The following is a 57,223-nucleotide window of genomic DNA, read 5'->3' on the forward strand; positions in this document are numbered from 1 at the left end:
TGGTCACCCACCTCGGCTGGCGAGCCGTCTTCTTCCTCAATGTCGTGCCCGCACTCGTCATGGGCACGCTGGTTCTCACCGTCCGGGCCCCGGCGCGGGGCAAAGTCCCGGCGGGCGGGCTCGATCTGTCCGGGGCCTGCCTGCTCGCGGTGGCGCTGGTGTGTCTGGTCCGGACACTGGTCGGGATACCGGAAACCGGCTGGACGACCGCGACAGCACTCGAACTGGTGGTGGTCGCGGCCACGGGAGCCGTGTTCGTACGCCATGAACGCCGGACCGCGAACCCGCTGCTCCCGCCCGATGTGCTCGGCTCCGCGGCCATCGGCGCGGCGCTCGGCATTCTGGTGGCGGCGTCGGCGGCGATGCTCGGCGCGCTGTTCGTCGGCAGGGCTACCGAACACTTGCCCAGTGCTCCACCCTTCAGGGTGGAGGTGTAGGGCATCCTGCCGGTAGCGGCCCGGAGGGGCGCAGCACCATGGCAGGATCGCCTTGTCCGGCAACGTAGTTGTCGGATCTACCGCCGGACGGGCGGGAAGTCAGGCCTGCGGAGGCCGTGTAAGACCGATCCTCACCGGTCGGCAGTGGCCTGTGAAACAGGAACCCGAGGTGGTACCGCGTAGCGGTACGGACCGGAATCTCCTGCCCTCGGGCAGGAGAGGGCGTCAATTCCTGCAGGAAGTCCTGCGTCTGGACCCGCTGCGGACCAGCCTGCACGCGCTGCCGGGGGCCGTCATGATGGTGGTGGGCGCGCCCGTGTCCGCCGTCCTGGCGGTCGTCGTGCGGCACGCTTCCGCGTCCTCGGCGGGGGTGGCGGGCGGACTCCAGCAGACCGCGATGAATGTCGGGCCCACTCTGGGGATCTCCGTGGCGACCACGGTGATGGCCCTCACGGACGGTGTCGCTACGGGGCCGCCGCTGACGGTTCTGGCGGCCGTGTCCGCGATCGGGCTGCCGCTCGCGCTGCGACTGCCAGGGCGTATCGGAACGGTGACCGCCGACCGGCGTCCCCCCACAGGACGCGGTGGAAGTCCGTGCGAGACGATGACAGTGAGGTAGTCCAAGAGCCGCAGCCCGGAGGAGAGCCATGGGACACCTGCGACAAGAGGTCGAGCCGAGCGAGGCGGGCCTGGATGCGAAGGCGCTGGCCCGGCTGGACCAGCACTTCGCCCACCTGGTCGACGACCGGCGACTGCCCGGTTGTCTGGTGGCCCTGTCCCGGCACGGCCGGGTCGCGCACCTCACCGCGTACGGCTGGCGCGACCGGGAGGCCCGACTCCCCGTCGAGACCGACACCTTGTGGCGCATCTACTCGATGACGAAGCCGGTCACCTCGGTCGCCGCGCTGATGCTCCTGGAAGAGGGACACTTCCGACTCGACGACCCGGTCGCCCGTTTCCTCCCCGCGTTCACCCACCCGCGGGTCTACGTCAGCGGGTCCGGCGCCGAGACGAAGACCCGCCCCGCCGAACAACCCCTCCTGATCCGGCACCTGTTGACCCATACCTCGGGCCTGACCTTCGGCTTCTACTACTCGCACCCCGTCGACGCGCTCTACCGCGACGCCGGTCTGGAGTCGTCGGTGGCGCCGGGCGCGGACCTGGCCGGGACCTGCGACGTGTATGCCGGGCTGCCGCTGCAGTTCGAGCCGGGCACCCAGTGGAACTACTCGGTCTCCACCAACGTGCTGGGCCGTCTGATCGAGGTGGTGTCCGGCCGTGACCTCGACGAGTTCCTCGCCGAGCGGATCTTCGGCCCGCTGGGGATGACGGACGCCGGATTCTGTGTCACGGAGAACCAGGCGGACCGGCTCGCCGAGCTCTACGCGGAGGGCGCCGAGGGCCGGATCACCCCGATCGCCGGACTCCCACTGCACGGCCGCCCGCGCTTCGTCTCCGGAAGCGGCGGCATGGTGGCCACCGCCCACGACTATCACCGCTTCATGGAGATGCTCCGTCGCCGCGGCGAACTCGACGGAGTCCGGCTGCTGCGCCCCGAGACCGTGGACTCGATGGTCTCCAACCACCTCCCGGGCAACGCCGACCGCCGTACCTTCGGCAGCCCACTGCACCAGGAACCCGGCAACGCGGGCCTCGGCTTCGGCCTCGGTGTCTCCGTCGTGGTGGACCCCGAGATCACCCAAGCCCCTTCCAGCCAGGGCGCGTTCGGCTGGAGCGGGGTCGCCGGTACGACGTTCTGGGTCGACCCGCGCCAGGACCTGACCGTGCAGTTCTACACCCAGGTCCGCCCGACGTCGTCCCATTCGATCTTTCCCGAGCTCAAGCGGCTCGTGCACGAGGCGGTGTCCGACTGAGCCAGGTCACGTGGCTCGGAAGGTGAAGTCCATCCCGTCCCGGGCAAGTTCGGCCAGCCACTCCTCGGACCGCGCCGCCGTCTCGGCGGCGCGGCTCAGCCCGGGCGGGAGCGAGCCGTCGAGGATGTGGCGGACGCCGAGCGCGAGCGTGCGGGAGACACAGCGGGCCATGGCGCTCTCGTCGGCGGTGCCCACGAGGTCGAGGAGGTAGCGGCCGGACCAGGACTCACCGGAGCCGCCGCGCGCGTCCAGCGAGACGGCGAGCACGACACGGTCGCGGTCCGCGTCGGTCGTCGGGTGGGCCGCCGCCAACTCCTGGGCGAGGACGGCGATACGCCGGTCGTCGCCGGCCTTCAGCTCCTCGAAGACGGCGTCCCAGGCGTGCAGCCAGCCGTCGAGACGGAGGGTGCCCCGGACGAAGGTCTCCGGTCTCCATGCCCCGGGAAGCCCGTACTGGTCGAGGAAGGGAACGCTGTCACGGTTGGGATAGACCTCGAAGGTCTCGCCGTCGATCACGTGGGGTCGGGTCGCCTCCCACGGACGGTCGGCCGTGGTCTCGGCGCCGTCCTCCACGTAACGGGCGGGCGAGCGAAGGGCGTTCAGCACACCCGTCGGCGCCCAGCTGAAGCGGTACCTGAAGTCGTTGGGCACCGCGGGGATGCCGCCGCAGTACGAGGTGAGGCGGTACGAGGCGGTGGACCCGGCGTCGATCGCCTCCCGGGCCCGGGCGATCAGGCTGTGCGCGAAGAGATGGTCGATGCCCGGGTCCAGCCCGCACTCGGTCAGCACCACGACACCCGCCGCCTCGGCCGCGGCCACCTGGTCGAGGACCGCCTCCGACACATAGCTGGAGCAGGCGAAGTGGGCGCCGCGCTCGATACAGACGGTGAGCAGCGAAGCGTGTTCGTGCGCGGGCAGCATGGAGACGACGACATCTCCGCGTACGAGTTCGGCGCTGAGCGCCGGCAGGGTGTACGCGCGGGGCTCGGCCCGTCCGGCCAGTCCCAGCGCCTCCAGGCTACGCAACGCCCGCTCCTCGGTGCGGTGCCACATGCGTACGCGATCGGCGGCGTCGCACGTCGCGGCGAGACCGCTGCCGGTGGACAGGCCCGCACCGATCCAGTGCACGGTGCCACTCGCGGCAGTCACCTCAGGCCTCCCCGAACTTCCCTCGGACGTCACGGAACTCCCCTTCCTCGGCCCCGAGTTCACGGCAGGCCTGATGGAACCGGTCCAGACAGCGCCCCCACGGTCCACCGACCTCGAATTCCAGGAGTTGCGGCGACAGCGCCGCCGAGAAGTCGACGCTCGCCTCCCGGGGCAGCAAGGACGGCAGATTGTCGATGGCGATCAGGTCGAGGGCGGGCCGCTCGCGCACACGACGGACGGGGCGCGTCCAGTCCGTCGTGGTGTCGTAGATCGGCAGCACGTTCAGGGGCGATCCGACGTCGCAGGTCACGTCGCACAGCGTGCTGAGGCGGCGGCCGGGTTCGTCGAGGTCCTTGTCCGTGAGGAAGGGCGGGATCGGCCGGGTCGTCAGCACGGTGTTGACCATCAGCTCGTGCTCCAGCAGGGCCCTTCGGTCCAGATCACGGGTCTCGTCGAGGTCCCAGCAGGTGGGCTCGACCCCGGCCACACCCAGCGCGACCCGGGCACCCCGGCCGCTGCGCCCCAGGGCGCCGATCACCAGAGCCCGTAACTCACCTTCACTGGCGGCGAGGTCGGCGTCCAGCCGCTCCTTCGATGTCGGCCGCAACGGGGCCTTCAGCTCGCCCCGGTGATGCAGCACCGCCAGGGCCGCGCCCAGATATCCGGCCCAGTAGCCGAAGGCGGCGAGCCTGCGCCCCTCGTCGTCCACCAGATACTCGAGGTCGAGCAGAGCCCCGCCCCCGGCGAGGAACCTGCCGAGCAGCGCCTCGGCGCCGGGCTGTCGCTTGTACGCATGCCCGAAGAAGACGTGACGGTGCGTCAACGCGGCGGGCTCATCGGGGATTTCCTTGAGCCCGACGACCACCACGTCCGAGGGTGCCGAGCCCCAGGAGCCGGCCGCCGCGACACCGCACCCGGCCTCCTCGTACGCCTCGATGGGGAACACCCGCTGCGGTGACTCCTCGACCGTTACCGGCACGCCGCTGTCGACGAGCCGTCGGGCGTCCGAGGGCACGATCGGTGTGCGCCGCTCGGTCGTCCGGGTCTCGTGGCGCAGCCACAAGTGGAGCTGTGTCATACGAGGTTGGCCTCCGGGCGCGGGGCGTCGGCGGCGAAACGCTCGACGCTCAGGGGGCCGATGTCGACGAAGGGTACGCGGCCCAGGTACAGATCGCGGACCACCTCGCCGACCGCCGGCCCCTGGAGGAAGCCGTGGCCCGAGAACCCGGTCGCGTAGAGGAAGCGCGAGCATGAACTCGCCTCGCCGATCAGTGCGTTGTGGTCCGGCGTGATCTCGTACAGGCCCGCCCAGCCGCCCGTCCTGCGCAGGTCGAGCAGGGCGGGAGCGCGTCGCCGCATGGCCTCGGCCAGGCGCGGGATCCAGCGGTCATGGGTCCCGGTGGCGAAGCCGGGGGTCTCGTCGGGGTCGGACATGCCGAGGAGGAGGCCGGGGCCCTCGGCGTGGAAGTACAGGCTGGTGGTGAAGTCGATGGTCATGGGGAGGTCGGGCGGCAGTCCCGGGACGGCTTCGGTGACGGCGATCTGGCGGCGCAGCGGCTCCACCGGAAGGTCCACGCCCACCATCGCGCCGACGGCCCGGGACCAGGCGCCGGCCGCGCAGACGACCGTGTCCGTGCTGATGCGGCCCTGGCTGGTGGGGCCACGGCGGTGATGTCGTGGCCGCGCCTCTCGATGCCGGTGACCTCGCAGTGTCGCAGCACCCTCGCGCCATGGCGGCGGGCTCCGGCCGCGTACCCCTGGACCACGGACTCGGGCGTGCAGTGCCCGTCCTCCGGGGAGAAGGCCGCGGCCAGCAGCCCGTCTGTGGTGATCAGCGGCGACAGCCGGTGCGCCTCGGTCGGGTCGATCAGCCGGCTGGGCACCCCGAGCGCGTTCTGCAGCCGTACCCCGCCCTCGAAGGCGGCGACCTCCTCGGGCGTCGAGAGCAGGAACAGATAGCCGACCCGGTGCAGCCCGATGTCCTGGCCGAGTTCCTCGCCGAACCGGGCGAACGCCTCCAGACTTCGGGCGCCGAGCTGGATGTTGAGCTCGTCGGAGAACTGCGCACGCACCCCGCCCGCGGCCCGCGAGGTCGACCCGGAGGCCAGCTCGTCGCGCTCGACCAGGACGACATCCCGTACGCCCGCCCGTGCCAGGTGGTAGGCGATGCTCGTGCCCATCACCCCGCCGCCGATGACGACGACCTCCGCGGTCCTGTTCACCGGCGCGTCCGATCCGCGCGGGCCGCGTCGATCACGGCCCAGGCGGCCGCGGCGTCCTGGATACCGAGCCCGACGCTGGTGTAGAGGACGATGTCGTCGGGATGCCTACGGGCCGGGTGCCGGCCGATGAGTACGGCGCCGAGCGGAATCAGGTCCTCGCGGGCGAGCAGTCCGTCGCGCAGGGCGTCCACCACCGGTCCGGCGTGCTCCGCCGCCGTCGCCGGGTCGTCGACCACCACCGCCGCCGCCCGCCGTACGGTCTCCGCGTCGACCTCGCTCCGGGTGGGCTCGAAGGACCCCACGGTGACGACCACACATCCGGGCGCCAGCCACTCGCCCCGCACGACAGGCGTGCTGCTGAGGGTGCAGGCCGCGATCATGGGCAGGCCGGCGGCGGCTTCCTCGGCCGTGTCGACGGCCTTGGCGGCGACACCGAGTTCGGTGGCGAGGCGCTGTGCCGATTGCGCCCGCCGACCCGGGTTCGGGCTCCACACCCGCACGGACCGCAGCTCCCGCACCCGGGCGACGGCCCGCGCGTGCGCGAGTGCCTGCGTTCCGGAGCCGATCAGGCCCAGTTCCGCGCTGTCGGCGCCGGCCAGCGCGTCGAAGGCGACGGCGCTCGCGGCGGCGGTGCGCAGGGTCGTGACCGCCGTGCCGTCCATGACGGCGGCGAGCTGCCCGGTCACCGGATCGAGCGCGTTGATCACCGCGTGCACCGTGGGCAGTCCGGCCGTCGCGTTGCCCGGGTTGACGCTGCCGAACTTGGCGACGGCCCCGGTGTCCGCGGACAGCCGTGCGAGGTAGGCGAAGACGACGCTGTCGTCGAAGCGGCTGGGGTGCATGATCTTGCCGGGGAGCTCGGCGGTGCCGTCGCCGAGCGCGGTGAACGCCGCGCGCTGCGAGGCGATCGCGGCGTCGATGTCCAGCAGCTCCGTCACCCGGTCCCGGGAGAGGTACAGCACGTCGTCGGTCATTCCTCGTACCTTTCCCCCGCGCACGCCGCTCTCACCCGGCCCGGCGCGTCCGGGTGACGCCCCCGTCCGCCGCGGAACCGCTCAGGACCGGTGGGAAGCCACGGCGTCCAGGTGCGGCAGGAAGTGGTCGAGCCGCTCCCGTTTGGTACGCAGATAGGTGATGTTCTCCGCGCACGGCGGTATCAGCAGCGGAACCTGTTCGGCGACCTTGATGCCGTGGCGTTGCAGCGCCTCCCGCTTGCGCGGGTTGTTCGACAACAGCCGGACGGACCGTACGCCGAGGTCGTGCAGGATGTCCGCCGCGACGCCGTAGTCACGGGCGTCCACCGGGAGGCCGAGGGCGAGATTCGCCTCCACGGTGTCGAGGCCCTCCGACTGGAGCTTCATCGCCTGCAGCTTGGCGAGCAGGCCGATGCCGCGGCCCTCGTGGCCGCGGAGGTAGACGAGGACGCCGCGCCCCTCGGCGACGATGGCGCGCAGCGCCGCGGCGAGCTGGTCGCCGCATTCGCAGTGCGTGGACCCGAAGGCGTCGCCGGTGAGGCACTCCGAATGGAGCCGGGCGAGTACGCCTTCCTTCGCCGCGTCGCCGCCGGCACCGGCCAGATCTCCGACCTCGCCGTAAACCAGGGCCACTTGTTCCTCACCGCGATCGTGGTCCAGGAATCCGACCGCCTGGAAATCGCCGTACACGGTGGGCAGTGGGGCGTTCACGATCCGTTCGACACCTGAGAGGTGTGCGGCCTGGGCGAGTACTTCAAGTTTATCTGTCATGATCTGGTTCCTAAGCAGAGTCGAAAGCAGAGTCGAAAGGCCGTGAAACATGAGTAGTTCGGGAACGCACTCGACGGTGTCCGGTCTGTTGCCGGTGGACACCACGGAGGACGTACGGGAGCGGGGGTCCGGTGTCGCCCGTGAGGTCGCCGTGCTTCCCGTCGGCAGCTTCGAACAGCACGGTCCCTTCCTTCCGTTGGCGACGGACACGCTGGTCGCGTGCGCGATCGCGCGCGAAGTCGCCGCCGCTTATCCGGTGCATCTCCTTCCTCCGGTGACGATCTCCTGTTCGCACGAGCACGCGGCGTGGCCGGGGACCGTCAGCATCTCCTCCGTCACACTCCACGCGGTGATACGGGACATAGCCGACTCGCTCCGCCGCTCGGGCGTCGACACCCTGGTGCTGGTCAACGGGCACGGCGGAAATTACGTACTGGGCAATGTGGTTCAGGAATCCGCCGGCAGTGGCACGCATATGGCGCTTTTCCCCGGCATGGAGGACTGGGACGGGGCGCGGGAGCGGGCCGGTGTACAGACCTCGCTGCTCAGTGATATGCACGCGGGAGAAATCGAGACCTCCATTCTGTTGCACGCTCATCCCGAATTGGTCCGGCCCGGCTACGAGACCTCCGACTTCCTGGCGGACGACCGGCGCCATTTGCTCACCCTCGGCATGTCGGCCTATACCGAGTCCGGCGTCATCGGCCGCCCCTCGATGGCCTCCGCCGAGAAGGGGAAGGAAATCCTGGCCGGGCTGACCGAGGCCTTCGGGGCGTACTTCTCCTTGGTGACCGCGAAGACGCCGCCGTCGGCGGACGCTGACTCTCGGCATTGATCGTGCCCTCCCGCACTCTGCTCCCTGGGGCGCCGCAGCGCCGCGAACCACCGGACGACCAGGACCGCGACGCCGGGCAGGGCGGCGGCGAAGCTGAGCACTCCATAGATCACGGCGACGCTCAGGCCCATGCCGGCGCCCAGCCCGGCGGCACCGAAAGCCCACGCCATGACGCCTTCTCTGGGGCCCCAGCCACCGACGTTCAGCGGCAGCCCCATGGCGAGCAGGGCCAGCAGCGCCAGGGGCAGCAACTGGGCGACGGAGGCGGTGGATCCGGCGACCCGGGCGGCGAGCAGGAACATCGCGAGGTGTCCCGCCAGGACCACGACCGACGAGATCAGCACGCCCGGCCAGTTGCCGCGGGCGAGCAGCGCGCCGCGCGCCTCGGTGAACGCGGCGCGGACGGCCGCGTACCGCGGGGACGGGCCGGACGCCCTGACCCGGCGCACTGCGCCCACCGTCACCACCGCGCACACCGAGACGACGGCCAGGATCAGAGCGAGGTGGCGGGCGTCCGCGAGGACCGGTGACGGCAGGGTGAGCAGGACCGCCGCTCCGACGGCCGCCAACACCGCCTGGCCCGCGGTCCGTTCGAGGACCACCGCGCGGACGCCGCGGCCGATGTCCCCGGCGCTCTGTCCGTGTCGTACGGCACGGTGTACATCGCCGAGGACACCGCCGGGCAGCGCCGCGTTCAGGAACAGCGCACGGTAGTAGTCCGCCACGGCCCCTCCGAGCGGCAGCCGGATCCGCAGCCCACGGGCCACCAGCCACCAGCGCCAGGCACTGAACACCGTGGTGAGCAGACCGAGACCGAGCCCTGCCAGCAGGGTCGGGCCATCCACCCGCCGCAGCCCGTCCAGAAAGACTCCGGTGCCGAGCCGCCAGAGCAGCACGACCAGGATGGCGACGCCGGCGGCGGTGCCGAAGTGGGTACGGAACCTACGGGAGTCGAGCCGGGCACGAAGGGCGCCGGCCTTGCCGCGGGCGCGGGGCGAGTCCGCGTCACCGTGGGCCGGGACGGCGGCCGTAGGCTCGAGGAGGCGGACGGCGCCCGCGCTCGTACCGTTCGTGCGGGTGCGGACCGCGTCCATGGTCGCCTCCGCCGTCTCCACCCCCGCGCTCACGCCGCACCCACCGTCGGCCGGGGCAGCGCCAGCAGGTCACTGTGGTGCACCACCGCCCGCAACTCGCCCGCGGCGCAGGCCGCCAGCCGGGACTGCAGATACGACTCTGCACGCGCCGCCAGCTCGGGTCGCTGCTCGACGGCCGCGCCGACCCAGCCGCGCAGCCACTCCTGCGTGAGCGCGGCGTCGTCGGGGCCGAGCCGCCAGGGGCTCGGATGCACCCGTACCGTCGCGCCGTGCCGGTCGAAGGCCTCGCAGGCCGCGGTGATCGCGTCGGGGCCGAGCAGTTCACCGCGCCGCTGGTGCGCGTTGAACGCCTCGGCGAACTCGGCGTCCAGCGGGTCGGCCGGCGCGAACTCGACGCGTCCCACGACGGAGAGCGTGAGCAGCGCCGGGACTCCGGCGCCCGCGCAGGCCGCCGCGAGCCGGTCGATCTCCTCGAGGGTGAGGACGTCCAGCAGCGCGGACGCCGTCACCAGCGAGGCCCCGGTCAGGGCGTCCGCGGTCAGTCGGCCGATGTCACCGCGCTGTGTGGTGACATCGACCCGGCTGCCGTCGGCGGCCGCGCGGGGCGCTCCCACGGTCGCGAAGTGCAGCAGATAGGGGTCCCGGTCGTGCAGGATCCAGTGCTGGGCGCCGTCGAGACGCGGGGCGAGCCAGCGGCCCATGGAGCCTGTTCCGCAGCCGAGGTCGTGAATGACCAGGTCGCCGCCCCGCCCGGGCCGGTTCGCCAGGCGGATGCGCAGCGGGTCGAGCAGCTCGGGCGCCCGTGCCGCGGCGTCCGGGCCCTCGCGCAACTGGAGCCACTGGGGGGCGTAACGGGGCACGTCGTCGTCGGGCGCACCCTCGCGTTGCCCCGGAACCCCCGGCGCCCCCGCTGTCACACCCACACCCGCACCCGGCAACACATCGGACGCCACCACGTTCGCGTCCTGTCCCGGAACCCCCGACGGAGTCGCCGTCATACTCATGCCGCCCTCCGGGGTTCCTGCGGAAGCCGTCCCAGCACACCGGCCAGGCTCCGGGCGGTGGTCGCCCAGCCGTCCAGCGCGGCGCGGCGCCCACGCGCGGCCGCCTTCAGCCGGCGGCGCACATCGGCCTCGCCGAACCAGCCGCGCAGTTCCGCGGCGAGGGCGGCCGGATCCTCCGGTGGTACGAGGATGCCGGGCACCCCGCCGTCGGGCGCCCGCCCGACCGCTTCGGGAAGCCCGCCGACGTCCGTCGCCAGCACCGGAATCCCGCGCGCGAGCGCCTCGGTGACGGCCATGCCGTACGTCTCGGCATAGGACGTGAGGACCATGAGGTCCGCCGCGGCGTAGCTCGCGTCGAGCTCGGCGCCCGCCTGCGGTCCGGCGAGGTGCAGCCGGTCTCCGAGGCCGTGCTTCTCGATCAGGGCGCGGAGTTGGTCGACGTACGCCGGATCCTGACCGAGTCCGCCGACGCAGACGCAGCTCCAGGGCAGGTCGGTGACGGTGGCGAGGGCCTCGATCAGCCGGTGCTGGCCCTTGCGCGGGGTGACCGCGGCGACGCACAGCAGCCGCGAGACGCCGTCGGTGCCGGAGGCGAGCGGTGCGATGTCGGCGCCGGGCGTGGCGAGATGGACCCGGTCGGGGGCGAGCCCGTGGTGGGCCACGAGCCGCCGCACCGCCCAGTCGCTGGTGGCCACGACGGCCGACACGGCCCGCAGCGTCGTACGTTCCCGGGCGTCCAGCTCGGCGGCCGTCTCGGGCGCGAGCCCCGTCTCGTCACCGAGCGGCAGGTGCACCAGGACGGCCAGGCGCAGCCGTTCGGCCTCGGGGACGATGATCTCGGGGACTCCGCAGGCGACGATCCCGTCGAGGAGGACGGTCGTGTCGTCGGGCAACTCACGGAGCGTACGGGCGAGTTCCGCACGGGCGTCGGCTGCCGGCCGCGGCCAGTTGCCCGCGACGGTGTGCCGGTGGACCTGCCAGCCGAAGCCGGGCAGGTCCAGGCAGAGCCGCCGGTCGTAGGCGTTGCCGCCGCTCGGCGCGGTCGGGTCGTCGACGCCGCCGGGCATGACGAAGTGCACCAGGCGCAGGGACATGGGGATGATCGCGGCGCTCTTGAGAGCCGCATGCTGAACGGGCACGTAGTTCAGGGACGCCCGGTCGTTGCTCGGGGACGCCTGGTCGATGGTCGTGTCGGTCACAGCGCACGCTCGTAACTCGCCCAGGCGATGTGCGACTCGTGCAGGGTGACCGTGATACCCGCGAGGCCGTGCGCGCCCTCGCCCAGTGCCCCGGCGTGCACGCGGTCGGCCAGGCGGTCGGCGATGACCTTGGCCAGGAACTCCGTCGACGTGTTGGTGTTCTTGAAGTCCGGCTCGTTGTCGAGATTGCGGTAGTTCAACGCGCTCACGACGGCGCCGAGTTCCTGCGTGGCCAGTCCGATGTCGACGACGATGTTGTCGTCGTCCAGCTCGGCGCGGCGAAACGTGGCGTCCACCAGGAACGTCGCCCCGTGCAGGCGCTGCGCGGGTCCGAAGACCTCGCCACGGAAGCTGTGAGCGATCATGAGGTGATCGCGGACGGTGATGCTGAACAACGGACGACCCTCCAGGTGCGGCACGTCTGATCCCCTGCCGGGACCACGCCGTCTAGTACGGCTGCCCCGTTCTCCTTGTTCAGCTGCCCGTTCCCCTTTCTTTGGAGTCTTCAGAGGTCAGGCAGGTTGTTCCGTGCTCACACATCGCCGTAGACGACGCGATGGCACATCCCGGGTATCGAACCGGAGGCGAGCTTCGCCATCACGTCGGGCAGCTCCTCGAAGCCGCACTCGCCGGTGACCAGCGCGTCGAAGGCGGGATCGGCGAGCAGTTCGAGGGCGAGCGCGAGCCGGTCGGCGTACGTCCGGCTCGCGCGCCGCGCCGGGGAAACGGAACCCACCTGGCTGCTGCGGATCTGCAGCCGCCGTGAGTGGAAGGCCTCCCCCAGCGGCAGGCTGACCCGCCGGTCGCCGTACCAGCTCAGTTCGAGCACGGTCCCTTCCTGGGCGAGGAGTTCCAGGGACCGGGTGAGCCCCGCTTCGGTGGCGCTGGCGTGCACGACGAGGTCGCATTCGTCCGCGGCGTCCTCAGGGAGCGCGAAGTCGACGCCGAGGGCGCGGGCGATCTCACCGCGCGCGGGATCGGCGTCGACGAGCTGGACCCGTACGCCGGGGAAGCGGGCGAGGAGCGCGGCCACGGAGCAGCCGACCATGCCGCCGCCCACGACGGCGATCCGGTCGCCGACCAGTGGCGCGGCGTCCCACAGGGCGTTCACCGCGGTCTCCACGGTCCCGGCGAGGACGGCGCGGGCGGCGGGGACGGACTCCGGTACGACGGTCACGGCGCTCACCGGGACGACGTACCGCGTCTGGTGTGGATAGAGGCAGAAGACGGTCCGCCCGAGCAGTTCCGCCGGCCCTTCCTCCACTCGGCCGACGCTGAGATAGCCGTACTTCACGGGTGCGGGGAATACGCCGTCCTGGAACGGTGCACGCATCGAGGCATGCTGACTTTCCGGCACGCCACCTCGGAAGACGAGGGTCTCGGTTCCCCGGCTCACCCCGGAGTAGAGGGCGCGCACCAGCACCTCTCCCTCGGTGGGCGCCGGCAGCGCGATCTCGCGTATCTCGCCGTGCCCCGGCGACCGGAGCCAGAAGGCGCGAGCTGAGAGTTCCATGAACGTCCCCCTGAACGAATCAGCAGATCTTCACGTACGGACCGGTGACAAGCCGCGCACTGTACGCGGCGGTGATCGACTCTGTCATCTGGCCGGAGGATGTGCGGTGGCCCTGAACAACACTTACGACGCGAGGCTCCTGGCGCAGGAGACCACAGTAGGAGCGGGTCTTCAGCTCCTGGTGCTGGCTCTGCTGGGCACGGCGATCGGGATGGGGCCTGCGGGCTGGCTGACCGGCCTGGCCTTCGCGCTCGCCACCTGGGCGGTACTGACCCGCGCCCTGCGCCGCTCGCGGCCCCGCTCCTTCGGGCCGGCCAACCGTGTGACCCTCGGCCGGGCGATCCTGGTCGGCGGCGTCACCGCGCTGGTCGCGGACTCCTTCCAGAGCTCGCCCCCGGTGACCCTGCTCGTCGGTCTGACGGCGGTCGCCCTGATCCTGGACGGGGTCGACGGCAAGGTGGCCCGTCGCACCGGAACGTCCACCGCGCTGGGCGCCCGCTTCGACATGGAGGTCGACGCGTTCCTGGTCCTGGTGCTGAGCGTGTACGTCTCCATGTCGCTCGGCCCCTGGGTCCTGCTCATCGGCACCATGCGGTACGCCTTCGTGGCGGCGGCCCGGTTCCTGCCCTGGCTGAACGCCTCGCTGCCGCACAGCATGGCGCGCAAGACGGTGGCAGCCGTGCAGGGAATCGCGCTGCTCGTCGCGGGCGCCGGGGTACTGCCGCACCTGGCGAACGCCGCGACGGTGTTCCTGGCGCTCGCCTCGCTCGTCTGGTCGTTCGGCCGTGACATCGCCTGGCTGTGGCGCACCCACGCCCACGAAACCCGTGCCGCCATCGAGGCCCACGTGGCCCACGAGCAGCGCCACGACTCCCGCGAGCTCGTCGAAGCGCGGTGAAGCGGAGTGCGGTGAAGCCGAGCTCCCGGCGGCTCTTCCAGGGCGGATGCGCATCGCAGCCGCCACTGACCGGCCGGAAGCCGCGGACTGACGGTCAGACAGTTGATAACGATTTGGCAGCCCCACGCTCTATGGCGCGTCAGGGTCCGGATGTGTGAAAGACCGTCTCGTCATCAAAGGCGCCCGCCGGCACAATCTCCGTGACATCTCGGTGACGTTGCCCCGGGACACGCTCCTCGTTCTCACCGGTGAATCGGGTTCGGGTAAGCAGCACAACCGCGAGACCCTCGAAGTACACTTCAAAGACAAGTCCATAGCCGACGTCCTGAGCACGACCATCGAGGAGAGCCTGGACTTCTTCGCCGAGGGCGCCCCCGGACAGGTGGCTGCCCCTCCGCGCTCCCGCACCGGGCAGTTCCTTCGAACGCTTCCGGAGAGGAGCTGAGTGCCATGGAGACGGACACCCAGGCCTGGGAACAGGAGCCGCCTGCGCCCGCTCCGTATCCGGAGGAGGACGACGACGCGCCCAGCGCTCGGCTCACCTCGGGCGGCGCGACGATCGATCAAGTACGGGACTATCTCAAGCAGATCGCCCGGGTCTCCCTCCTCAGCGCCGAGCAGGAGGTGGAGCTGGCGAAGCGGATCGAGGCGGGCCTGTTCGCCGAGCAAAAAATCGAGGAGGACCCGGGCCCGACCCCGGAATTCCGGCGGGAGTTGGAGCTCCTCGCGGCGGACGGACACCTGGCGAAATCCCATCTCGTCGAGGCGAACCTGCGGCTGGTCGTCTCCATCGCCAAGCGCTACAGCAGGCACGGGATGCTGTTCCTGGATCTGATCCAGGAGGGCAATACGGGCTTGATCCGCGCGGTGGAGAAATTCGACTACGCCAAAGGTTTCAAGTTCTCGACCTATGCGACCTGGTGGATCCGACAGGCGATTTCGCGGGCGCTGGCCGACCAGAGCCGGACCATCCGCATTCCCGTCCACATGGTGGAGGTCATCAACAGAATGGCCAAGGTCCGCCGGGAAATGATCCAGGACACCGGGACCGATCCCACGCCGGAGCAGCTGGCGGACAAGCTGGATCTGCCCGTGGAGAGAATCACCGAGATCGACGGCTACACCAAGGAACCCGTCTCGCTGCACATGCCACTGGGCGAGGACGGCGGCACCGAACTCGGCGATGTGCTGGAGGACAGCGAGACGGTCTCCCCGTCGGACATGGTCACGTTCCTGCTGCTGAAGGACGCCATCCAGGACGTCCTCGCCAACATGACCGCCCGCGAGGCCGGGATCATCACCCTGCGCTACGGCCTCGTGGACGGACAGGCAAGGACATTGGAGGAGATCGGCCAGGTGTACGGAGTGACCCGCGAGCGCATCCGCCAGATCGAGTCCAAGACGATGTCCAAGCTGCGCCACCCCTCACGCTCCCAGGCGCTTCGGGACTACCTCGACGTCAGCTGATCCCCGTCCGTTTTCCCATCGGCTTTCTCATCGGCTTTCTCATCGGCGTCGCCACTCCTCGGCCAGCAGTTCGTACGACCGCACCCGGTCGGCATGGGTGTGCGTGATGGTGGTGATCAGCAACTCGTCGGCGCCGGTCGCTTCCCGGAGCTGCTCCAGCTGGTCGGCGACGCGTCCCGGGGAGCCCACGAACTGGGTCTGGACGCGGTCCTCGACCAGCGCCCGGTCCCCGTCGCTCCAGACATGGGCGCGGGCCTGCGCGGGAGTGGGGAACTCGATGGCGCCCTCGGCCGTGCGGATGCTGCGGACCCAGAGTCCGTAGCCGGTGGCGAGCTCACGGGCGGTCTCGTCGTCCTCGGCGACGACCACGTCAGCCGACACGCTGACATAGGGCTTCTCCAGGACGTCGGACGGCCGGAAGGCGGCGCGGTACCCCTCGGCCGCCTCCAGCACCGTCGCCGGGCTGACGTGGTAGTTCGCCGCGAACCGCAGACCGCGTCGACCCGCGACTTCGGCACTCTGCCCGCCGCTGCTGCCCAGGATCCACACCTCTACGTCGGCGCCCTCGCCCGGGACGACATGCGCCTCGACGCCGTCCGCCGACCGGTACGTCCCCGCGAGCAGCGCGAGGATGTCGTCGATCTGCTCGCCGTAGTCCTGCGACTGGGCGTGCGGCTGCTGGAGCAGCGTGCGCTGGAGGGCGATCCGGGGGGAGCCGAGCAGGTGCTCGAAGGAGAACCGGGGCGGGATGCGCAGGCCGTTCGGAGCGCGGCCGTCGACCACGGGGGTCGCGGTCGACAACGGGGCCGCGGGCTGTCCCGGCGGACGTCCGCCGGAGCGGCCGAGGCCCAGGTCGAGGCGGCCGGGGTGCAGGGCGTCGATCAGGCCGAACTCCTCCACCGTGGAGAGCGCCGTGCGGTGGCCGAGCTGCACGGCCCCGGAGCCGAGCCGGATCGTGGAGGTGGCGGAGGCGGTCAGGGCCAGCACCACCGCGGGTGAGGTGCCGGCCACCCCCGGGTTGAGATGGTGCTCGGCGAACCAGTAGCGGGCGTATCCCCATCGCTCGGCCCGCCGGGCCAGCTCGATGGAGTTGCGCAGGGCCTCGGCCGCCGTGGAACCGGAGGAGATCGGGACGAGGTCGAGGACGCCGAGGGGGATGTCGGACATGGGGTGAGACTCCTCAGCGGTCGATGGGGACGGGCGCGGGTGCCGGCGGGGGTGCTGACCCGGGCGACGGGTCGGGCGACGGCTCGGGCGACGGCTCGGGCGACGGCTCGGGCGTGGTGAACACCGGTGCCCAGGGGAACGGCGGATCCGGGATGTCCCGCCGGAGTACCGGCGCGACCTCGGCCTGGAAGCGCTCCAGCGAGTCACGGTGCTGGATGTCGGTCAGTCCGCCCGCATCCGCGTGCAGATGCAGCACCGTGTGCCCGAACCGCTCGTGGTAGCGGTGCACCTTGTCGATGATCTGCTGTGGGCTGCCGATCAGCGCCGAGCTCCGCTGGACGAAGTCCTCCAGAGTCGAGAAGACCGGCTCCAGGCCCAGTCGCTTCTGGAACGCCAAGTTCCCTTCGAACACCGGCCGGTACGCGGCGAGCGCCTCCTGCGAGGTCCGGGCCGCGTAGACGCCCGCGGTCCCCGCGCCCACCGCGATGTCGGCCGGGTCGTGACCGTAGTACTCCCAACGCTCGCGGTAGTGGCGGATCAACTCGGCATACGGCTCGATGGGGTTGGTGACGTTGGCGGAGAAGAGCGGATCGCCGTAGCGGGCGGCGAGATCCACGGATTCCTCGCTCGTCGCACTGCCGTGCCACACCCGGACGGGCTGTTGGAGGGGTCTCGGCCACACCTCCGCGTCGTGGAGCTGCGGACGGAAGCGCGTCGCGGCGGTCACTCTGTCTCGCCGCCAGAGCTGCCGGAACACCTCATAACTCTCGGCGTTGCGGTCCCACTGGTCCTCGGGCGTGACATGGAACAGGTCCCGCTGCGCGGCGCCGTTGCCCTTTCCGATGATCAACTCGAGGCGCCCGCCGGAGAGATGGTCCAAAGTCGCGTAGTCCTCGTACGCGCGTACCGGGTCGAGCAGGCTGAGCGTGGTGACCGCGGTGAACAACCGGATCCGGGAGGTGAGCGCGGCGAGGTGGCTGAGGACGACCGGCGGCGAGGAGGAGATGAACGGCCGCTCGTGCCGCTCCCCCACGCCGAAGCCGTCGAAGCCCAGTTCCTCGGCCAGCAGCGCGTTGTCGATCACCTCGCGGAAGCGGTCATGGGTCGGCTTCTGTACGCCGGTCACCGGATCCGGGGCATGCACGATCAGGGTGATGGCCAGGAACTTCACGAGGCGGCCCGCTCGGCCGGCGCTTCGGCGTCGGGCTGCGCGAGGCCCAGATGGTCGCGCAGGGTGGTGCCCTCGTACTCCGTACGGAACACACCGCGCTCCTGGAGCAGCGGAACCACCGTGTCCGCGAAGGTGTCGAGCCCGCCGGGGGTGATGTGCGGGACGAGGATGAAGCCGTCGGAGGCGTCGGCCTGCACGAAGTCGTTGATGGTCGCGGCGACGGTGGCCGGAGAGCCTATGAAGGACTGGCGGTTGCCGGTCTCGATGACCAGGTCGCGGATGGACCACTTGTTCGCGGCCGCGAGTTCCCGCCACTCGCGGGCGGTGGCCAGCGGGTCGCGGTACATCCGCACCTGGGCGCGGCCGCGCGCGATGGTGTGCTCGCCGAGGTCCGGATCGATGTCGGGAAGCGGGCCGTCCGGGTCGTACGCGGACAGGTCCCGGTTCCAGACGAACTCCAGGTGCTTGATCGCGGTGGCACCACTGACCTGCAGACGGCGCACCTCGCGGGACAGTTCCTCCGCCTCGGCGTCCGTGTCGCCGAGGACGAAGGTCGCGGCGGGCAGGATCAGCAGTTGGTCGCGGGTACGGCCGTACCGGGCGAGTCGGCCCTTGACGTCGGTGTAGAACGCCTGGCCCTCCTTGAGCGTGGCGTACCGGCTGAAGATCGCGTCGGCGCCCGCGGCGGCGAACTCGCGGCCTTCCTCGGAGTCGCCCGCCTGGAAGATCACCGGGCGGCCCTGCGGGCTGCGGGGGACGTTGAACTGCCCCTGGATGTCGAAGTGTTGGCCCTGGTGCACGAAGGCCCCGGCCTTGGCGTCGCGCAGGAAGGTGCCGGTCTCCCGGTCGGCGACGATCTCGTCCCCGTGCCAGGAGTCGAAGAGTTCGTTCGCCGTGGTCAGGAACTCCTTGGCCCGGGAGTAGCGCTCATCCTGCGGGAGGAAGCCGCCGCGGCGGAAGTTCTCGCCGGTGAAGGCGTCCCAGGAGGTGACGACGTTCCAGGCGGCGCGTCCGCCGGAGAGGTGGTCGAGGCTGGCGAACTGACGGGCCACTTCATAGGGCTCGTTGAAGGTGGAGTTGATGGTGCCGGTGAGGCCGAGGTGCTCGGTGACGGCGGCGAGCGCGGTGAGGACGGTGAAGGTGTCCGGGCGTCCGACGACGTCCAAGTCGTAGATCTTGCCGCCCTGTTCCCGCAGACGCAGCCCCTCGGCGAGGAACAGGAAGTCGAACTTGGCGCGCTCGGCGGTCCGTGCGAAGTGCGTGAAGGAGCTGAACTCGATGTGGCTGCCGGCCTCGGGGTCGCTCCATACGGTGGTGTTGTTGACGCCGGGGAAGTGCGCCGCGAGGTGGATCTGCTTGAGGGGCTTGTCCTGTGACGTGCTCATGAGTGGGTCCCTCCGGCTCAGGCGGTGGCGTCGGCGTAGCGGTTGGCGGGACGGGAGAGTCCGAGCAGTCCGCGCAGGGTGTCGGCCTCGTACGACTGCCGGAAGGCGCCGCGGCGCTGGAGCTCCGGGACCAGGCCCTGGGTGATCGCCGGCAGGTCGTGGCCGACGACGGCGGGGCGCAGCCGGAAGCCGGACAGTCCGGACGACTGCAACTCCTGGAGCAGATCGGCGAGTTGCGCGGGTGTGCCGGTGAAGACCCGCGCGTCGCTGGTGTACGGGTAGCCCGCGAGGGAGTCGAGTCGCTCGCGGCGGGCCGCGGCGGTGACGGGGTCGTCGTCCAGGAACACCACGAGGTCGCCGAAGAGGTGGAGGGGTTCGTCGGCGCGTCCCGCGGCGTGGTGCTCGGAGCGGACCGCGGCGACGATGGCGCGCGCTTGCTCGACGTCGTGCGGAGTGACGTAACCGATGTCGGTGGAGCGGCCCAGCAGCCGGAACGGAGCGCCCGTCGCGGTCTCGTGACCGAGCGCGCTGACGAGCGGCTGGCCCTGCGGCGGCCGGGGCGTGATCGAGGGGCCCTTGACGCTGAAGTGCTTGCCCTCGAAGTCGATGTAGTGCAGCTTGTCGCGGTCGACGAAGCGGCCGGTGGCGACGTCACGGATCTCCGCGTCGTCCTCCCAGCTGTCCCAGAGCCGGCGCACCGCTTCGACATGGTCGGCGGCCTCGTCGAAGAGGTCGTCGGTCAGCTCCCGCAGGGCCGGGCCGTCCAGGTCCTCGATGCGGAAGCGCGGAAACGTGCGGCGGCCGAAGTGCGCGGCCTCGTGTCCGCGGGCGGACACCTGCACCCGTACGCCCGCGCGTCCCGTGCTCACATAGTCGAGGGTGGCGATCGCCTTGGAGATGTGGAACGGCTCCGTGTGGGTGACCACCACGGTCGGCACCAGTCCTATATGGCTGGTCAGCGGCGCGACGCGGGCGGCGATGAGGACGGCGTCCAGACGCCCGCGTACCTGGTCGGTGCGGCCGTCGGGTTCGGTGAAGTGAGAGGACTGGAGTCCGAGGGCGTCCTCGATGGTCACGAAGTCGAGCAGGCCGCGCTCGGCCTCCGTGATCAGGTCCGTCCAGTACGAGGCGGTGAGCAGATCCCGGGGGCGGGCCACCGGCTCGCGCCAGGCGGCCGGGTGCCAGCCCGCGCCGTCGAGCGCGACGGCAAGGTGCAGGGCGGCGGGGGAAGAGGGGGAAGTGGGCGCGGAAGAGGGCGCGGAAGTGGGCAGCGAAGATGATGACGAGGACACGAAAGGGGTGCCTTCCTGATCGACCGTACGAGAACGCCCGCCCTCGGAAGAGAGGGCGCGGCGGGGGGTGACAGGTCAGGGACGACAGAGCGCGCCGGCGACACGCTGCAGATCTATGTGCGGCCGGGAGTACAGGTGCACGCGGTGGCGCGGGACGAGCACCATGACGCGGAGACCGGACACAGCTGGCACGTCCGTCACCTCCGCCCTTCCGTCCCGGCGGGCCCGGGGCCGCGCCGACATCATGGTGTCCTCTCAAGCACAACGGCCCGCCCGCGCCGTCTGTTCCGGCTCCGCGCCCGGAGTTCGCACCAGCAGCAAGCTCGTGCGGCGGCGCAGGGTGAAGCCGATCGACTCGTAGAGCCGGATCGCGCCGGTGTTCGCCGCGGAGGCATGGAGGAAGGGCGTGTCTCCGCGCTCCCTGATGCCGGCCGCGATCGCGCGGACCAGCCGGGTGGCCAGGCCCCTGCCGCGCTGGTCAGGATCGGTGCAGACCGCGCTGATCTCCGTCCAGCCGGGCGGGCGCAGACGTTCGCCCGCCATGGCGATCAGGCGGCCGTGGTGCCGGATGCCCAGGTAGGTGCCGAGTTCGACGGTACGGGGCAGGAAGGGACCGGGCCGGGTCAGGGCGATCAGGTCCAGGATCTCGGGTACGTCGTCGGGTCCGAGCCGCACCGCCTCGGGGGCGGGCTCGGCCCGCAGCCCCGCGTCGACCAGTTGTACGCCCTGGCCGTGCTGCACCGTCTGCCAGCCGTCGGGAGCGGTCGGTGCCCCCGACACCGGTGTGACGGTCCCCGGGCCGACCAGCGCGGCCAGGTTCTCCCAGGCACGCGGGTCGGCAGGGTCGGCGAGGGCGGCGAACGGGGAGACGTCCAGAGGGTAGCGGGCGGCGCGTCCGACGCGCTCGGCGAAGGAGGCGTGCGGGCCGGTCAGCGCGGCCCAGGCGGCGTTGTCCAGGATGTGCGCCGCCGCCTGGGTCTGTGGGGTCGGTCGGGCGAAGGTGGACATGGCGGTGCCGTATCTCCAAGGAGGGATGAGGGGCTTCAGGTCTTTCGGGAACCGGTCAGGAGTTGTCGAGCGGCAGCCCGGGCGGGTTGACCTGAGAGGTGCTGACGGCCTCGTTGGAGAGGTTCCAGGCCGCGAGCCACTTCGCGTACTGACCGTTCTCGATCAGGTAGTTGATCGCGTCGGCGACCGGCTCGGCCAGCCCGCTGTCCTTCTTCGCGGTGGCCGCGATCAGCCCCTGGAGCGTCGCGCCAGCACCGGAGAACTTGCCCGCGTTTCGCGTCGGGTTGGGCGTCTTCGCCACCTGCGTGATGTGGTACGAGATGCCGGGGTTGGGCCCGAAGTAGGCGTCGATCTTTCCGCTGGACAGCGCCAGATAGACGCTGTTGTTGTCCTGGAAGTACTTGACCGTGAGCTTCTTTCCCTCCTTCGCGAGCTTCGCCTTCCACTCCAGCAGGATCTTCTCCTGGTTGGTGCCGGCGCCCACGGAAACGGTCTTGCCGGCCAGGTTCTCGTAGTCGTCGTCGAAGTTCCAGGTGCTCTTCTTCAACACCTCGAAGGCGAGGTTGTCCTGTCGGTAGGAGGCGAACTCGTACTTCTTCTTGCGCTCCTCGGTGTCGGTGACGTTCGAGAAGGCGACGTCGACCCTGCCGCTGTCTATACCGACGAACAGGTTCTCCCAGGTCGAGTTCTTGACCTCGGGCCGCAGCCCGAGCACCGCGGCGACCAGTCTGCCCAGATCGGGTTCGGCGCCGGTGAGGGTCTTCTGGTCCTCGCCCACGTACGCCAGCGGGGGAAACCCGGCGGGCAGGGCGCCGACGCCCACGACCAGCTTGCCGCTCTTGGCCACCGACTCGGGCAGTTCGGCGCTGATGGACTTGACCTCGGAGACCTTGAGGTCGGTCTGCTGGGCGGCGCCGTTGGACAGCGCGCCCACGGTGACCGTACCGGCGGAGGCGCTGTCCGTCCTGGTGGCCGCGTCGCTGTCGCCCCCGCACGCGGCGAGCCCGGTGGCGAGGGTGACGACGGCGGCGGACGCGGTGACGCCACGGAGGAGTCTGCTGCGGAGGGTGAGGGTACGCATGGCTGTCCTTGTTCGGGGTGCGGTGACGGGTGAAAAGCGACCGGCGAAAGCGAAAGGTGAGACGTGAGAGGTGAGAGGTGAGGAGTAGGAAACAAGAAGTGAGAGGCGAGGGGCTGGGTCAGAGGACCTTGCTCAGGAAGTCTCTGGTCCGCTCGTGTTTCGGCCGGTCCAACACCTGGGCGGGCGGGCCCTGTTCGACGATCCGCCCTTCGTCGAGGAAGACGATCCGGTCGGCGACCTCGCGGGCGAACCCGATCTCGTGGGTGACGATGACGAGGGTGGTGCCGCTGGTGGCCAGGTCCTTGATGACGGCCAGTACCTCGCCGACCAGTTCGGGGTCGAGAGCGGAGGTGGGTTCGTCGAAGAGGATGACTCCGGGCCGTAGAGCGAGGGCGCGGGCGATGGCCACCCGCTGCTGCTGACCGCCCGACAACTGGCGTGGATAGGCGGCGGTCTTGTCGGCCAGACCCACCCGGCCCAGCAGGGTGAGCGCCAGCTCCCGGGCCTCAGGCTTGCTCAGCCGGCCGGTGGCCACCGGGGCGGCCGCCACGTTGTCCAGCACCGTCAGATGCGGGAACAGGTTGAAGTTCTGGAAGACGAAGCCGATCCGGCTGCGCTGGGCCAGGATCGCCCGCTCGCTCAGCTCCTTGAGCCGCTCGCCGTGCCGACGTACGCCGATCAGCTCGCCGTTCAGGCTGACATGGCCGATCTCAGGCTTCTCCAGGTGGTTGATCACCCGCAGCAGGGTGGACTTGCCGGAGCCCGACGGTCCGACGATCACCGTGACCTCTCCGGGCTCCACGGTCAACTCCACGCCGTCCAGAACGCGTTGAGATCCGTACCACTTGTGCACGTCGTGGACCTCGATCAGTGCCTTGGTGGTCATGTCGCCGTCTCCCTTCGGACGCGGGCCCGCAGGTCGCCCAGACCGGTCCGCACCTTCTGCAACGGGGTCGGCGGCAAGGTGCGCAGGGCGCCCCGCGAGTAGTACCGCTCGACGTAGAACTGGACGACGGAGACGACGCTCGTGAGGATCAGGTACCAGGTGGTGGCGACCAGGAGCAGCGGCACAATGTCGCCGGGGTAGGTGCTGCCCATGCTCTGCACCGAGCCGAAGAGGTCGAGCAGCGAGACGTAGAAGACCAGCGAGGTGGCCTTGATCAGGCCGATCAGCTGGTTGACGTAGTTCGGGGTGACGGAGCGCAGCGCCTGCGGGAACACGATCTTCCTGAACTGGTACCCCTTGGGCAGCCCGAGTGCGGAGGCCGCCTCGTGCTGGCCCTGGTCGACCGCGAGGATGCCGCCGCGCACCACTTCGGCCGCGTACGCCGCCTCGTTGAGGCTCAGTCCGACGACCGCGACGACCATGTCGGTGGCGAGCCGGGACTCGTCGAAGGTGAAGAAGGCCGGACCGAACGGGACTCCGAGGCTCAGGGTCTGGTAGAGCGCACTGAAGTTGTAGAGGAAGAGCAGGACGACGATCAGCGGTACCGAACGGAACAGCCAGATGTAGACCCAGCTCACCGCCCGCAGCACCGGACTCCTGGAGAGCCTGGCCAAGGCGAGCACGACGCCGCCGAGCAGACCCAACACCGCGCTGTACGCGGCCACTTCGAGGGTGATCAGCAGACCGTCGAGAATCGTCGGACGCAGGAACCAGTACGGGAATCGGTCCCATTGGAAGAAGGGGTTGGTCGCCAGCCCGTGGGTGATCTGCGCGACCACGACGAGCACGATCGCCGAAGCGATCCAGCGGCCCGGCCGGCGCAGCGGCAGCACTCGCTGCGCCGCCGATGGCGTCGGCTTGACCACAGGTGCGGGAGGCGGCTCTGCCGTGTCCAACTGCACGGCAGAGCCCAAGGGTTCACTCATGGAGGGCTCCAGGCGACTCGTACTCCCCCGGGGCGCGCAGGGGAAACAGGCCCGATACGGGGGCAAGGAGGGGAAGCTCACCGGGAGTTCGCCGGGACAGCGGCGAACACCAGCGGTTCAGAGCTCAGCGAAGAAGAAAGAAGAAGAAAAGCGAAAGGGCAGCGGTGCGACCGGGGTCAGCCCTGACAGAGACGGCCGGTGCCGCGACAGGTACAACACCATGCGGTGTCGGCGCGGCCGCCCTCGGCGAGGAGCAGCTCGGGGCGACGGTTCGCGGGCATGGACGCGCAGCCGTGGCGCCGCGAAGCGGTCGTCCCCGGGGCTGCGTACATCGCGGTCACCGTCACCATTCCACCCCGCGGGGCCTCGCGCTCACCGGAACGCATCCGGTCCAATGCGGCGTAAGTTAGGCACGCCGTCAAACGAATGTCAACGCCGACCGGCCCGTGTGACCACGTCGTGAGACCGCGCGGATGCCTTCTTGACGACTCACCGGAGCGCACCGAGACTGACGGGGACGGTCACGATTGTCAGCGCCCGTCGTATCGGGGTTTCCCGTACGACGCGGTTATCGGCCCCGGCCCGCTGGCAGGCAACCCTTCCACCGCGACGGGGTGCCCCGGGTGACGACCGGGTTCCGCCGGAGCGGCGGGGCAAGCGTGGTCTCGCCTCTCGCGAGCCCCGGACACGGGAGCGGTGGGAATGTGACCAGGAACGGTCTGACGAGACGTCTGCACATCGACCTGCAGCGGGTTTCCAGCGCGTACTAGACCGTCGCGTCCCACGATCCGGACCGGCACGTCAGCGCAGTCACTCCGTTCCGCCGCTGCCGCCCATGAGGCGGCCGGGGCTTCGTCGTTCCCGTGGAGAGTCATGCCCGAGACAGTTTCGCTCACTTCGCACGCAGGCACCGCAGGCCCGTGCGCCCCAACCCCGCGCGTCGCGGGCTCAGTTGCCCCGAATCCCCGGGGCGCCCTCGCGTCCCCTCGCCCGCACCGCATCCGCAGCCGCATCGGCGTGGGCCTGGCCGGCGGCTTCTACCCGGCACCGCACCGCTATCAGCTGTACCTCTCCGAGGGCTGTCCGTGCTCGCTGCGCATCTCGATCACCCTCGACCTGCTCGGCCTGCGTGACTCGGTCGCTACGACGCTGCTGGCGCTCCCCGCGGAATCAACGGAAACCTCGCAGCCACCTGCCGCGTTCACCGCACTGCGCAGCGCGTACGAGGCCACGTGGCACCACTACGACGGTCCACTCATCGCGCCCGCGCTGTGCGACCGTTGGAGCGGACGCATCGTCAGCAATCACACCCCCGACATCCTGCGCGACCTCGCCGGACTCCTGACCGGCCGCGACGACGCCTGCCTGCCTCGGCTCCACCCACCGGCCCTCGCCGCCGACATCAACGCCTTCCGTGAGCTCCTCGACCGGGACGTCACCTCTACCGCGCGGCCGGAGGTCCTGTCGGCGACGCTGGACCGGCTGAACCGGCAACTCGCCTCGCACACCTACGCGTTGGGCGACAAGCTGACGGCCGCAGACGTCGACCTCTGGGTCGCACTCGCCCAACTCAAGGCCCCTGACACCCTTTGCGGGTACGACCGGCTCCAGGCCTACGTACGACGGCTCGACGCCCACACGGCGTTCACGCGCCCGTCCCACGCCGACGCGCGGCAAACGTAACGTCCGTCGAGGTGCGAGTTACGCCTTGGCGCGGGTGAAGGCGAGCGTGCTGGTGACCGTGGCCAGGCCGCGGATCATGCCCATCTGGTTGTGATCCATTCCGAACTGGTCGCGGTCCACGGTGAAGTCCGCGGTGAGCGTGACGGCATCGGCGCCGGACTCGGTGACGCGCGCGGTGACGGACTGCGGACGGCTGATGCCGCGCACGGTCAACTGGCCGTCGATCTCGACGGTGTCGTCCTGACCGACGGCGGTGGCGTGGACGGCGAAGGTGATCGTGGGGTGCCGGTCCGCGTCGAAGAGGTCGGCGCCGCGGAGGTGCGTGTCGCGCTTGGCGTTCTTGGTGTCCAGGGACGCGACGTCCAGAGTGATGGTGCCGTTCGCGGTCCCGTCGGGCTGGACCTCGCCCTCTCCGGTGACACCGGTGAAGGTGCCCTTGACGGTGACCATGCCCCACATCGTCTTGTGCTTGATGGCGACGGTGGAACGGGCGGGGTCGAGCTGCCAGAGGCCGGTTTCTACGGCGACGGTCATGAGGGTTCTCCAGACGGTTACAGGTCGTACACAAGGAGTGTGAGGAGGACGACCGAGGTCATCCAATTTTGGATGACTGAACGCTAGCCTGTTCTTCAAATTTGGACAACCGGTAGACTGCGACACCATGGCCGACTCCTCCGCCCCCGCCGATCCGCCCGAACGCGAGCACACGGGCGACGACGGACTGCTGCCCGCCGAGCTGCGGGCCTGGATGCGCCTGCTGGCGGCGGCCGGAGCGATCGAGCAGCAGCTGCGCGCACGGGTCAAGGACGCACTCGGTGTCTCGCACGACGAATTCCTGGTGCTGTGCCTGCTCGCGGACCAGCCCGGCTCCGGTCTGCGGATGACGCAGATCGCGGAGCTGCTGGGCCGTCCCAAGACGCGGCTGACCTATCAGGTGGCCTGCCTCCAGCACGCCGGCCTGATCACCAGGCGCTCGGCGTGCGGGGACCGGCGGGGTATCGAGGTTGCGCTCACGGACAAGGCGCGCACCCTGCTGCGCGATTCCTCGCGCCCCCTGGCCGACGCCGTCTCCCAGGCCATCGCCCAGACGGCCTGCGCACAGCGGTACGACGCGCTGCACGAGCTGTTGCCGCTCGCCCCGGCCGCCGACGGGGAGCACCCCCTCCGGAAGGCGGAGTAACCCGCTCACCAGGGGTCCGTACACACACCCGGACACCGACCGGCCGGGCCGTACGCCATCCGACGTACTCCGATCTTCGTAGTCGCGATCGGACTCCGGTTGGACGCGGTAGCCGACCGCTTTCTAGGGTCGAACGCAAGTCCACGGTCGCCGGTGCAGCTCAGCGGTGGACCGTCCGGAGTTCGGGCTGCCCGCCGAAGGAGTCCACCGCGTGTCGCGCCATCCCTCACTCATCGCCCAGCCGCTGAAGCGCACCTTCTGGACGCTGTCCGCCTGGGAGGACGAGCAGGCCCTCTACACGTACGCGAAGACCGAACCGCACCGGTCGATCATGAAGGGGTCCAGCCAAGGTAAGCCCAAAAAGGGGCAGTGGGATGATCTTGGCTGGACCCCTACTGGCGGCGCGGAATGGAGCCGTCGTCTGGGACCAGCTGCACCTGATGCTGCTGAAGAAGCTGCGGGTCGCGGGGGAGATCGACCGGTCCCGGGGAAGATTGACTGGTCTCGGACGAAGCTCGACTCTTCCCACGCCCCGTCAATAGCGTTCTGCCCTCAATGTGCTGCCCGGCTGGAGAACACCACCCAGCGGTTCAGTACGGCAGCGCGCTGTTCACAGCCACGGCAAGGTCGCAGTCCAGCGCGATAGGTAACCTTCTTGACCACGTCCCCCATACCGATCTCTCGTGCCCAGACGAGCCCGCAGGGTCGTTCAGGGCCTGCGGCCGTGAAAGGTGCGGCGCAGGTCACTCACCCAGGCGTCGGGATTCTCCCAGGGGATGAAGTGGCCGCCGTGGTCGTGGGCGTTGACGTTGACGTGGTTGAACCAATCGGCCTGCAGGCCGGTCTTGAATGCCCGGACGCGCTCGTCGGCGGTCTGGATGCCGGGCGGGTTCTCGTACGTGACGAAGGTGAGGCCGACCGGGGTCTGCACGACCGGGGTGCGGTCGTGGGCGGGAGCCCAGGGGTAGCGGTTGGCATTGGCGTAGTAACGCATCGACGTGGCGATGGAGTTGTTCACCCAGTAGATCGTGGCGTGGGTGAGCAGGTCGTCCTTGGTGAAGACGGACTCCACGTCGCCGCCGTTGTCGCTCCAGGCGTTCCAGCGCTCCAGCAGCCAGGCGAGCAGTCCGGCGGGTGAGTCGCTCAGCCCGTGGGCCAGGGTGGCGCCGTCGAGCATGTGCACGGCGAGGTGGGACGCCGAGCGGTGGTCCAGCTCGATGATGCGGGCGCGGACGTCGGCGGGCTGGTCGTCGGTGAGGGGCCGATTCCGGGCGAAGTCCCAGGCGCGGGGGCCGGTGAAGAAGTCGAGCGGCAGCCCGGAGCCGATGTGGATGCCGTACAGCTCGTCGGCGTACTTGTGGCCGAGCTGGCTGGAGACGATCCCGCCGATGTCGCAGCCCCCGGCGGCGTACTTCTCGTATCCCAGGGTCTCGGTCATCAGGGTGTGCCACAGGTCGGCGACCTTCCAGAAGTTGACGTCCGAAAAGCCGGTGAGCGGGCCGGGGAAACCGAAGCCGGGCAGGGACGGCACGATGACGTCGAACGCGTCGGCGGGGTCACCGCCGAACGCGGCCGGGTCGGCGAGCGGGTCGATCACCTTCGACCAGTGCCAGAACGTCCACGGCCAGCCGTGGGTGAGGATCAACGGGATCGGGCGAGGGCCGCGGCCGGGCTTGCCCATGAAGTGCACCGGGACACCGGCGACGCTCACCTGGTAGTGCTCGTAGATGTTGATGGCGGCCTCGGCCTTGCGCCAGTCGTAGCCGTCCCGCCAGTAGGCGACCAGCTCACGGAGATAACTGTCCGGGACGCCGTAGGACCAGTCCCCATTCCCTTCGTCCAGCGGCGGACGGGTCAATGTGAGACGGGCGCGCAGGTCATCGAGGACCTTGTCGGACACGTGGATCGGGGTGGGCTCCAGGGGGAAGGCGTGAGGGGTGGTCATGGCATGGTTCCTTACTGGGTAGAGGAAGCGGTGTCGTCGGCCTGTTGGGTGGTGGGGCGGTGAGCCGGGCCATTTCGAGGAGTGCGGGCAGCGACGCGGCGAGTGCCTGCCGGTGGTGCGGGTCGAGCCGGCCGGCCAGGGCGGCCAGGCGACCGATGCGCTCCTTTCGCCGCGACTCGACCACCTTGGCACCGGCGCGGACACTCAACGGCTCTGACGATAGGACGTTTCCACATCCACCCCGGGGCGGCGTTTCATAGGTGGTCGCTCGTGAAACACCCGCCGCGCGGCGACCCACCTGTGGCAAACATGTTTCATGAGTGGTTGCAGACGACTGGCCGACTGAAACACCCACACGAAACAGTTCGTGGTCGTGAGCGACGACTTCAAGCGTGCGGAATCGACGCATGGTGGCCACCGACAACGCCTCGTACTCCGACATGGTGTTCGGGCTGTTCACGATGCTGGGATACAACTTCTCGCCGCGCTTCAAGGACCTCAACGACCAGCGGTTCTGGCGGGCGGAGATGCCCGGAGTGGAGACCGGCGACTACGGGCCGCTGGAGGACCTGGCCCGCAACAAGGTGAACCTGAACAAGGTCACCACGCACTGGCCGGACATGCTGCGGGTCACGGGCTCGCTGGTGACTGGGCAGGTCCGTGCGTACGACCTGCTGCGGATGTTCGGCCGCGAGGGGCGGCCGACTCCGTTGGGCCAGACGTTCGCCGAGTACGGGCGGATCGCCAAGACCCTGCACCTGCTGCGGGTCGTCGACCCGGTCGACGACGCCTACCGGCGTCAGATGAACCGGCAACTGACCGTCCAGGAGTCGCGGCACAAGCTCGCCCGGGACATCTGCCACGGCAAGCGCGGCCAGATCACGCAGGCGTACCAAACGGGGCAGGAGGACCAGCTCGGTGCGCTCGGCCTGGTCCTCAATGCCGCCGTGCTCTGGACGACCCTCTACATCGACGCCGCCATCGCTCAACTCCGCGCCGAGGCCATGAGATCCGCGACGAGGACATCGCCCGGCTCTCCCCACTCAAGCACCGCAACCTCAACGTGCTCGGCCGCTACAGCTTCGCCGCGTCCGTCCCGCGCGACGGGCTGCGGCCCTTGCGTGCCCCGGACGCGCCCGCCCTGGACGAGGACGACGACGGCAGCGAGGATCTGTGAACTGTGCCGATCTTCATCCATGCCGCTCAGGGTCGGGTGCGGATTCCCTCGTAAAGGAGGTCGAGCACCCGGCTCACCTGATCGCGGTCCTCGATCACAGCCGCGACCATGGCGATACCGCTGAGGGACACCACCACATCGTCCGGTTCGACCTCGGGACGCGTGGCCCCCGCGGCCGCGGTTGCCGCCAGTAGCGTGCCGACGGCTTCGTCGACCCGCCTGCGGCTCTGCGCGAACGGGTCACCGCCCGCGGCCACGACGGCTCCGATCGCCTCCGCCAGGCCGATCTTGGTGGCCCAGTAGTCGACGAATCGGTCCATCCAGGTCCGCAGGGCGTCCTGGGGTGGTGCCTGCTCCAGCAGTTCCGCGGCCGCGGCGCACACGGCATCCAGTTCCGAGCGGTAGGCCGCCTCGATGAGGTCTTCGCGTGCCGGGAAGTGGCGGTAGACGGTGCCGACCCCGACGCCGGCCTGCTTGGCGATCTCGGTGAAGGGGACGTCCGGACCCCGCTCCACGAACAGGTGCAGCGCCACCTCGAGGATGCGGGCGCGGTTGCGCTGCCCGTCCGCGCGCGGTCTGCGCTGCGTCGTCCCGGTTCCGGTCACCGTCACCCCTAAGAAGCGGAATCCATTCCACTTGCATGGTACGCCCGGAGCGGGGCCCTCAGGCCCTGGCCGGGGGTCGGACGGCCGGACAGCCGGACAGCCGGACGGCCGGGAGCCGATCCCCGCAGTACGGGGTACACCGGCCCACACCCGAGCTTCAAGCTGCGGCCACGTCGAGCCTCCGCTTGCATCCGGAACGCATTCCGGTTAACTTGGCATTAACCGGAACAGATTCCGGATAACGATACGGCCCCCGCGACAGTGGCCCGCAAAACGCCTCCACGGGAAACGCCGACACGAACGGAGACACCCCCCCATGAACACCCACCAGCGCTTCACAACGCCCTTCGGCTTCCACAGCACCGCGAGCGAGGTCATCCAGGGCGTCGACCTGGCCGGCAAGCGCGCCATCGTCACCGGTGCCACCTCCGGAATCGGCGTGGAGACGGCCCGCGCCCTGGCCGGCGCCGGAGCCGACGTCACCCTCGCCGTCCGCAACGTCGAGGCCGGCCACCGCGTCGCCGCGGAGATCACGGCCAAGACCGGCAACCCCGAGGTGACCGCCGCACCGCTTCAGCTGGCCGACCAGGCCGCGGTCGCGTCGTTCACCGACGCCTGGCAGGGCCCGCTGCACATCCTGGTCAACAACGCTGGGGTCATGGCGCTGCCCGAGCTGCAGCGCACCCCCGAGGGCTGGGAGCTGCAGTTCGCCACCAACTACCTCGGGCACTTCAATCTGGCCCTCGGCCTCCACGAGGCGCTCGCCGCCGCGGGCGGCGCGCGCCTCGTCTCCCTGACCTCCATCGGCCACGTCTTCTCCCCGGTCGCCTTCGACGACGTCAACTTCGAGCGCCGCCCCTACGAGGAGTGGCCCGCCTACGGCCAGGCCAAGACCGCCAACTCGCTGCTGGCCGTGGAGGCGGCCACACGCTGGGCCGACGACGGCATCACCGCCAACGCCGTCATGCCTGGCGGCATCCGCACCGGCCTCCAGCGCCACCAGGAGGGCAACATGACGCCGGAGATCGAGGCGGCCTTCGCCGACTTCAACTGGAAGACCGTCGAGGAGGGCGCCGCCACCTCGGTGCTGGTGGCCGCGTCCCCGCTGCTCGAGGGCGTCACCGGCCGCTACTTCGAGGACTGCAACGAAGCTGTGGTCAAGCCCGACCTCGACCCCTCCGCGACCACCGGTGTGCTCCCCTACGCACTCGACGCGGATGATGCGGCGCGGCTGTGGGACCTCGGCACCAAGATGCTCCACGCGTAAGACACCCCGCCCCCGAAAGGAACCCTCACTGCCATGAACATCCAAGGAAAGACAGCTTTGATCGCGGGGGCCACGTCCGAGCTGGGCCGGGGGGGGTGGCCCGCCACTTCGCCGAGCGCGGAGCGAACGTCGCCCTCCTCGGACGCCGCCGTGAGCTCGCCGAGAAACTCGCCGCCGGCATCGGCGACAACGCGGTCGGGCTCGGGGTCGACATCACCGACCCCGACCAGGTGGCCGCGGCCGTCCGGGCGACCCTCGACCGGTTCGGCAGGATCGACATCGACGTCAACACCGCGGGCTACATCGACACGATTCCGCTGACCACGGCCGACGGAAAGCCCACCGACCCGGCGGGCTTCACCCGGATGTTCGCCACGAACGTCGTGGGCACCTTCAATGTCATGAGCCAGGCTGCCGCGGCCATGCTCGAGTGGCACCAGCGCTACCGAGGCCCTGGCGTGATGATCTACTGGCATGTTGAGCGGAAGTCGGTGTGCATCTACTCCCAGCTCAAGTCGTGTTCGGCCTCCGAGGTCGCGTCGATGATCGAGGGCGTGCTGAGGCACTGCACCGACATGGAGGTGGACCGGCAGTACACCGACACCCACGGCGCCTCCATCGCCGGGTTCGCCTTCGCTCACATGCTCGACTTCAAGTTGATGCCTCGTCTGAAGAACATCGGCTCGGCGAAGCTGTACCGGCCGGCGGCCGGTCAGGACGACCAGTGGCCGAACCTGGGTCCGGTGCTCTCCACCAAGACGATCGACTGGGACCTGATCGCCCAGCAGTACGACCAGATCGTGAAGTACACCACCGCCCTGCGGCTGGGCACCGCTGAGGCCGAGCAGGTCCTGCGGCGCTTCACTCGGGGTGGGCCGAAACACCCGACGTACCGGGCGATCGAGGAGCTCGGGCGGGCGGTGCGGACCTCGTTCGTCTGTGACTACCTGGCCGACGTCGAGATGCGGCAGGAGATTCACGAGGGGTTGCAGGTGGTGGAGAACTGGAACTCGGCGAACAAGGACCTCTTCTACGGCAAGGACGGTGACCTGGCCGGTTCGGACAAGGAGTCCCAGGAGGTGTCCATGCTCGCGCTGCACCTGCTCCAGTCCGCTCTGGTGCACGTCAACACTCTGCTGATGCAGGAGGTCCTGGCCGATCCGAAGTGGGCAGACAAGCTGACCGACGCGGACCGCCGGGCGCTGTCGCCGCTGTTCTGGACCCATGTGAATCCGTACGGCCGGTTCGAGCTGGACATGAACAGCCGTCTCGATCTGGACCTGTCCGTCCGGGTGACGATGCCCGGTCCGCGTACCCCGCAGGGTGAGGCGGCGGCAGCTCCGGCGTGACGCCCGGGCTCCGGGCCTGGCTGGAGCCGGGTGAAGACGCCGTTGCTCGGTACTCACGTTCCGCTACGAAACATGTGGCTTTACCGGCAGTGTCCGCCCTGACTACGGGTGGCGTTGTCCCGGCCGGTGCTGGGGGCTGCTGAGGGTCCAGGAGGCGAGGAGGTCGAGGGCCTGTCTGGATGCTGATGCGGCCTCGGTGGTGTACAGAAACAGCGCGGTCTCGCTGTCGCCGGGAAGGGTGAGGGTTTCGTACTCGACGGTGAGTTGACCGACGAGGGGATGCAGGAGCCTCTTTGAGCCGTGGGTGCGCTGGTGCACGCGGTGTTGCTGCCACCAGTGGTCGAAGTCGTCGCTGCGCTCTCTCAGTTCGGCGATGAGTTCTTGTGTGGCCTGGTCGCCGGAGTCGCGGCCGGCGTCCAGGCGTAGGTTCTCCACTGCGGCGCGGGCCTGGATCTCCCAGTCGATGAACAGGGCGCGCGCGTCCTGGTCGAGGAAGAGCCAGCGCGCGTAGTTCCGTTCGCCGGGCGGCATGGCATCGAAGTCGGTGAAGAGTGCTTTGGCCATCCGGTTCGCGCCGAGGACGTCGGTGCGGCGTCCCAGGATGAGTGCGGGGCTGCCGTCCAGGCACTCCAGCAGTTGGTGGAGGCCGGGGCGCAGGCGCTGCACGCTGGGGGTGCGCCGCCGTGCGGGGGCGGTGGTGGTGTCGATGAGGTCGTTGAGGTGGGCCTGGCTTGCGGCGTCGAGGCCGAGGGCGTGTCCGATGGCTTCGACGACAGCGGGCGAGGGGGTGATGCGGCGCCCCTGTTCGAGGCGGGCGTAGTAGTCGGCGGAGACGCCGGCCAGGCGGGCGACCTCCTCTCGCCGCAGCCCGGGGACGCGGCGCACGCGCCCGTCGGGGGGCAGGCCGGCTCGTGCGGGGTCGCACTGGGCGCGGGCGCGTTTGAGGAAGTCCGCGAGCTCGCGGTTGGGGGAGGCCATGACCTCAGTGTGGCCGAGGCTCGGCAGGAACGGCCGTCATAGCTGGGACTGTCAGTCCTAGGTTGCCCGGACCGAGGCTGCGCAGGGCCGATGATGGCGTCCGCAGGGCGATGGTGGCGGGCCACAGTGGAGTCAGCGCCGGATCGGACACCCGATCCGGCGGGCCCCCAGCACTCGATGCGCAAAGGATCGTCATGTCTTCCACCGCCGTTTCCCCCGGAACCTGGTTCGTCACCGGCACCTCCCGCGGACTGGGCCTTGAGCTGGTCAGGCAGCTGCTCGCCCAGGGCGGCAATGTCGCGGCCACCACACGGTCCGCCGAGCGCCTGACGGCGGCCCTGGGCGAGGGCGTCGACACCGGCCGGTTGCTGCCCCTGACGGTCGACCTGACCGACGAGGCCCAGGTCAAGGATGCGGTCGGCCGTGCCGTCGAGCGCTTCGGCCGCCTGGATGTGGTGGTCAACAACGCGGGCTACGGCTTCCTCGCCGCCCTCGAGGAGACCAGCGACAAGGACGTGCGCGACATGCTCGACGTCCAGGTCGTCGGCGTGTGGAACGTTCTGCGCGCGGTAGTGCCGGTGCTGCGTGAGCAGCGCGGCGGCCGCATCATCAACGTCTCCTCGGTGCTCGGCCTGACCGCCGTGCCCGGCTGGGCGCTGTACTGCGCGGGCAAGTTCGCGCTGGAAGGGCTGACCGAGGCGCTGGCCGCCGAGGTGGAGGGCTTCGGCATCAAGGTCACCATCGTCGAGCCCGGCTACCTCCGCACCTCCTTCCTCGCCTCGGACTCGCTGGCCCTGCCCGCCGAGACCTCCACGCACTACCCGGCGGTGCGCGCCATGGTGGACGACCACATCAAGCTCCAGGGACACCAGCTCGGCGACCCGGCCAAGGCAGCCAGCGCCATCATCCGCCGGGCCCGCCTCGACGACGGCCCGCTGCGCCAGCTCCTTGGCTCCGACGCCCACGCCTACGCCACCGCGAAGGTCGACGCGCTGCGAGCCAACCTCGACGCCACCGCGGCCGACGCCCCCGCCACCGATTTCCCCGCGGCCTGACCGGCCTGCCTGCCTGACGGACCAGCCCGCCCGACCGGCCCGTACGCGGCCCTCAGATGCACGACCACATCCAGGCGCAATCACTCACAGTAATAACTTTTGACAGAAGGTAAGGAAACGCAATGAGCAGGATCCTGATCGTCATGTCCGCCGCCACCGTCTGGGAGCGCACCGACGGCTCGCAGTACCCGACGGGCTACTGGGCCGAGGAGCTCGCCGCGCCGCACGAGAGGTTCGTCCAGGCCGGGCACACGGTCGACTTCGCCTCTCCCGGCGGAGTGCTGCAGCCACTGGACCAGCACAGCGCGGACCCCGCTGTCGCCGGCGAGGACTGCGCCCACTATGTGGCCCATGCCCAGCAGGCGCTGAGCGACTTCGGTGCGCTGCTCAAGCTGGACGAGGTCAGCGCCGACACCTACGACGCCATCGTCCTGCCCGGCGGCCACGGTCCCGTCGTCGACCTCTTCAAGGACCGTGACCTCGGCCGGCTCCTCATCGCCGCCGACCGCGCGGGAAAGGTCATCGGTGCGGTCTGCCACGGGCCGGCCGGTCTGCTCAGCGCGGTCGACGACAACGGGCAGTGGATCTTCACCGGGCGCCGTATGGCCGCCTTCACCGACGAGGAGGAGCGCATGTTCGGCACTGCGGAAAACGCTCCCTGGCTCCAGGCCGGCCGCCTGCGCGAGATGGGTGCCCGCCACGAACAGGGCGAGCCCTACCAGCCGTTCAACATCAAGGACGGCAACCTCTTCACCGGTCAGAACCCTGCATCCAGCGCCCCCATGGCCGACGCCATCAACAGCGCACTGAACGAGTCCTGACCACGCCCCAGGCCGGCGCGGAGGCGTGCACGACGCCAGGACACGCCTCCGCTCCCGCCCGGTGCGGCCCCCAAAAGCCCCGCCAGGTTGTCTCCCGGCGCCCAGACCATCCCCCATGCACCACGTCGGCCCACGGAGGCACGCATGCCCCTCGTTCTGGACAACCGGCGGCGTCGTACACCCGACAACGACACCCGAGAATCGACCGACGAAGCCATGAACCCCGCACGCACCGCCCCCACTTGGTGGGTATGGCTGTCCGTCCTGCCCATCCTGTCGCTGTTCATCCTCTCCAACGCCGCGACCCCGCTCTACACGGTCTGGCAGCAACGCATGGGCTTCTCCGACGGCACCCTCACGCAGATCTTCGTCGTCTACATCGCCGGACTACTGGTCTCACTGCTCCTCGCCGGCCCCGCCTCCGACCGGCTGGGCCGCAAACCCGTTCTGATACCCGCCCTGGCACTGTCCCTTGCCGGCTGCGCGCTGTTCGTCACAGCCGCCGATGTCACGGTCCTGCTGGTCGCTCGCCTGCTCACCGGCGTCTGCGTCGGGGCCGTCGTCTCCTGCGGCATGGCGGCCGTGACCGACCTCGCCGGTGCCAGGCGCGGGAAACTGGCGGCGCTGCTGGCCTCCTCCGCCATCGTCCTCGGCTCCGGCATCGGACCGCTCTTCGCCGGGGCCCTCACCGATGCCGTCGACGAGCCGGTCGCACCCGTCTTCCTCACCCTGCTCGTCCTGCTGGCGGGATCACTGCTGATCGCCATCAAGATGCCGCTCACCGCGCACCCGCACCGGGGCGGCCCCCTCATCCGGCTTCCCTCCGTACCGCGCCAGCAGGTGACACACCTCGCCCTCGGTATCGCCGTCTTCGCCCCGGGCCTGGTGGGAGGGTCGTTCTTCCTGGCCCTGAGCCCCTCCCTCCTCTACAGCCTGCGGCCCGGCTCCACCGCGCTGGCAGCCGGGGCACTGGTCTTCGTCGCCTTCGCCGCGGCGACGGCGATCCAGTTCGCGGCACGGCGCCTGGCCCTGCCGGTCACCCTCGCCACAAGCGCATGCGCCACCCTTGCCGGTATGGCCGCCCTGTTCGCGGCGGCCTCCGCTCATTTCCTGCCCGCCCTCTACGCCGCCGCTGCTCTCATCGGCGTCGGACAAGGGGCCGGGCAGCTCGCCGGCTTCACCCTGCTGAACACGACCGTGCCGCGCCACCGGCTCGCAGCCGCGAACGCGTCCTTGAGCATGGGCGCCTACCTCCCGGCAGCGGCCTGCACCCTCGCCGCCGGTCTGGCCAGCGACACCTTCGGCATCGACACCAGCACCCAGCTGCTGACCGCTCCCCTCCTGCTGATGACCGCCGTCACCGCCGTCATCATCGTCGTCCGACGTCACCGCCTCCCCACGAGCGACTGACGGCGCGAGCAGCCGGCGACCACTGTTCACCGACCACTGTTCACCCACCTGAACCGCTGGCGGGGGGGTCTGCACGAATCACGTGAGAGTCCGCTGCCTGGCGGCAGCAGACTCTCACAAACGGTCCTTTGCCCGAGCAAGATCAAAAAAGGGCGTCCGGAGACCGCCGAATCCCGGATCGGGTCGCAGAAGCCGTTCTCACTCAAAAGTGGCAGGAGTGGGGTTCTGCGACTTGAGTTGTGCGAAAATCCGGGGTCATGACGGACCCTCAAGAACCTTCCCCGCCCGCCGCGTCGGAAGCCGATCTCGTCGAACGCCATCCGTGCCTCAAGTGCAAGGCGGCTCCCGGCTCGCCGTGCCGCTCACGCAGCGGGGCGGTCGCCTCCGCCTATCACACCGGCCGCTTCACCAAGGTCCCGAAGCTCACAAAGGAGCTGCGGGTACAGACGCCGGCCGACCGCGGACCCGGCCAGCCGTGGCGGCCCGGCGCCCCGGTGCCCGCAGCCGTCGACCCGGACCTGCCGAGCGCGGACATCCGCATCGGCTACGCCCGCTGCTCGCCCCTCGGGCAGGAACTCGACTCGCAACTGGACGCGCTCGCCAAGCACGGCATCGAGCGAGAGAAAATCTTCAGCGAGAAGATCAGCACCCGCATCAAGGTCCGCCCCGCCTTCGAAGAGGCGCTGAAGACCGCCCGGGAGATCAAGGCGCACGCCCCGCACTGCCAAGTCCTGTTCACGGTGTACGAGATGAAGAGACTCGGGCGCGATGCCGCAGAGCTCACCGCCCTCGCCGACCATCTGACCGAGCACGGCCTGGTGCTAGAGATGCTCGCCGGACCGCTGCCCGGCATCTACGACCCCACCGGGCCGGGCAAGCTCCTGTTCGGCTTCTTCGCGGCGATGGCAGAGACGGAGCGGGAGACCATCCGCGAGTCGACGCTGGAAGGGCTCGACACCGCGGCCCGCAAGGGCAAGTACGGCGGCCGGCCCCGGGTCATCACCGACGACATGCTGCACACCGTGCTCCGCCGCAAGGCGCTCGGCGAGTCCGTCGAGCAGATCCAGCCCGACCTGATCATCCCCACCGGCAAGCGCAAGGGGCAGAGCCCCAGCGTCGCCAGCATCTATCGGGCGCTCGCCGAGCACGAGAAGGCCCAGGCGTACCCCGAGGCCGTCGAGACGGCGCACGACGACTTCGCCGCTCTTCAGCAGCGCGACCGCAGCCCCGTGTAGTTACTCAGTGTTACTCGCCACTTGGCGGCAGCTATACGAGAACTGGGCCGGCTTCACGTCCCCGGCTTCCACGGCTTCGCCGCCCCGGTTTGCGCGCCGCGCGCCACCGACGCGTTCGCGTCCGTCGCCGTCGCCGCGAACGCTTCCGCCGCGGCGGGGAACGCGGCGAGTCGCTGAACGTCTCGTCATCGCACCACCCCCATCCTGACCTGGCGGGCGTCCGCACCCCTCACGTCGGCGCGGCCATCTGCCCAACCCGGCCCGCGCCATCCCAGACCGACGGAGGACCATGGCCGCCGACAGCACCCCCGACGCCGCCCCCGTCCAGGCGCGTGCCCGCGCGCTCCTGCGCCGCCCCAAGCTGTGGCTGGTGCCTACCGTGCTGAGCGGGCTGCTCGCGCTGCTGCTGTCCCTGCTCTACATGGGTGGCATCGTCAACCCGAACCGGGATCTGCACGACATGCCCATCGGCATCGTCAACGAGGACCAGGGCAAGCCGCCGGCCGGGCAGCAAGAGAATCTGGGAACGCAGATCACCCAGTCCGTCATCGCCGACACCTCCGGCAAGGCCGACTGGCAACGGCTCACCAGGGCGCAGGCACAGGACAGACTGGCCTCCGGCAAGATCTACGGCACCCTGGTCGTCCCCGTCGACTTCACCACGTCCGTCACCGCGCTCACCACGTCGAACGCCACGGCCCGGCCGACCCTGACCGCGCTGACCAACCCCGGTATGGGCAGTCTCGGCTCCTCGCTGGCGAACCGGATCACCCAGCAGTCGGCCGAGCAGGCCTCCCTGACCATCGGCAAGCAGCTGACGGCGTCCCCCGCCACCACGAACGCCGACGCCACGACGCGCCTGCTGCTGGCCGACCCGGTCACGGTCACCACCCAAGTCGGCCATCCCATCGGCGACCACAGCGGCCTGGGGCTGAGCGCGTTCTACTACACCCTGCTCCTCGTGCTTGCCGGGTTCATGGGCGGCAATGTCATCAGCAACGGCGTGGACACCGCCCTCGGCTACGCCGACAACGAGCTCGGCCCCTGGCACACCCGACGCCCCACCGTGCCCATCAGCCGTACCCAGACGCTGCTTCTGAAGATGGGCATGACCGCAGGCATCACCGTGCTGACCACCACGCTGGTCATGGTCGCCACCGTGGCGATCCTCGGCATGGACGCCTCCCATCTGCCGCTGCTGTGGATCTACTCGTACTGCGCGAGCCTCGCGGTCGGGCTGAGTGTGCAGGCCATCAACGCGGCCTTCGGCGGGATCGGCCAGCTCGTGTCCATGTTCGTGTTCATCGTCCTGGGCCTGCCCTCCTCCGGATCCACCATCCCCCTGGAGGCCGTTCCCGGCTTCTACCGCTTCCTGTCCGTCTTCGAGCCGATGCGCCAGCTCAGCGGCGGAGTGCGCGCCATCCTCTTCTTCGACGCGCGCGGCGACGCCGGCCTCACCCGCGCCTGGACCATGATCGCGGCAGGCGCCGTCCTCGCCTTGCTCTTCGGGTTCGCGATGACCCGTTACTACGACCGCAAGGGCCTGCACCGCCTGACCCCCCAGCCCGCCTGAACAGCGGACAGACAGCGGACAGCGTGCGAAAGGGGCTCAGTCGCGGCAGGACTCGCCGCGCCGCTGTCGCGGGCAGGGCGTGATCGGGGCCAGCCACAGTCCGACGATGGCGTCGATCAGCCCGAGGGCGGCATCGTGCCAACTGGACCGAGGCGTTGGGGCGTTGTCGGCGAGGGCGCGCTCGCGCTCGGCGCACAGGTGCACCAGCAGCTCGCGCGCCATGTCACTGCGCTCGGCGCGCACCTCGACCGGCAGCTCGGAAAGGCACCGGTGCAGTCTTTCGAGGACCGTCCGCATCGACGGGGACCTCAGGGTCTCGTCGACCATGATCGGGCGGAACGCGGGGTCGGTCATCACCTGTGCGGTGAAACGGGCGTACCACGTAGGTCTGCCCAGCTCCGCCAGGTGCTCGGTGAGGGGGCGCACCAAGCAGGTCACCCAGTCCCGGATGTCCTCGGAGTCGCCCATCTCGGCCAGCAGCCGCACCCGCACCCGCTCGACCTGCTCGGAGTGCTTGCGCGCGATCGCCCGTACCAGGTCGGCCTTGGTGCCGAAGTGGTAGCCGACCGCGGAAAATATGGCGATCGCAGGACCCAGACGGAGGCTCCGCCATGCCCGAGCCCCTTGCTCACCCCTCCGACTCCGGGACGAGCGGCCCGCCGCGGCCGAACACCGTAGTGGCGGTACTGGCCTTCTCCGGGATCGTTCTGACTCAAGTAGGCCAAGCAGGACGTCCCGCCGTGGGCACGCCGACCGGGGCCTCCTCGAGCGGAGGCGGCCCCGCCGCGCCAAACCCGTGGGGACGGGGGACAGCGCAGTCCCGGGCTCGGCGGCCGGTCCACTCCGCCGTCCGCCGCCGAGCCCGAGGACACCAACCGACGTCGACTCCTTCGACGTCGTGGACCAACGGCACGTGGAATTCAAGGAGTTGGCGCGCACGTGCACAAGCGGGGCGACGAGGGCCGAGTCGCGATCCCGCCGCCTATTCGACCTCGTCGAGAAAGCCGAGCACGCGCTGTGTGAGCAGGGTGGCGGCCTGCTCGTCGTACGAGGGAAGGCTGTTGTCGGCGAACAGGTGTTGCTTGCCCGGGTAGAGGAACAGTTCGGCGGCGCCGGAGGCCGAGTCGACCAGGGCGCGGGCCGCGTCGATGTCGCCCTCGTCGACGAAGAACTCGTCCGCGTCCATGGCGTGGATCTGGACCGGGACGGCCGGCGGCCATGCGCCGCCGAACTCCGAGGTGGGAACGCAGGAGTGGAACAGCAGCGCGCCCTTCGCGCCGGCCCGGGTCTGGGCGAGGGACTGCGCCGGCAGGACGCCGAGGGAGAATCCGGCGTACACGATCCCGGTGGGCAGGTCTGCGGCGACGGCCCGCCCCCGCTCTACGATCGAGCCGAACCCGACCCGCTGAGCATGGGCGGCTCCGTCCTCGAGGTCGTCGAAGACCTGCCCCTCGTACAGATCCGGGACGTGCACGGTATGACCTGCCCGCCTCAGCGTTTCGGCGAACTCGCGTACACCGGACGTCAGCCCATTCGCGTGATGGAACAGCAGCACCTCAGCCATTTCGGCCCCCTCCCTGTGCGATGCCCGGATGGCTCCGCGGCACGAGTATCGCCTGAGCTCCCGACGTCTCCTGCCGGTTTCGAGGGAGCGGGCAAGCCTAGAGGTCGGCGAGCGCACCGCACGGCGAGAGGTGGGGGCGCCGGTGGCTGCCGGAGACCCGTCCGGAGCCGGTGCCCTGTTCGCCCCGGCTCGCTCAGTCGGTGCCCGTCCCCCCGCAGACGACCGGCAGGGCATGATGACCGGCATGCGCATCCGCATCGACGCTGTCGACCTGCCCGGCCTCACCTGCCCGGCCCCCGCCGACGGCAACGTCCCCGCGTACGGCAACCTCCACGTCGCCGTGCAACGCCGCGACCGTCCGGGCGAACTCCTCGACCCACAGCCCGGTGACGCCGCAACGGCGACCTGGACCCTGGAGTGCACCGCGGTCGCCACGCCGACGGGCACCGACGTGAAAGGCCCCTACGTGCAGGACCGTCTGGGCCGCCGGTTCATCTACCTGTCGTGGGGCACGGTCGACGAGGCCGGCGTCTTCGCCATGTTCCGCCGCGCCAAGCTCATGCTCGACGCCATCCCCGCCGAGGTGCTCGCCGCCGCCACCCGCAGCGGCCTGCTGGTCGGACGTCTCGGTCTGACCGACGCGTGCGGCCGGCCCCGCTGCGCGCGCGTCGAGCCCCCGGACATCGTCTGGACGGCCGATTCCGCCGTCGATGTCAAACACGACTCCCGTGGGCGGGTGGTGCGTTGAGAGGGCGCCCGGAGTGAGGCATTCCGTATTCCGCCCATCGGACGCACAGCCGGACGGCGGAGTGCTTCATCGCCGCACCGCACGCCCCCCGAGCGCGCTTGTCCCCGTAGATCCATAACGGTTGGGTGAGGACCATGCTGCTGTTCCGGCAGCTGACGCGATCACGCCTCCGTCTTCATCAAGGGGCCTCGGCGCCTTGCCTGTGAGGTCCGCGTGTGGTGGGGAGAGGTGGTTGTGATGTCAGTTGCTGTCGTCTGTGGGATCGGCACGTGTCTGCCGGAGCGTGTGGTCACCAATGAGGATCTGACGGCCCGTCTGGAGACGTCGGACGACTGGATTCGTTCCCGTACCGGTATCGCGCGGCGTCGGATCGTCGAGCCGGGTACCAGTACGGGGGACCTCGCGGTGGCCGCCGGACGGGCCGCGCTGGACTCCGCGGGCCACGGCGCCGACTTCGTACTGCTGGCGACGACGACCCCGGACCGTCCATGCCCGGCGACCGCGCCCGAAGTGGCCCACCGTCTCGGGCTTGGTGAGGTGCCGGCGCTGGACGTCTCGGCGGTGTGCTCGGGATTCGTGTACGCGGTCACGGTGGCCAGAGCCCTCATGGCGTCCGGGACGTGCGCCCGCCCGCTCGTGATCGGCGCCGAGGTGTACACCTCGATCATCGACCCGCTGGACCGGGACACCGCCGTGATCTTCGGCGACGGAGCCGGCGCGGTCGTGCTGCGTGCGGGAAGAAGTACGGAGCCGGGAGCGCTGCGCGCCGTCGACCTGGGCAGTGACGGCTCCGGCAGCGAGTTGATCACGGTTGCCGCGGGCGGCTCCCGCCGTCCCCGCGCCGACGGTGACCTGCCGCGCAGCCAACGGTACTTCCGGATGCAGGGCCGTACGGTGTACCGGCACGCGGTGCAGCGGATGACAGCCTCCTCGCGCCTCGTGCTGGAGCGGGCCGGCTGGCCCTCCTCCTCGGTGCGGGCGTTCGTGGGTCACCAGGCCAACCAGCGCATCCTCGACGCCGTGGGCGACCGGCTCGGCATCGGCACCCAGCACCGTTTCGGGAACATCGCCGAAGTCGGCAACACCGCCGCCGCCTCCATCCCCCTGGCCCTCGCCGACACCGCCGCGCGTGGACTCGTACGCCCCGGTGAGCGCAGCCTGCTCACGGCCTTCGGTGGCGGTCTGACGTGGGGGTCGATCGCCCTCGCCTGGCCGGACGCGGTGCCGGTGCACCGGCCCCTCTCGATCCCTGCCGCACGCCTGTTGAACCAGGTGCCGGCTCCGTCGCCGTTGCCCTGCCGGAACGGACCGCGACCGTAACGCCTGCCGTCACTCCTACGAGGGCTGGGAAAGACCGGGGAGAGACCCTGGGGAGGATCACCAACACGGTGCGGGGTCAGCTCAGTTGCTCTTGAGTAGCCGTACTCATGCCGGTTCGCGGGCGCAGCCGCCATCGTTATGGCATCGCCCTCCGGCACACCGTCGAGAGGGGAACGCACCACTGACTTCACCTACCGGAGGACATCATGAGCAGCTCCCGCCACAGCCGTTCCGCGCTCGCCCTGGCCACGGACAACTGGCTCTCGCGGGTCTACCTGGCCGCCGTCACGGCCGCGACCTGCTTCTTCCTCTACGACACCCTCTTCGTCACCCACGCCGATGCCTCCATGGCCGGCGCCGTGCCCATGCTGCTGACCGCCCCGCTGGGTCTGCTGTACACCCTCATGCCCGACGGCACGCTCACCGGCACGAACGACGGCCTGTTCACCGCCCTCTACCTCGCCGGAACAGCCGTGGCGGCCCTCGCCAACGCGGCCTTCATGGGCTTCGCCCTCCGCAGGCTCCGCCCGTCGTCCCCCAACACCGCCCCAAGCGCCTGAACATCGCCTACGGGGCTACCCACGTGGGCACGATCACACGCGACGGGACCGGGTGAACAAGCGCTTAGATGGTAAGTGCGACCTCGCCCGCGCCGAGCCGGAGGCCCCACTACAGTTCACATCCGTCGACGATGTCTCCGCGCGCCTCGCCGAAACCCGCTATCTGGCATCGTCCGCGACCTGGGGCGCTGCCGGTGCGGGGAGATGGCCGAGGCCACGACCTTGGCCGTGCCGGCGTAGGCACAGGCAGTCACTGAGACCGTCCAGAGCGAACTTCGTGGCGTGGTGTCAGCTGCCCCACAGGCGTAGATACTGCCGCCCATAAACGTGATATTGACGAAAAGGCCGCTGCGGCGGGCACGCATGTGCGGTAGGGCGAGATGGGCCGCCGCGTTCGCGGACTCCCCCATCGCGCACGGGAACAAGAGCTGGTCGACCAACCCGGTGGAACGGCTGAGCCAAGAGATCAAACACCCCGCGGACGTCGGCGGGGCCTCGATGGCCCAACTCACGAAGGTCGAAAAGGCCGGAGTATGCCCAAGCGTTGCAGCTCCACAATGTGCTCTGCCGCACGCCGCGGTGCTTCGCCGCCACTCACCAGCACCCCCGCCTCGATATTGCGCCGCGCTGCGGACTCGGTCAGATTCGCACTGCCCAGGAAGAGCGTGCGTCGGTCGGCGACCGCGAGTTTGGCGTGTTGGCGCGAGTGAGCGTGCCCGGCCGAGTCACGTGCCCAGTGCCAAAGGCTCAGCCCAGGAACAGACACGAACGCATCGGCCGGTTCCCTACCCGAGAGGAGACCGCGCGCGCCGACCAGTGTCTCGACCACGATGTGCGTTCTCACCCCCCTTGCCACCGCCTCGGTCAAGGCCTGTGTCAGCGCTGGATACGGGCGGGCCGCATAAGTCATGGCCAGCAATTCGCCGCGAGCCTCAGAGATGACCTCGACAAGTACCTGAGCAGTCGCCCGCACCGGTACGGCCGGCGTCGAGGGACCGCTCCACACCGTACGGACTTGAACCATGTCTCGTGCATGCAGCATGGCTCCGACATAGCCTCGCACGTAGGCAGCCGCCTCGGCGAAGGGAACCGCCTCAGCCTCCACCGCGTCGTACAGCCTCGCAACGGCCTCGCTGACTCCCGGTGTTGCCAGTTCGGTCAGTGCCCGCTCCTTGTTGCGTCGTTGAGCCAGTAGGCCGGCGAGGTCCTTGCCACGGGAAAGGCCCAGGGCCACGACAGCGGCTTCAGCGGCGGCCTCGAACTCGCGTCTAGTCACGGCAGCAGACCGACCGGTGTCAGTACCTGGTCCTTGTCTCCGGAAAGGGGGACGAGGAAACGACGGTCCAGGAATCGGTTCGCGCGCTCGCATGTGGTTTCGGATACGAAGAGACAGACGTGGCACGCGGCTCCGTGGAGGTAGTCGCCCGGGTCGTGCGGCAGACGCTCGGAGCACAGTGGGTCGGCCGAACAGTGCGAGGCGTCGGCCATGGCGCGGCGGACGATCCGGTCGAACTCGCGTTCCTCGGCAAGGGAGACCAGGCCACCCAAGGTGCCTTCGGAATCAGGAACTGCCGTGTAGATGAGAATGCCCGCCTTCGGGTTCTGTTCGTCTCCCGCGTAGATCCGCTCGGCGAGTGAGGCCGAGTTGTAGCCGCATTCCAGAGCGATCGTGCGGATCAGCAGGTGCGAAAGGGTGTGCAGGGCGATATACCGTGCCCCCGGCCAACCGTAGAAGGGATCGAAGTCGCTGGTCTTGCGGTCCGACTTGCGGTTTGCCCGGAATCGGCCGAACGCCGCCCTGTGGGCCTCCATCTGCGGTGACTTCTCCATACGTGCCACCCACTCGGCCATGAGGTCGTCCCGCACGCGCAGGAAGATGCCCTCACCACGAACCTCGCTGGCGGGCACCCAGGTCTGCGCACCACGGGACAGTTCCACTCGGGAGGCGATCTCCGGCGACTCGGGGTCGGGCGCATCGAGCCGGGTGAAACCGATCAGGGCACGTGCCTCGCGCAGCCGCTCGACCTGGCGGATGTCGGAGAAGAGTTCACCCAGGGGGATGGGAACAGGAACAACCTGCCTCAATGCGAAGTCGTCACTGGGCGGTGGAACGGGGCCGGAGAGCGCGTCCCATTCGGGGCCGAAGAGGTCGGCCTGGACGTCGGGCGCGGAGGGGGCCGGTCCGTTGGATCCCTGCTTGCGAGCCACGATGGCCGCGACGACCGAGTCGGCGTCGAACTCCTTGAGGAACCCGAACTTGGGCATGCGTGCCATGAAGTCGAACTGGCTTCGTTCTTCGAGGACTTGCAGGTCCGGCCAGTGGTCGTCGAGGAGCTTGTCAATGTCTCCGCCCTGTCCCTTGGGCAGGGCCAGAGCGCTGAGGGTGAGCGGAAACCACTGATTGGACGCGCCCGCGACCATCAGGACCGCATCCTGGGCGCAGCCATTCGTCTCGTACGTGCCCAGGTGCGGGTGACGTCCGCGGCACAGGGGCAGGTTACGGCGGCCTCGTTCGCCCATCGCCTCCCGGATGTTGCGCTTCCCCCCACACGCGACGCATTCGATGGTGACGTTGGCGGCCTGGTTTCCGCCGTGGTCCTTCATGCGCAGCTTGGGGCGCGGTGTCTTGGTGCAGGCCTGTCCGTGGTGGACGTATGCCGTGTACGGGAACTCGTCGAGATGGCCGACCGTGCAGACGAGGGTGAAACGGGCTGCCACAGCGAGAGGCTTCCCCCGCTTGCAATCGTGCACGAACTTCGCCTCGTGCGGCGTACGAGGGTTGGAGTTGATGAAGGCGAATTCACCGGAGTCGACGGCGGCCAGTACGTTGCAGGCGGTGCAGCGTAGCCATTGGGGAAACGGTGTGACGGGTACTCCGACCCCCTGTGCCGCCCAGCCCTTGGGGTCCGTGTCCCCGCCCTCCAGCCACGGAGCGGCGCGCAGCTGCTCGACCTGTCCGCGCCCGTAGCGCTGGAGGGATCGGTTGACGGCGGCGCGCAGCCGGGGTTCGTCGATGTCGTACTCGGTGATGCCGGAGTAGCTCCAGGAGTCGAGTCCCTTGACGAGAACCGAGAAGTTCGGCAGGTCGACGAGGGAGCCGATACCGGCGGTGAACATGAGGTGGCTGGGACGGACGGTGCCGACCCTGCGACTGCCGTTGATGCTCATCGCTGTCCCTTCCTTGCCGAGTCAGCGGTGGTAGGTCCGTACTCGTCGCTGTCCACGGTCGCCATGTCGTGATCGGTGTCGGAATCGGTGCCGGACGTACCGAAGTTCCAGTCCGGTCCGCCTCCCGAGGATTCTTCGAGGAAGGCTCCGCCGCCGGGAAGAAGGAGGTTGATCTCGTTCTCCGTCTCGCGCATCGACATGCCAACAGTGAGCTCGGTCCACGTGGATCCGTCCGCCCGCCTCAGGAGCCCGCTCACGATCGTCGTCTTGCGTTTCTCCTTCCGGTATCCGAGGGCCGAGCTGTTCTCCTCGCGTTTGCGGCGCCACTCGTCCTTCAGCCGGTCCAGGCGTTCGCTCAGGTATTGGCGGGGACGCTCGCCCCCGATGCGTTCGGCCCGTTCCAGAAGCCGGCGTTCGACGTCTTGGGCGAGGGGCCCGTTGAGGTCGACATGATGGGCGTCCAGGTTGCGGGAAGTGTCGTATGCCGCCTGGCGCAGCGCTGCGACATAGGTGGCGGCCACGCCCCGGTCGAGGGCGCGACGTGTGAACGGGGTGACGGAGAGGGCTTCGACCTGACGGTAGAACGTGGCGTGATAGTGCTCGAAGTCTTCGTAATGGGCGAGGTCTCGAGGACGTGACCAGTTGTAGAGGGTGACGACGAGACCCGGTCGTTTGGCGTCACGACCGACGCGCGAGGATGCCTGAATGTACTCGGCGGTGTTCTTGGGCTGGCCGACGACCAGCATCAGGCCGAACCGGGAGACGTCGACACCCACCTGCAGCATGGAGGTGGCGAGGACGACATCGACGGCCTGTCGGGCGGCCGGCGTCATGGAGGCGCGGGGTTCCCGCTTCTCTTTCATGGCAGTCGCGTACTCGCGCAGGAAGGCACGCCGCCGCCCCGAGGTGTCGCGCTCGGGATCGAACCCGATCTCCAGGCGCTTGAGGGCCGCGCCGATGTCGGCGGAGGAAATACGCGAGGTCAGTTCCTGAATGCTGAGCATGCCGGCTTTGCTTACGATGCGGTCGGCCAGCGTGTCCTGACCTCTGCGGCTGCCGTTGGAGCGCACGCGGGTGGTGATGTCGTCGTCCATGTACCGCCGCATGCCGGCGAGTTCGCGGGTCGCGTTGAAGTAGCCGACGAGTGTCATGTAGGGGTCTGCCGGCTTGCCGTACTCGTCGAAGAGTTGCTGGCCGGCGAGGAGCAGGATCTCGGCCACTCGGATCTCGGCGGCCTTGAGGCGGGTGCCGTGCGCGCACACGCCCAGGTAGCGGCGGCCTGGGTTGTCGCGGCTCAGCTCGACCTGTCGGGAGAAGAATGTGTCGCCGACGTCGAGGACCTGCGGCGGGAAAACGGCGACCTTGCGGGCGAAGACGCCGCGCACCTGATCGGCGGCCCGCTTGGTGGTCGCGGTCGACGCGACAATCTTGGGCCCTACCTCGTGCCGCTGTCCCGTGGCGTCGGTGACGCTCCAGGTGCACAGCTGATCGACGGCGGACTCGAAGAGGCCGACGATGGTGCCGAGCGCGCCGGAGATCAGGTGCAGCTCGTCCTGGATGATCAGGTCCGGGGGCCGCAGCCGGCTGACGGGCTGTGCGGTGACGCCGGGCAGGTCACCCTTGGCGTTGTGGCGGCTTCCGCAGCCGGTTTTGGCGTCGAGGTCGTCGTGGCGGTAGCCGTGCCGGGGGCAGAGCTCGGTGACCCTGCCGAACAGCAGACCGGCGTACCCGTTCCAGGGAAGTTGAGCGAACTTGTCCACGGTGGCGATCAACAGTGACGGAGCGAGCCGGTAGATCTCCTCGTCGACGGTGAGGACGGGGATGCCCTCTCCTGGCGATTCGCGCCGTGAGAAGGGGCAGCGCTCCTCGCCTTCGCCACGCGGGCAGTACAACAGAACGCGGCGCCGTCCTTCGTCGTACTCCATGTGGGAGCGGGCCGTCAGTCCGCTGCCGCACCAGGGGCAGGTGAGGACTTGCAGGACTCGGGCGTACTTGTCGCTCGCGCTCTCCCTGGCGTCGGCAATCTGTTCCTTGGCCTCGTCGAACCAGTTGGGCGAGACGGAGGTTCCCACCCAGAGTCCGATACGGAACGGGGTGGCGCCCCAGCGGACATCTCGCGCGAACTCCTCGCGGCGCAACACCTCGCAGGCACTGACCAGGGCGGCGGCACGTTGGAACTGCTGAGCGGTCAGAAGGCGGAGGGTGTAGCGCATGAGGACACCGACGCCCGCCTCGCCGCTGCGTGCCTCCGGCCCCGAGCCGAGCGTGCCTTGCAGGCGTCGCAGCGCGAAGGTGTAGGCGGCGAGGCCGAGGTACGCCTCGGTCTTGCCACCACCGGTCGGGAAGAACAGCAGATCGACAAGTGCTTCGCGGCCGGTGCCGCGGTGGGCGTGTCCGGGCCGGGTGAGGGAGTCGAGGTTCAGCAGGACGAAGGCGAGCTGGAACGGACGCCAGCTGGCAGCTTCCTTGCCCTTGGCGTGGACCTCGTCGTACGCCTCCTGGTAGGAGTCGCGGTCGTCCTCACGGCCGGCCCGGGCGGCGGCAATGGCGGTGTTACGGCGCTGAAGTGCCATGGCCCGGTTGGCGAACCGGAACGCCTTCAGGGCGGTCTCGTCGGCCACAAGCCTGTCGATGCCGAGCGTGATGCGGTCGCAGATCTCCAGGGCCTGCTCGATGGCGACACCTGCCGATTCGCACAGGTCGTCGGGGAGGGAGCGGGCCTTGATCCGCTGTTGTTCGAGCCAGGTGCCGTAGCCGTCGGCCAATGGAGCGAGTGCGGCGCTGAGTTCGGTCCGGTGTGCAGGCACCGCGAGCGCGGCGAGTTCGTCCATGCCGAGCTCGAGCCCGCGGAGAAGATCCTGCTCTTCGAGTGCCGGCGCGGTGGTGGCCCGAACGTCGTAGTCCGGGAGCCAGGTGGTGGTGAGCCGGTGTGCGTTGCGCTCGCCGTCGCGCACCTGCGCGTGCACGGCGACGTTACGGCCCTTGGCGTGGCTGAGACTGTCCCGGTAGAGCAGTCGGAGCCGTCGGTCCTCGGGGTCTTCGGGGGCGTTGCCCCGGTTCGCGAGATCGAGAGGGTCGTCGACCGGGAGGAAAATCGCGGCCTGGTCGTCCGGAAAGGCGGTGATGTCGATCTCGGTCTGGAAGAGCCAGTGAGCGTCACGCGCCTCGCGGCTGTCCTGTTGCCGGTTCACCAGGGTCAGTTCGACGACGCGCAGGTCTTCGGCGCCGGCTCGACCGGTGTGCTGCCGTACTTGCACATCGAGGACGACGGCGTTGCCTTCGAGTTCGACGATCCGGTCGGCCGCGCCGGTCACGTCGATGTCCACCGGGTGCTCGATCGACTCCCGCGACCAGACCCTGCGGGTCGTGCCCCGGTCCGTGGCCTCCTCCGACTGCGTGTAGCGGCCCCATCGGACGTTGGCGCTGAGCGTGCCGACAGAGGCGGGGACCGTGAAGGACAAGCCCATGGAGGACGCCCAAATGTGGCCGGCGGCCTGCGGCGTCAGACGGTCCTGGGGATCACCGTCGTCACCTTCTTGTTCGTCACCCGAGTCACCGTCCGCGCTCTGAGCGGCCGCGAGTGCGATCTCGTCTCCGGTGACAGCCTGGGTCTGCGGCCCGAGCATGCCGACGAGGTAACGGTCGCGCGGTCCGGAGGAAGCGTTCGACAGGGTCTCGGTCTCACCGTCCCAGGGCCCCAGCAGGTCACGGCGGATATAGGTGACGAGTCCGTCCCGCACCGCGTACGAGTCCCCGGCGCGAAACGTCTGGGGCACTTCGTCGAGCGGGTGCGGGACAGCGGCCTGGGCAGGCTGGGCCGGCATTCGGTGGGTCCTCTCGGACGGGTCCGGTGGGGCACGAGCGTGGATCGATCGTAGGACAGCACGAGAAATATAGACCGTTGACTGAGTTCACACAACAAGATTGCGATGCTCCGTCGCTCCTGGCGGAACAAGTCTCTAGGCTGGCCCTCGGCCCCCGCCCACCCGCCACCCGAGGACGCCCATGCCCCGACTCGCCCTCTCCGACGACTTCGTAACGGATCTGATCTCGCTCCAGAGGCCCGTCCAGAAGGAAGTCAACGACGCGATCCAGATGTTCCGGAGCATGACCGTTCCCCAGCTCCACGCCAGCAAGGGCATGCACCTGGAGAAGCTCGAGCGGGCGCGCGATCCCCGGATCCGCACGATACGCATCACCAGGTTCTACCGGGGCGTTCTGCTCGCGCCCGATGACGGGAGCGAACTGTTCACACTCCTTCGGGTCGCCCCTCACGACGAGGCCATCAACTGGGCCTGCAAGCGCGCCTATTCGGTCAACGGCGCCACCGGGAGCCTGGAGGTGCGCAACGTCGAGGCTCTTGAGCAGATGGAGACGTACTTCGAGACGAAGGCGGTCGCGACCCCTGCCCGCCTGTTCGAGAGGCATTCCGACACGGTTCTGCGCGACCTCGGCATCGACGATCAGGTGCTGCGGCTGGCGCGCGTCTGTGTCACGGCGGACGACCTGACGGTCATGGCACCGCCCATGATGCCCGCCGAACAGTACGAGGTGCTGGAGTATCTGGCGGCCGACTACTCCCCCGAGGATGTGTGGGAGCAGCTGATCGCTCCGCGCGGGCAGACGGTGCGCACGGCGGAGGACCGGCCCGCGGTCACCCTCACCGAGGCGATTCTCAACACACCGCACCACATCGTGGAGGTGACGGGCCCCGGTGAGCTGGAGCGGATCCTCACCGAGGACCTTACCCGTTGGCGCATCTTCCTTCACCCCGCCCAGCGCCGGTACGCCTATCACCCGGGCTTCAACGGGCCCGCTCAGGTCACCGGTGGCCCCGGCACCGGCAAGACAGTCGTCGCCCTGCACCGCGTCCGGCATCTGCTGCGTACCGGCCGTCAGGGCGACCGGATCCTGCTCACCACCTTCACGAACGCCATGGCGGCTGCCCTGCGGGACAGCCTGGCGCTGCTGCTCGGCGACGCCGACGCCCACCTCCTGGAACGCGTGGACGTCACGACCGTGGACGCACTCGCCTCCCGGGTCGTCCGCGAGGCCCGGGGCCGTTCACCGAAGCCTCTTTCGGCCGCCGCAGAGAAGAGCGCCTGGACGCGTGCCACCGCACGCGAGGAACTCCCGTGGCCGGAGCAGTTCCTGTCCCAGGAGTTCCGCAACGTCGTCCTGGCTCAGGGGCTCCGTACACCCGAGGAATACCTGCGCTGTGTGCGGCGGGGGCGCGGCACCCAGGTGGGACGCGTGCAAAGAGCCCGGCTGTGGCGGGTGATGGAGAGATTCACGGCGGATCTCGCCTCGCGCGACTCGGCGACGTACACCCAGCTGTGTGATCAGGCCGCGCGGATCCTGGCCGACGGCGGACCGCGCTACCGCCACGTCGTGGTGGACGAGGCCCAGGACCTCCACCCGGCCCAGTGGCGGGTGCTGCGCGCCAGCGTGGCCCTCCAGTCCGACGACATGTTTCTCGTCGGCGACCCCCATCAACGGATCTACGACTCCCGCGTCTCGCTGCGCTCGCTGGCGATCAACGTCCGCGGACGTACCTCCCGGCTGCGTCTCAACTACCGCAGTACCGAAGAGATCCTGCGCTGGTCCGCGTCCCTGCTCGACGGTCAGCCCGTGGGCCGGCTCGGTGAGGACGACGACGATGACGGTGGCCGGGATTCGCTCCGGGGCTACCGCTCCGAGCTGCACGGCCGCATCCCGGCGGCACGCGGATACACCAGCCAGGACGAGGAGTTGCGGGCGCTGGTCGAGCAGATCCGGACCTGGATCGACCAGGACGGTGTCAAGCCGTCCGAAGTGGCGGTGTGCGCCCGGTTCAACACGTTGGTCGACGCGGTCATCACACGGCTGCGACGGGAGCGCATCCCCGCCGTCGCGGTCAAGGACGATCCGGGGCCGGGGGTGTCGGGTGTGCGGGTGGCCACCATGCACGCGATGAAGGGGCTGGAATTCCGCTGCGTGGCCGTCGTGGGCGTGACCTCGAGTGTGCTGCCGTTCGCCCCTCATGTGACGCCGGCCGATGTGGATCCCGTGCAGCACCAATCGGATCTGCTGGCGGAGCACTGCCTGCTGTTCGTCGCGAGCACGCGGGCCCGCGACGCCCTCGCGATCTCCTGGAGCGGGGAGCGGAGCCGCATGCTGGACCCTGTCGTCGGCTGAGACGCGCACACCCCGCTGCCCGGACCGAAAGCCGGTTCGGGCAGCGGGGCGCCCATGGGTGGATGCGGATGCTCAGACCCGGATCTCCCGAACGACGACGGTGTGCGTCTTGTCCTGAGAAGCGTCGTACGAGATGTCGCGTCCCGGCGGCTGCCACATCAGCGCGTGCCCCAACGGAGACGACGGAGAGACGATGTCCGCCTCGTCGGTGGGCAGTTCGGCGACTGTGTACAGGGTGTCGTCGTCGACCTGCCCATCGAACTCGAGAACGAGCAGCGCTCCGGGAATCACGACCTTCGGCGTGCCCGCGTCCCGGCCGACACGGACGGCGTCGAGGAACGTCCGCAGGAAACCGAGGCGCTTCGTACGGCGGTCACGCTTGTCGGCCTGCGTCTTCCTGAGGAAGACAAGGTTGGCCGCGTCGATGCCGTCGGGAGTCTCGTCCTTGGCGTCAACCGCGACCTGCAACTCCTGCATCTCGCGCACCAGTCGCTGGAAGGCCGCGGCTGGAATCTCCTGAACGGGGAGCGAGCTCTGCGGGGCTCGCAGCGGCGCCTGCCCCTGCTGCTGAGACTTGGGCACCGTGGGCTTAACGGCGGACCTCGCCGCCGGAGCCGATGTGCTCGCGGGCGCCGGGGCCGGGGTTCTCCCCCGCACCGGAACCGGCTCGGGGGTCGAGGCCTGCCTCGCGGAAACCGGCGTGCCTGGAGTGATCTCGCTCCCCTGATCGTCGCTCATCGGAACGCCGACCGCACCGGCAACCGGAACACCGACCGCATCGCCGACCGCATCGCCGACCGGCGAGACCTCGGTCTGCGCGTCCTCGGCCGGAAGGGCCGACTCCTCCGACTCCTCCGCCCTCTCCGACTCCTCCGGGGCCTCCCGAACCGGCTCGATCCCCAGCCGTTCCAGCTCCGCCCACAGCGGCACCAGCGCCTGCTCGCGGTCGAGGTGGAACCGGCTTCCGCGAATGCGGACGAAGGTCCAGTCGACGCGCTCCAGGTCACGCTGCCTCGCGGCCGCGGTGGACGCGTCCTCGCCCTCGGCGAAGGCGTCGCCGTCGCAGGCGACCGCGAGTCTGCGGGTCCCGCCCTCGACGACCAGGTCGATGGCGTGGCGGCCGACCTTGTACCCGGGCCGCACACGGTAGTCGCGCGCGGTCAGTTCCAGGTACACCTGCTGCTGGAAGAGGCTCTCGAACGCCTCGTGCCGTACATCGGGCAGTACCTCGCCGTCGACCGCGACGGTGTCCTCCTCCGCGGGCCGGGTGAGGTGGTCGAGCCACTGTCGGCGCAGGTCGTTCTCGTGGAACTGTTCGGTGCGCGCGCTGTGGAACACCCACACCTGGTCCTGGGCACGGGAGGCGGCGACGTTGAGCCGCTGCTCGTACGTCTTGCCGTTGAAGCCTCCCGGCACGGTCCCGGCGGCGGTGGTGGCCGAGTTGAGGCAGGAGATGAACATGACGTGGCGTTCGTCGCCCTGGAAGTCCTCGGCGTCGCCGACCCGGATGCGTCGCTCCTCGCGCTGCTCGTAGTCGAGGCGTTCGGCGAGCAGGTTCTCCAGTTCCGCCAGGTGCCCCTTGCTGGCGCGGAGGCTGATGACACCCATGGTCTTCCCGTCGTACGCGGGGTCCGCGCAGCAGCGCACGATCGCGTCGACGAGCGCTTCGGCTTCGGCCGTGTTGACCAGTCGGGTGTTGCTGCCGAAGGCCTCGCCGTTCTTGACGTGCACGGTGCGGACCGGCGCCAGGCGGTCGGCACCGTACTGCCGCAGCGGTTGCAGTCGACCGTTGTAGCAGAGCTCGTTGGAGAAGGAGATGATCTCCGGCATGCACCGGAAGTGCTCCTTGAGCATGAGCGTGCCGCGGCCCGCGGAGAGTGCCTCCGTGAGATCGAAGAAGCTGGACTCGGGGCCGAAGAGGCTGCGGACGTCCGGCTCGAGTGCGGTGAGCAGACGGTCCCTCAGGTGGAAGTACTCGTCCTGCTTGAGGCCGACGTTGGAGGGGCTGACCTGCTTGCTGTCGCCGACGACGACCATCCGGTCGGCGAGCCAGCTCAGCAGCATGGCCTCCAGGCCGGACTGGCTGGCCTCGTCGACAATGACGACGTCGAACATGCCGGGCCGGTCCATGGGCACGGTCTCCGCGACCTGGTGCAGCGGCATGATCCAGGCCGGTACCGCTGTCTGCGCCTTGCGCAGTGCGGCCTGTGCGTCGCGCCGGTAGCGGTGCTGGTACTTGCCCTTGATGCGGCGGGCGGCCTGCTGGTACGCGCTGAGCGCCCGGGACTGGTCACCGGTGAGCAGTCCGAGGCAGCGGTGCCAGGCCCGGGCGGCGGCGAGCCGGGCCAGCATGATGCGTGCCTCGTCGTCGGCCTCCGTCAGCCGCTTGCGCAGGGCACGCTCCGCCTCCGGGTCGGTGAGCCGCTCCATCCGGTCCCGCCACGCGGACCACGCCCAGGCCTCGGAGAGGAGAGGCAGCCGCGCGTCCCAGGCGGCGTCCTCGGGAGTCCCCGTGATCCGCTCGGCGAGTGAGGGGAACGCCTCTTGCGCGCGCGTGAGTGCCGTGTGCTGTACGGCCCGCAGCCGGGCGGCCTCCCGGACTTCGGCGATCTCGTCGCTGAACGCGCGGTAGCCGTCGGGATTCTGGGCGCGCACGGCGTCGAACGCGCGCGTGACGGCGGGCGCGACGCCCGGCCGATCGCTCCAGGCACGCAGAAGTTCCTCGGCGTCCGCGATGACCTTGCGCGATCGTTCGGCGGCGCGCAGGGTGGTGGCCGCGCGCAGGAGTGCTCGTACGGCGTTCTCGACGGCCGGGTCGTGCCAGGTGACGACGGTCAGTACCGGCGAGGTCGCCGCGGCGGTGAGCACGTCGGTACGGGCGGCGGCCACGGCGAGAAGCGCTTCGAGAACCTCGGCGTCCTGGCGCAGGCGAGCGAGCCTCGGACCGTGCCCCTGCCAGGCTCCGGCCGGACTCCCCCACTCGGATTCGATCTGG

General features: G+C 69.7%; 44 protein-coding genes, 8 pseudogenes and 1 riboswitch (2 of these 53 only partly in view). Of the genes and pseudogenes, 23 read left to right on the forward strand and 29 right to left on the reverse strand.

Annotation, left to right across the window (positions count from 1 at the left end; all coding sequences use genetic code 11):
- Both ACX28W_RS00525 and ACX28W_RS00530 read left to right on the forward strand, forming a co-directional pair.
- Positions 1–864: pseudogene (locus ACX28W_RS00525) on the forward strand (MFS transporter) (its annotated part extends 466 nt beyond the left edge of the window); the annotation flags it as partial.
- A gap of 220 nt (positions 865–1,084) precedes the next feature.
- Positions 1,085–2,311, forward strand: a complete 1,227-nt coding sequence (locus ACX28W_RS00530) for a serine hydrolase domain-containing protein (protein ID WP_458996743.1) — start codon at positions 1,085–1,087, stop codon at positions 2,309–2,311.
- Positions 2,312–2,317: 6 nt separating this feature from the next.
- Here ACX28W_RS00530 and ACX28W_RS00535 read toward each other — a convergent pair whose 3' ends face one another.
- From ACX28W_RS00535 to ribA, 5 genes and pseudogenes are all read right to left on the reverse strand, one after another.
- On the reverse strand, positions 2,318–3,460 hold the full coding sequence (locus ACX28W_RS00535) for a saccharopine dehydrogenase family protein (RefSeq protein ID WP_458996744.1): 1,143 nt from the start codon (positions 3,458–3,460) through the stop codon (positions 2,318–2,320).
- A 1-nt stretch (position 3,461) separates the two neighbouring features.
- Positions 3,462–4,538, reverse strand: coding sequence for a saccharopine dehydrogenase (locus ACX28W_RS00540; protein WP_458996745.1), 1,077 nt, complete (start codon positions 4,536–4,538; stop codon positions 3,462–3,464).
- Positions 4,535–5,682, reverse strand: a pseudogene (locus tag ACX28W_RS00545) (NAD(P)/FAD-dependent oxidoreductase). The gene ACX28W_RS00540 and the pseudogene ACX28W_RS00545 overlap by 4 nt, the downstream one beginning before the upstream one ends.
- Positions 5,679–6,656, reverse strand: a complete 978-nt coding sequence (locus ACX28W_RS00550) for an ornithine cyclodeaminase family protein (protein WP_458996746.1) — start codon at positions 6,654–6,656, stop codon at positions 5,679–5,681. The pseudogene ACX28W_RS00545 and the gene ACX28W_RS00550 overlap by 4 nt, the downstream one beginning before the upstream one ends.
- An 81-nt stretch (positions 6,657–6,737) precedes the next feature.
- The gene (gene ribA / locus ACX28W_RS00555) at positions 6,738–7,427 is read right to left on the reverse strand and encodes a GTP cyclohydrolase II (protein ID WP_458996747.1); all 690 of its coding nucleotides are present in this window, start codon (positions 7,425–7,427) and stop codon (positions 6,738–6,740) included.
- 49 nt (positions 7,428–7,476) lie between these two features.
- On the opposite strand from ribA, the gene ACX28W_RS00560 reads away from it, so the two are divergent.
- Complete coding sequence (locus ACX28W_RS00560) at positions 7,477–8,262, forward strand: creatininase family protein (RefSeq protein ID WP_458996748.1); 786 nt, start codon at positions 7,477–7,479, stop codon at positions 8,260–8,262.
- Between the two features lie 137 nt (positions 8,263–8,399).
- Here the strand turns inward: ACX28W_RS00560 and ACX28W_RS00565 are convergent.
- From ACX28W_RS00565 to ACX28W_RS00585, 5 genes and pseudogenes are all read right to left on the reverse strand, one after another.
- Positions 8,400–9,356, reverse strand: a pseudogene (locus ACX28W_RS00565) (lysylphosphatidylglycerol synthase transmembrane domain-containing protein); the annotation flags it as partial.
- Positions 9,357–9,385: 29 nt separating this feature from the next.
- Positions 9,386–10,354 carry a class I SAM-dependent methyltransferase gene (locus ACX28W_RS00570; protein WP_458996983.1) on the reverse strand — a complete coding sequence of 323 codons (969 nt, stop codon included), beginning with the start codon at positions 10,352–10,354 and terminating at the stop codon, positions 9,386–9,388.
- A 2-nt stretch (positions 10,355–10,356) separates the two neighbouring features.
- Entirely contained in the window at positions 10,357–11,559 is a 1,203-nt protein-coding gene (locus tag ACX28W_RS00575) for a glycosyltransferase family 4 protein (RefSeq protein WP_458996749.1), read from the reverse strand.
- Positions 11,556–11,954: a 6-pyruvoyl trahydropterin synthase family protein gene (locus ACX28W_RS00580; protein ID WP_458996750.1), complete on the reverse strand. Its 399-nt coding sequence runs from the start codon at positions 11,952–11,954 to the stop codon at positions 11,556–11,558. Before ACX28W_RS00580 ends, ACX28W_RS00575 begins: the two co-directional genes overlap by 4 nt.
- 137 nt (positions 11,955–12,091) lie before the next feature.
- A complete protein-coding gene (locus ACX28W_RS00585) occupies positions 12,092–13,072 on the reverse strand; it encodes a zinc-dependent alcohol dehydrogenase (protein WP_458996751.1) in 981 nt (326 codons plus the stop codon).
- Positions 13,073–13,178: 106 nt separating this feature from the next.
- Here ACX28W_RS00585 and ACX28W_RS00590 point away from each other — a divergent pair, with 106 nt between their 5' ends.
- From ACX28W_RS00590 to ACX28W_RS00600, 3 genes and pseudogenes are all read left to right on the forward strand, one after another.
- Positions 13,179–13,970 (forward strand): CDP-alcohol phosphatidyltransferase family protein, encoded by a 792-nt coding sequence (locus ACX28W_RS00590; protein ID WP_458996752.1) that lies wholly within the window; start codon positions 13,179–13,181, stop codon positions 13,968–13,970.
- A 154-nt stretch (positions 13,971–14,124) separates the two neighbouring features.
- Complete coding sequence (locus tag ACX28W_RS00595; RefSeq protein WP_458996993.1) at positions 14,125–14,415, forward strand: hypothetical protein; 291 nt, start codon at positions 14,125–14,127, stop codon at positions 14,413–14,415.
- Positions 14,400–15,437, forward strand: a pseudogene (locus ACX28W_RS00600) (RNA polymerase sigma factor); the annotation flags it as partial. The gene ACX28W_RS00595 and the pseudogene ACX28W_RS00600, both read left to right, overlap by 16 nt.
- Positions 15,438–15,476: 39 nt before the next feature.
- On the opposite strand, the gene ACX28W_RS00605 reads toward ACX28W_RS00600, so the two are convergent.
- The 9 genes from ACX28W_RS00605 to ACX28W_RS00645 all read right to left on the reverse strand — a co-directional run bounded on the left by ACX28W_RS00605 (position 15,477) and on the right by ACX28W_RS00645 (position 24,413).
- Entirely contained in the window at positions 15,477–16,604 is a 1,128-nt protein-coding gene (locus ACX28W_RS00605; RefSeq protein ID WP_458996753.1) for an LLM class flavin-dependent oxidoreductase, read from the reverse strand.
- A gap of 13 nt (positions 16,605–16,617) precedes the next feature.
- A complete protein-coding gene (locus tag ACX28W_RS00610; RefSeq protein ID WP_458996754.1) occupies positions 16,618–17,775 on the reverse strand; it encodes an LLM class flavin-dependent oxidoreductase in 1,158 nt (385 codons plus the stop codon).
- A complete protein-coding gene (locus ACX28W_RS00615; RefSeq protein WP_458996755.1) occupies positions 17,772–19,160 on the reverse strand; it encodes an NtaA/DmoA family FMN-dependent monooxygenase in 1,389 nt (462 codons plus the stop codon). Before ACX28W_RS00615 ends, ACX28W_RS00610 begins: the two co-directional genes overlap by 4 nt.
- Positions 19,161–19,177: 17 nt before the next feature.
- Positions 19,178–20,431, reverse strand: coding sequence for an LLM class flavin-dependent oxidoreductase (locus tag ACX28W_RS00620; RefSeq protein WP_458996984.1), 1,254 nt, complete (start codon positions 20,429–20,431; stop codon positions 19,178–19,180).
- Positions 20,432–20,527: 96 nt separating this feature from the next.
- Positions 20,528–20,698: a putative leader peptide gene (locus tag ACX28W_RS00625; protein WP_458996756.1), complete on the reverse strand. Its 171-nt coding sequence runs from the start codon at positions 20,696–20,698 to the stop codon at positions 20,528–20,530.
- A 9-nt stretch (positions 20,699–20,707) separates the two neighbouring features.
- Entirely contained in the window at positions 20,708–21,460 is a 753-nt protein-coding gene (locus tag ACX28W_RS00630) for a GNAT family N-acetyltransferase (RefSeq protein ID WP_458996757.1), read from the reverse strand.
- Between the two features lie 55 nt (positions 21,461–21,515).
- Positions 21,516–22,541: an ABC transporter substrate-binding protein gene (locus tag ACX28W_RS00635; protein WP_458996758.1), complete on the reverse strand. Its 1,026-nt coding sequence runs from the start codon at positions 22,539–22,541 to the stop codon at positions 21,516–21,518.
- A 118-nt stretch (positions 22,542–22,659) separates the two neighbouring features.
- Positions 22,660–23,427, reverse strand: coding sequence for an amino acid ABC transporter ATP-binding protein (locus ACX28W_RS00640; RefSeq protein ID WP_458996759.1), 768 nt, complete (start codon positions 23,425–23,427; stop codon positions 22,660–22,662).
- Positions 23,424–24,413: an amino acid ABC transporter permease gene (locus ACX28W_RS00645; RefSeq protein WP_458996760.1), complete on the reverse strand. Its 990-nt coding sequence runs from the start codon at positions 24,411–24,413 to the stop codon at positions 23,424–23,426. Before ACX28W_RS00645 ends, ACX28W_RS00640 begins: the two co-directional genes overlap by 4 nt.
- Positions 24,414–24,932: 519 nt before the next feature.
- Positions 24,933–25,079, forward strand: a riboswitch (SAM riboswitch).
- Between the two features lie 38 nt (positions 25,080–25,117).
- Between ACX28W_RS00645 and ACX28W_RS00650 the strand changes: the two genes are divergently transcribed.
- Together ACX28W_RS00650 and ACX28W_RS00655 are read left to right on the forward strand one after the other, a co-directional pair.
- Positions 25,118–25,183, forward strand: coding sequence for a putative leader peptide (locus ACX28W_RS00650; RefSeq protein WP_362079578.1), 66 nt, complete (start codon positions 25,118–25,120; stop codon positions 25,181–25,183).
- Positions 25,184–25,286: 103 nt separating this feature from the next.
- Positions 25,287–26,096 carry a glutathione S-transferase C-terminal domain-containing protein gene (locus ACX28W_RS00655; RefSeq protein ID WP_458996761.1) on the forward strand — a complete coding sequence of 270 codons (810 nt, stop codon included), beginning with the start codon at positions 25,287–25,289 and terminating at the stop codon, positions 26,094–26,096.
- A gap of 18 nt (positions 26,097–26,114) precedes the next feature.
- Here the strand turns inward: ACX28W_RS00655 and ACX28W_RS00660 are convergent, their stop codons facing one another.
- A complete protein-coding gene (locus ACX28W_RS00660) occupies positions 26,115–26,630 on the reverse strand; it encodes a YceI family protein (protein ID WP_458996762.1) in 516 nt (171 codons plus the stop codon).
- A gap of 127 nt (positions 26,631–26,757) precedes the next feature.
- Here ACX28W_RS00660 and ACX28W_RS00665 point away from each other — a divergent pair, with 127 nt between their 5' ends.
- Together ACX28W_RS00665 and ACX28W_RS00670 are read left to right on the forward strand one after the other, a co-directional pair.
- Positions 26,758–27,276, forward strand: coding sequence for a MarR family winged helix-turn-helix transcriptional regulator (locus ACX28W_RS00665; protein WP_458996763.1), 519 nt, complete (start codon positions 26,758–26,760; stop codon positions 27,274–27,276).
- Positions 27,277–27,502: 226 nt separating this feature from the next.
- Positions 27,503–27,616: pseudogene (locus ACX28W_RS00670) on the forward strand (DUF3291 domain-containing protein); the annotation flags it as partial.
- 369 nt (positions 27,617–27,985) lie between these two features.
- Here the strand turns inward: ACX28W_RS00670 and ACX28W_RS00675 are convergent.
- A complete protein-coding gene (locus ACX28W_RS00675; protein ID WP_458996764.1) occupies positions 27,986–29,221 on the reverse strand; it encodes an epoxide hydrolase family protein in 1,236 nt (411 codons plus the stop codon).
- A gap of 407 nt (positions 29,222–29,628) precedes the next feature.
- Here ACX28W_RS00675 and ACX28W_RS00680 point away from each other — a divergent pair.
- Positions 29,629–30,398: pseudogene (locus tag ACX28W_RS00680) on the forward strand (Tn3 family transposase); the annotation flags it as partial.
- A gap of 26 nt (positions 30,399–30,424) precedes the next feature.
- Here ACX28W_RS00680 and ACX28W_RS00685 read toward each other — a convergent pair.
- Complete coding sequence (locus ACX28W_RS00685) at positions 30,425–31,003, reverse strand: TetR/AcrR family transcriptional regulator (protein ID WP_458996765.1); 579 nt, start codon at positions 31,001–31,003, stop codon at positions 30,425–30,427.
- 316 nt (positions 31,004–31,319) lie between these two features.
- Here ACX28W_RS00685 and ACX28W_RS00690 point away from each other — a divergent pair, with 316 nt between their 5' ends.
- From ACX28W_RS00690 to ACX28W_RS00700, 3 genes and pseudogenes are all read left to right on the forward strand, one after another.
- Positions 31,320–32,270: an SDR family NAD(P)-dependent oxidoreductase gene (locus ACX28W_RS00690; RefSeq protein WP_458996766.1), complete on the forward strand. Its 951-nt coding sequence runs from the start codon at positions 31,320–31,322 to the stop codon at positions 32,268–32,270.
- Between the two features lie 95 nt (positions 32,271–32,365).
- A pseudogene (locus ACX28W_RS00695) lies at positions 32,366–32,689 on the forward strand (SDR family oxidoreductase); the annotation flags it as partial.
- A 3-nt stretch (positions 32,690–32,692) separates the two neighbouring features.
- A pseudogene (locus tag ACX28W_RS00700) lies at positions 32,693–33,619 on the forward strand (transposase); the annotation flags it as partial.
- Positions 33,620–33,721: 102 nt separating this feature from the next.
- Here the strand turns inward: ACX28W_RS00700 and ACX28W_RS00705 are convergent.
- Positions 33,722–34,597 carry a helix-turn-helix transcriptional regulator gene (locus ACX28W_RS00705; protein ID WP_458996767.1) on the reverse strand — a complete coding sequence of 292 codons (876 nt, stop codon included), beginning with the start codon at positions 34,595–34,597 and terminating at the stop codon, positions 33,722–33,724.
- A 194-nt stretch (positions 34,598–34,791) separates the two neighbouring features.
- Here ACX28W_RS00705 and ACX28W_RS00710 point away from each other — a divergent pair, with 194 nt between their 5' ends.
- From ACX28W_RS00710 to ACX28W_RS00730, 5 genes are all read left to right on the forward strand, one after another.
- Positions 34,792–35,652: an SDR family oxidoreductase gene (locus tag ACX28W_RS00710; RefSeq protein WP_458996768.1), complete on the forward strand. Its 861-nt coding sequence runs from the start codon at positions 34,792–34,794 to the stop codon at positions 35,650–35,652.
- A gap of 122 nt (positions 35,653–35,774) precedes the next feature.
- Positions 35,775–36,473, forward strand: a complete 699-nt coding sequence (locus tag ACX28W_RS00715) for a type 1 glutamine amidotransferase domain-containing protein (RefSeq protein ID WP_458996769.1) — start codon at positions 35,775–35,777, stop codon at positions 36,471–36,473.
- A gap of 144 nt (positions 36,474–36,617) precedes the next feature.
- Complete coding sequence (locus ACX28W_RS00720; protein WP_458996770.1) at positions 36,618–37,883, forward strand: MFS transporter; 1,266 nt, start codon at positions 36,618–36,620, stop codon at positions 37,881–37,883.
- A 257-nt stretch (positions 37,884–38,140) separates the two neighbouring features.
- Positions 38,141–39,118, forward strand: coding sequence for a recombinase family protein (locus ACX28W_RS00725; RefSeq protein ID WP_458996771.1), 978 nt, complete (start codon positions 38,141–38,143; stop codon positions 39,116–39,118).
- A gap of 289 nt (positions 39,119–39,407) precedes the next feature.
- Positions 39,408–40,691 carry a YhgE/Pip domain-containing protein gene (locus ACX28W_RS00730; RefSeq protein WP_458996772.1) on the forward strand — a complete coding sequence of 428 codons (1,284 nt, stop codon included), beginning with the start codon at positions 39,408–39,410 and terminating at the stop codon, positions 40,689–40,691.
- A gap of 36 nt (positions 40,692–40,727) precedes the next feature.
- Here the strand turns inward: ACX28W_RS00730 and ACX28W_RS00735 are convergent, their stop codons facing one another.
- Complete coding sequence (locus ACX28W_RS00735; protein ID WP_458996985.1) at positions 40,728–41,288, reverse strand: TetR/AcrR family transcriptional regulator; 561 nt, start codon at positions 41,286–41,288, stop codon at positions 40,728–40,730.
- A 385-nt stretch (positions 41,289–41,673) separates the two neighbouring features.
- Complete coding sequence (locus ACX28W_RS00740; protein ID WP_458996773.1) at positions 41,674–42,255, reverse strand: dienelactone hydrolase family protein; 582 nt, start codon at positions 42,253–42,255, stop codon at positions 41,674–41,676.
- Between the two features lie 244 nt (positions 42,256–42,499).
- Between ACX28W_RS00740 and ACX28W_RS00745 the strand changes: the two genes are divergently transcribed.
- The 3 genes from ACX28W_RS00745 (at position 42,500) to ACX28W_RS00755 (ending at position 44,883) form a co-directional block, all read left to right on the forward strand.
- Complete coding sequence (locus ACX28W_RS00745) at positions 42,500–43,003, forward strand: DUF5990 family protein (RefSeq protein ID WP_458996774.1); 504 nt, start codon at positions 42,500–42,502, stop codon at positions 43,001–43,003.
- Positions 43,004–43,240: 237 nt separating this feature from the next.
- Positions 43,241–44,323 (forward strand): beta-ketoacyl-ACP synthase III, encoded by a 1,083-nt coding sequence (locus ACX28W_RS00750; RefSeq protein ID WP_458996775.1) that lies wholly within the window; start codon positions 43,241–43,243, stop codon positions 44,321–44,323.
- Between the two features lie 206 nt (positions 44,324–44,529).
- Positions 44,530–44,883, forward strand: coding sequence for an SCO4225 family membrane protein (locus tag ACX28W_RS00755; protein ID WP_458996776.1), 354 nt, complete (start codon positions 44,530–44,532; stop codon positions 44,881–44,883).
- A 508-nt stretch (positions 44,884–45,391) separates the two neighbouring features.
- On the opposite strand, the gene drmC is transcribed toward ACX28W_RS00755, so the two are convergent.
- From drmC to drmA, 3 genes are read right to left on the reverse strand one after another with little or no spacing between them, the layout of a single operon-like run.
- Positions 45,392–46,159, reverse strand: a complete 768-nt coding sequence (drmC, locus tag ACX28W_RS00760; protein ID WP_458996777.1) for a DISARM system phospholipase D-like protein DrmC — start codon at positions 46,157–46,159, stop codon at positions 45,392–45,394.
- Entirely contained in the window at positions 46,156–48,051 is a 1,896-nt protein-coding gene (drmB, locus tag ACX28W_RS00765; RefSeq protein ID WP_458996778.1) for a DrmB family protein, read from the reverse strand. The genes drmC and drmB overlap by 4 nt, the downstream gene beginning before the upstream one ends.
- Positions 48,048–51,875 carry a DISARM system helicase DrmA gene (gene drmA, locus ACX28W_RS00770; RefSeq protein WP_458996779.1) on the reverse strand — a complete coding sequence of 1,276 codons (3,828 nt, stop codon included), beginning with the start codon at positions 51,873–51,875 and terminating at the stop codon, positions 48,048–48,050. Before drmA ends, drmB begins: the two co-directional genes overlap by 4 nt.
- Before the next feature lie 181 nt (positions 51,876–52,056).
- Here drmA and ACX28W_RS00775 point away from each other — a divergent pair, with 181 nt between their 5' ends.
- Entirely contained in the window at positions 52,057–54,228 is a 2,172-nt protein-coding gene (locus ACX28W_RS00775; RefSeq protein WP_458996780.1) for a UvrD-helicase domain-containing protein, read from the forward strand.
- Between the two features lie 72 nt (positions 54,229–54,300).
- Here ACX28W_RS00775 and ACX28W_RS00780 read toward each other — a convergent pair whose 3' ends face one another.
- A protein-coding gene (locus ACX28W_RS00780; RefSeq protein ID WP_458996781.1) for an AAA domain-containing protein crosses the window boundary here: on the reverse strand, positions 54,301–57,223 show its final stretch. It continues 3,020 nt past the right edge of the window; the window shows 2,923 of its 5,943 coding nt (coding positions 3,021–5,943); its start codon lies off the right edge, out of view; it ends in the stop codon at positions 54,301–54,303.

Source organism: Streptomyces sp. SD15 (assembly GCF_054462255.1).

What these genes read in the sequence shown, in the direction of transcription:
- ACX28W_RS00530 (WP_458996743.1), top strand. Translation starts at nt 1,085, where the DNA reads ATGGGACACCTGCGACAAGAGGTCGAGCCGAGCGAGGCGGGCCTGGAT.
- ACX28W_RS00540 (WP_458996745.1), bottom strand. Translation starts at nt 4,538, where the DNA reads ATGACACAGCTCCACTTGTGGCTGCGCCACGAGACCCGGACGACCGAG.
- ACX28W_RS00550 (WP_458996746.1), bottom strand. Translation starts at nt 6,656, where the DNA reads ATGACCGACGACGTGCTGTACCTCTCCCGGGACCGGGTGACGGAGCTG.
- ribA (WP_458996747.1), bottom strand. Translation starts at nt 7,427, where the DNA reads ATGACAGATAAACTTGAAGTACTCGCCCAGGCCGCACACCTCTCAGGT.
- ACX28W_RS00560 (WP_458996748.1), top strand. Translation starts at nt 7,477, where the DNA reads ATGAGTAGTTCGGGAACGCACTCGACGGTGTCCGGTCTGTTGCCGGTG.
- ACX28W_RS00570 (WP_458996983.1), bottom strand. Translation starts at nt 10,354, where the DNA reads ATGACGGCGACTCCGTCGGGGGTTCCGGGACAGGACGCGAACGTGGTG.
- ACX28W_RS00585 (WP_458996751.1), bottom strand. Translation starts at nt 13,072, where the DNA reads ATGGAACTCTCAGCTCGCGCCTTCTGGCTCCGGTCGCCGGGGCACGGC.
- ACX28W_RS00605 (WP_458996753.1), bottom strand. Translation starts at nt 16,604, where the DNA reads ATGTCCGACATCCCCCTCGGCGTCCTCGACCTCGTCCCGATCTCCTCC.
- ACX28W_RS00615 (WP_458996755.1), bottom strand. Translation starts at nt 19,160, where the DNA reads ATGAGCACGTCACAGGACAAGCCCCTCAAGCAGATCCACCTCGCGGCG.
- ACX28W_RS00625 (WP_458996756.1), bottom strand. Translation starts at nt 20,698, where the DNA reads ATGATGTCGGCGCGGCCCCGGGCCCGCCGGGACGGAAGGGCGGAGGTG.
- ACX28W_RS00630 (WP_458996757.1), bottom strand. Translation starts at nt 21,460, where the DNA reads ATGTCCACCTTCGCCCGACCGACCCCACAGACCCAGGCGGCGGCGCAC.
- ACX28W_RS00635 (WP_458996758.1), bottom strand. Translation starts at nt 22,541, where the DNA reads ATGCGTACCCTCACCCTCCGCAGCAGACTCCTCCGTGGCGTCACCGCG.
- ACX28W_RS00640 (WP_458996759.1), bottom strand. Translation starts at nt 23,427, where the DNA reads ATGACCACCAAGGCACTGATCGAGGTCCACGACGTGCACAAGTGGTAC.
- ACX28W_RS00645 (WP_458996760.1), bottom strand. Translation starts at nt 24,413, where the DNA reads ATGAGTGAACCCTTGGGCTCTGCCGTGCAGTTGGACACGGCAGAGCCG.
- ACX28W_RS00655 (WP_458996761.1), top strand. Translation starts at nt 25,287, where the DNA reads ATGCCCGAGACAGTTTCGCTCACTTCGCACGCAGGCACCGCAGGCCCG.
- ACX28W_RS00660 (WP_458996762.1), bottom strand. Translation starts at nt 26,630, where the DNA reads ATGACCGTCGCCGTAGAAACCGGCCTCTGGCAGCTCGACCCCGCCCGT.
- ACX28W_RS00665 (WP_458996763.1), top strand. Translation starts at nt 26,758, where the DNA reads ATGGCCGACTCCTCCGCCCCCGCCGATCCGCCCGAACGCGAGCACACG.
- ACX28W_RS00675 (WP_458996764.1), bottom strand. Translation starts at nt 29,221, where the DNA reads ATGACCACCCCTCACGCCTTCCCCCTGGAGCCCACCCCGATCCACGTG.
- ACX28W_RS00690 (WP_458996766.1), top strand. Translation starts at nt 31,320, where the DNA reads ATGAACACCCACCAGCGCTTCACAACGCCCTTCGGCTTCCACAGCACC.
- ACX28W_RS00705 (WP_458996767.1), bottom strand. Translation starts at nt 34,597, where the DNA reads ATGGCCTCCCCCAACCGCGAGCTCGCGGACTTCCTCAAACGCGCCCGC.
- ACX28W_RS00710 (WP_458996768.1), top strand. Translation starts at nt 34,792, where the DNA reads ATGTCTTCCACCGCCGTTTCCCCCGGAACCTGGTTCGTCACCGGCACC.
- ACX28W_RS00715 (WP_458996769.1), top strand. Translation starts at nt 35,775, where the DNA reads ATGAGCAGGATCCTGATCGTCATGTCCGCCGCCACCGTCTGGGAGCGC.
- ACX28W_RS00720 (WP_458996770.1), top strand. Translation starts at nt 36,618, where the DNA reads ATGCCCCTCGTTCTGGACAACCGGCGGCGTCGTACACCCGACAACGAC.
- ACX28W_RS00725 (WP_458996771.1), top strand. Translation starts at nt 38,141, where the DNA reads ATGACGGACCCTCAAGAACCTTCCCCGCCCGCCGCGTCGGAAGCCGAT.
- ACX28W_RS00730 (WP_458996772.1), top strand. Translation starts at nt 39,408, where the DNA reads ATGGCCGCCGACAGCACCCCCGACGCCGCCCCCGTCCAGGCGCGTGCC.
- ACX28W_RS00740 (WP_458996773.1), bottom strand. Translation starts at nt 42,255, where the DNA reads ATGGCTGAGGTGCTGCTGTTCCATCACGCGAATGGGCTGACGTCCGGT.
- ACX28W_RS00745 (WP_458996774.1), top strand. Translation starts at nt 42,500, where the DNA reads ATGCGCATCCGCATCGACGCTGTCGACCTGCCCGGCCTCACCTGCCCG.
- ACX28W_RS00750 (WP_458996775.1), top strand. Translation starts at nt 43,241, where the DNA reads ATGTCAGTTGCTGTCGTCTGTGGGATCGGCACGTGTCTGCCGGAGCGT.
- ACX28W_RS00755 (WP_458996776.1), top strand. Translation starts at nt 44,530, where the DNA reads ATGAGCAGCTCCCGCCACAGCCGTTCCGCGCTCGCCCTGGCCACGGAC.
- drmB (WP_458996778.1), bottom strand. Translation starts at nt 48,051, where the DNA reads ATGAGCATCAACGGCAGTCGCAGGGTCGGCACCGTCCGTCCCAGCCAC.
- drmA (WP_458996779.1), bottom strand. Translation starts at nt 51,875, where the DNA reads ATGCCGGCCCAGCCTGCCCAGGCCGCTGTCCCGCACCCGCTCGACGAA.
- ACX28W_RS00775 (WP_458996780.1), top strand. Translation starts at nt 52,057, where the DNA reads ATGCCCCGACTCGCCCTCTCCGACGACTTCGTAACGGATCTGATCTCG.